45 protein-coding genes, 1 other RNA gene and 1 pseudogene (2 of these 47 running past the window's edge) are annotated in these 57534 nt (G+C 72.0%); 22 read left to right on the top strand and 25 right to left on the bottom strand.

Translation table 11 applies throughout. The annotated features are described in order from the left end of the window. Positions 1–373 carry the 3' portion of a biliverdin-producing heme oxygenase gene (locus tag IG78_RS0116880; RefSeq protein ID WP_030563902.1) on the top strand. 305 nt of this gene lie to the left of the window's left edge, so 373 of the gene's 678 nt are visible here — the last part of the coding sequence; the start codon falls outside the window, past its left edge; the stop codon is at positions 371–373. Positions 374–459: 86 nt separating this feature from the next. Here the strand turns inward: IG78_RS0116880 and IG78_RS0116885 are convergent, their stop codons facing one another. The 3 genes from IG78_RS0116885 to IG78_RS0116895 form a co-directional block, all read right to left on the bottom strand. Continuing rightward, positions 460–1122, bottom strand: a complete 663-nt coding sequence (locus IG78_RS0116885) for a PhzF family phenazine biosynthesis protein (RefSeq protein ID WP_404827700.1) — start codon at positions 1120–1122, stop codon at positions 460–462. A gap of 115 nt (positions 1123–1237) precedes the next feature. Then, the gene (locus IG78_RS0116890) at positions 1238–2839 is read right to left on the bottom strand and encodes an HtaA domain-containing protein (protein ID WP_030563905.1); all 1602 of its coding nucleotides are present in this window, start codon (positions 2837–2839) and stop codon (positions 1238–1240) included. A gap of 63 nt (positions 2840–2902) precedes the next feature. Beyond that, positions 2903–4534, bottom strand: a complete 1632-nt coding sequence (locus IG78_RS0116895; protein WP_051852706.1) for an HtaA domain-containing protein — start codon at positions 4532–4534, stop codon at positions 2903–2905. Between the two features lie 91 nt (positions 4535–4625). Between IG78_RS0116895 and IG78_RS0116900 the strand changes: the two genes are divergently transcribed. From IG78_RS0116900 to IG78_RS0116915, 4 genes are all read left to right on the top strand, one after another. Beyond that, a complete protein-coding gene (locus IG78_RS0116900; RefSeq protein ID WP_030563909.1) occupies positions 4626–5633 on the top strand; it encodes a heme/hemin ABC transporter substrate-binding protein in 1008 nt (335 codons plus the stop codon). Between the two features lie 215 nt (positions 5634–5848). Continuing rightward, positions 5849–6883: a FecCD family ABC transporter permease gene (locus IG78_RS0116905; protein ID WP_051852716.1), complete on the top strand. Its 1035-nt coding sequence runs from the start codon at positions 5849–5851 to the stop codon at positions 6881–6883. Then, positions 6880–7740 (top strand): heme ABC transporter ATP-binding protein, encoded by an 861-nt coding sequence (locus tag IG78_RS0116910; protein WP_037685668.1) that lies wholly within the window; start codon positions 6880–6882, stop codon positions 7738–7740. The genes IG78_RS0116905 and IG78_RS0116910 overlap by 4 nt, the downstream gene beginning before the upstream one ends. A gap of 36 nt (positions 7741–7776) precedes the next feature. After that, positions 7777–8751 carry an SCO2278 family lipoprotein gene (locus tag IG78_RS0116915; protein ID WP_051852707.1) on the top strand — a complete coding sequence of 325 codons (975 nt, stop codon included), beginning with the start codon at positions 7777–7779 and terminating at the stop codon, positions 8749–8751. A gap of 221 nt (positions 8752–8972) precedes the next feature. Here the strand turns inward: IG78_RS0116915 and IG78_RS0116920 are convergent, their stop codons facing one another. Continuing rightward, the gene (locus IG78_RS0116920; protein ID WP_030563917.1) at positions 8973–9728 is read right to left on the bottom strand and encodes a bifunctional DNA primase/polymerase; all 756 of its coding nucleotides are present in this window, start codon (positions 9726–9728) and stop codon (positions 8973–8975) included. 170 nt (positions 9729–9898) lie between these two features. Between IG78_RS0116920 and IG78_RS0116925 the strand changes: the two genes are divergently transcribed. Continuing rightward, a complete protein-coding gene (locus IG78_RS0116925; RefSeq protein ID WP_078965191.1) occupies positions 9899–10729 on the top strand; it encodes a glycerophosphodiester phosphodiesterase in 831 nt (276 codons plus the stop codon). A gap of 9 nt (positions 10730–10738) precedes the next feature. Here the strand turns inward: IG78_RS0116925 and IG78_RS0116930 are convergent, their stop codons facing one another. Next, positions 10739–11371, bottom strand: a complete 633-nt coding sequence (locus IG78_RS0116930; RefSeq protein ID WP_030563921.1) for a TetR/AcrR family transcriptional regulator — start codon at positions 11369–11371, stop codon at positions 10739–10741. A 159-nt stretch (positions 11372–11530) separates the two neighbouring features. Between IG78_RS0116930 and IG78_RS42210 the strand changes: the two genes are divergently transcribed. Together IG78_RS42210 and ddaH are read left to right on the top strand one after the other, a co-directional pair. Further along, positions 11531–11809, top strand: coding sequence for a DUF6243 family protein (locus IG78_RS42210; RefSeq protein ID WP_225882100.1), 279 nt, complete (start codon positions 11531–11533; stop codon positions 11807–11809). A 130-nt stretch (positions 11810–11939) separates the two neighbouring features. Beyond that, positions 11940–12767: a dimethylargininase gene (gene ddaH / locus IG78_RS0116940; protein ID WP_347400153.1), complete on the top strand. Its 828-nt coding sequence runs from the start codon at positions 11940–11942 to the stop codon at positions 12765–12767. Positions 12768–12832: 65 nt separating this feature from the next. Here the strand turns inward: ddaH and IG78_RS0116945 are convergent, their stop codons facing one another. The 5 genes from IG78_RS0116945 to IG78_RS0116965 all read right to left on the bottom strand — a co-directional run bounded on the left by IG78_RS0116945 (position 12833) and on the right by IG78_RS0116965 (position 19862). Further along, positions 12833–14836: a glycoside hydrolase gene (locus IG78_RS0116945; RefSeq protein ID WP_051852708.1), complete on the bottom strand. Its 2004-nt coding sequence runs from the start codon at positions 14834–14836 to the stop codon at positions 12833–12835. A gap of 369 nt (positions 14837–15205) precedes the next feature. After that, positions 15206–15736, bottom strand: coding sequence for a VOC family protein (locus IG78_RS0116950; RefSeq protein ID WP_030563929.1), 531 nt, complete (start codon positions 15734–15736; stop codon positions 15206–15208). A gap of 452 nt (positions 15737–16188) precedes the next feature. After that, on the bottom strand, positions 16189–17193 hold the full coding sequence (locus IG78_RS0116955) for a small ribosomal subunit Rsm22 family protein (protein ID WP_030563932.1): 1005 nt from the start codon (positions 17191–17193) through the stop codon (positions 16189–16191). 9 nt (positions 17194–17202) lie between these two features. Then, positions 17203–18387, bottom strand: coding sequence for a serine hydrolase domain-containing protein (locus IG78_RS0116960; RefSeq protein WP_078965208.1), 1185 nt, complete (start codon positions 18385–18387; stop codon positions 17203–17205). Continuing rightward, positions 18384–19862 carry a multidrug effflux MFS transporter gene (locus IG78_RS0116965; protein ID WP_404827698.1) on the bottom strand — a complete coding sequence of 493 codons (1479 nt, stop codon included), beginning with the start codon at positions 19860–19862 and terminating at the stop codon, positions 18384–18386. The genes IG78_RS0116960 and IG78_RS0116965 overlap by 4 nt, the downstream gene beginning before the upstream one ends. A gap of 218 nt (positions 19863–20080) precedes the next feature. Here IG78_RS0116965 and IG78_RS50135 point away from each other — a divergent pair, with 218 nt between their 5' ends. Next, positions 20081–21424, top strand: a complete 1344-nt coding sequence (locus tag IG78_RS50135) for an RICIN domain-containing protein (RefSeq protein ID WP_030563938.1) — start codon at positions 20081–20083, stop codon at positions 21422–21424. Beyond that, positions 21421–23526 (top strand): glycosyltransferase, encoded by a 2106-nt coding sequence (locus tag IG78_RS0116975; RefSeq protein WP_030563941.1) that lies wholly within the window; start codon positions 21421–21423, stop codon positions 23524–23526. Before IG78_RS50135 ends, IG78_RS0116975 begins: the two co-directional genes overlap by 4 nt. Before the next feature lie 11 nt (positions 23527–23537). Here IG78_RS0116975 and IG78_RS0116980 read toward each other — a convergent pair whose 3' ends face one another. After that, positions 23538–25172, bottom strand: a complete 1635-nt coding sequence (locus IG78_RS0116980; RefSeq protein ID WP_030563943.1) for an alkaline phosphatase D family protein — start codon at positions 25170–25172, stop codon at positions 23538–23540. A 133-nt stretch (positions 25173–25305) separates the two neighbouring features. Here IG78_RS0116980 and IG78_RS0116985 point away from each other — a divergent pair, with 133 nt between their 5' ends. The 3 genes from IG78_RS0116985 to IG78_RS0116995 all read left to right on the top strand — a co-directional run bounded on the left by IG78_RS0116985 (position 25306) and on the right by IG78_RS0116995 (position 27707). Then, entirely contained in the window at positions 25306–26091 is a 786-nt protein-coding gene (locus tag IG78_RS0116985) for an SDR family oxidoreductase (RefSeq protein WP_030563945.1), read from the top strand. Positions 26092–26274: 183 nt separating this feature from the next. Continuing rightward, positions 26275–26739 carry a lamin tail domain-containing protein gene (locus tag IG78_RS0116990; protein WP_030563947.1) on the top strand — a complete coding sequence of 155 codons (465 nt, stop codon included), beginning with the start codon at positions 26275–26277 and terminating at the stop codon, positions 26737–26739. Between the two features lie 68 nt (positions 26740–26807). After that, positions 26808–27707: a PhzF family phenazine biosynthesis isomerase gene (locus IG78_RS0116995; protein ID WP_051852710.1), complete on the top strand. Its 900-nt coding sequence runs from the start codon at positions 26808–26810 to the stop codon at positions 27705–27707. A gap of 15 nt (positions 27708–27722) precedes the next feature. Here IG78_RS0116995 and IG78_RS0117000 read toward each other — a convergent pair whose 3' ends face one another. Further along, complete coding sequence (locus tag IG78_RS0117000) at positions 27723–28046, bottom strand: nuclear transport factor 2 family protein (RefSeq protein ID WP_030563951.1); 324 nt, start codon at positions 28044–28046, stop codon at positions 27723–27725. A gap of 87 nt (positions 28047–28133) precedes the next feature. Between IG78_RS0117000 and IG78_RS0117005 the strand changes: the two genes are divergently transcribed. The 3 genes from IG78_RS0117005 to IG78_RS0117015 all read left to right on the top strand — a co-directional run bounded on the left by IG78_RS0117005 (position 28134) and on the right by IG78_RS0117015 (position 29867). Next, complete coding sequence (locus tag IG78_RS0117005; protein WP_030563953.1) at positions 28134–28565, top strand: MazG-like family protein; 432 nt, start codon at positions 28134–28136, stop codon at positions 28563–28565. A 19-nt stretch (positions 28566–28584) separates the two neighbouring features. Further along, a complete protein-coding gene (locus tag IG78_RS0117010) occupies positions 28585–29409 on the top strand; it encodes an SAM-dependent methyltransferase (RefSeq protein ID WP_030563954.1) in 825 nt (274 codons plus the stop codon). A gap of 83 nt (positions 29410–29492) precedes the next feature. Beyond that, positions 29493–29867, top strand: a complete 375-nt coding sequence (locus IG78_RS0117015; RefSeq protein ID WP_030563956.1) for a DUF4180 domain-containing protein — start codon at positions 29493–29495, stop codon at positions 29865–29867. Between the two features lie 62 nt (positions 29868–29929). Here IG78_RS0117015 and IG78_RS0117020 read toward each other — a convergent pair whose 3' ends face one another. Continuing rightward, on the bottom strand, positions 29930–30853 hold the full coding sequence (locus tag IG78_RS0117020) for a phosphotransferase family protein (RefSeq protein ID WP_030563958.1): 924 nt from the start codon (positions 30851–30853) through the stop codon (positions 29930–29932). Positions 30854–31063: 210 nt separating this feature from the next. Then, positions 31064–31531 (bottom strand): hypothetical protein, encoded by a 468-nt coding sequence (locus IG78_RS0117025; protein WP_030563960.1) that lies wholly within the window; start codon positions 31529–31531, stop codon positions 31064–31066. Positions 31532–31853: 322 nt separating this feature from the next. Between IG78_RS0117025 and IG78_RS0117030 the strand changes: the two genes are divergently transcribed. Beyond that, a complete protein-coding gene (locus IG78_RS0117030) occupies positions 31854–32738 on the top strand; it encodes a glycosyltransferase family 2 protein (RefSeq protein WP_037685638.1) in 885 nt (294 codons plus the stop codon). A 10-nt stretch (positions 32739–32748) separates the two neighbouring features. Here IG78_RS0117030 and IG78_RS0117035 read toward each other — a convergent pair whose 3' ends face one another. From IG78_RS0117035 to IG78_RS52650, 10 genes and pseudogenes are all read right to left on the bottom strand, one after another. Next, positions 32749–33285, bottom strand: coding sequence for a hypothetical protein (locus tag IG78_RS0117035; protein ID WP_030563963.1), 537 nt, complete (start codon positions 33283–33285; stop codon positions 32749–32751). A gap of 80 nt (positions 33286–33365) precedes the next feature. Further along, entirely contained in the window at positions 33366–39617 is a 6252-nt protein-coding gene (locus tag IG78_RS0117040) for a DNRLRE domain-containing protein (protein WP_078965206.1), read from the bottom strand. Between the two features lie 271 nt (positions 39618–39888). Next, complete coding sequence (locus tag IG78_RS0117045; RefSeq protein ID WP_030563965.1) at positions 39889–40542, bottom strand: response regulator transcription factor; 654 nt, start codon at positions 40540–40542, stop codon at positions 39889–39891. After that, positions 40539–41684 (bottom strand): HAMP domain-containing sensor histidine kinase, encoded by a 1146-nt coding sequence (locus IG78_RS0117050; RefSeq protein WP_078965189.1) that lies wholly within the window; start codon positions 41682–41684, stop codon positions 40539–40541. The genes IG78_RS0117045 and IG78_RS0117050 overlap by 4 nt, the downstream gene beginning before the upstream one ends. Before the next feature lie 795 nt (positions 41685–42479). Then, entirely contained in the window at positions 42480–43739 is a 1260-nt protein-coding gene (locus IG78_RS0117055; protein WP_225882099.1) for a TIGR02679 family protein, read from the bottom strand. A gap of 8 nt (positions 43740–43747) precedes the next feature. Continuing rightward, positions 43748–47953: a TIGR02680 family protein gene (locus IG78_RS0117060; RefSeq protein ID WP_030563968.1), complete on the bottom strand. Its 4206-nt coding sequence runs from the start codon at positions 47951–47953 to the stop codon at positions 43748–43750. Then, positions 47950–49332 (bottom strand): TIGR02678 family protein, encoded by a 1383-nt coding sequence (locus IG78_RS0117065; RefSeq protein ID WP_051852712.1) that lies wholly within the window; start codon positions 49330–49332, stop codon positions 47950–47952. Before IG78_RS0117065 ends, IG78_RS0117060 begins: the two co-directional genes overlap by 4 nt. Then, the gene (locus IG78_RS42215; RefSeq protein ID WP_051852713.1) at positions 49332–50951 is read right to left on the bottom strand and encodes a TIGR02677 family protein; all 1620 of its coding nucleotides are present in this window, start codon (positions 50949–50951) and stop codon (positions 49332–49334) included. Before IG78_RS42215 ends, IG78_RS0117065 begins: the two co-directional genes overlap by 1 nt. A 367-nt stretch (positions 50952–51318) precedes the next feature. Beyond that, an RNA gene (gene rnpB / locus IG78_RS44085) (RNase P RNA component class A) lies at positions 51319–51722 on the bottom strand. 133 nt (positions 51723–51855) lie between these two features. Beyond that, positions 51856–52782: pseudogene (locus IG78_RS52650) on the bottom strand (DMT family transporter); the annotation flags it as partial. Positions 52783–53093: 311 nt separating this feature from the next. Between IG78_RS52650 and IG78_RS0117085 the strand changes: the two are divergent. From IG78_RS0117085 to IG78_RS0117100, 4 genes are all read left to right on the top strand, one after another. After that, complete coding sequence (locus tag IG78_RS0117085) at positions 53094–53432, top strand: MerR family transcriptional regulator (protein ID WP_030563972.1); 339 nt, start codon at positions 53094–53096, stop codon at positions 53430–53432. A gap of 308 nt (positions 53433–53740) precedes the next feature. Further along, positions 53741–53944 (top strand): cold-shock protein, encoded by a 204-nt coding sequence (locus IG78_RS0117090; protein ID WP_030563973.1) that lies wholly within the window; start codon positions 53741–53743, stop codon positions 53942–53944. Positions 53945–54285: 341 nt separating this feature from the next. After that, entirely contained in the window at positions 54286–55731 is a 1446-nt protein-coding gene (locus IG78_RS0117095; protein ID WP_030563974.1) for a DEAD/DEAH box helicase, read from the top strand. Between the two features lie 42 nt (positions 55732–55773). Further along, entirely contained in the window at positions 55774–56103 is a 330-nt protein-coding gene (locus tag IG78_RS0117100) for an SCO5918 family protein (RefSeq protein WP_030563975.1), read from the top strand. Positions 56104–56183: 80 nt separating this feature from the next. On the opposite strand, the gene IG78_RS0117105 is transcribed toward IG78_RS0117100, so the two are convergent. Beyond that, the gene (locus tag IG78_RS0117105; RefSeq protein ID WP_078965187.1) at positions 56184–57206 is read right to left on the bottom strand and encodes an AraC family transcriptional regulator; all 1023 of its coding nucleotides are present in this window, start codon (positions 57204–57206) and stop codon (positions 56184–56186) included. A gap of 155 nt (positions 57207–57361) precedes the next feature. On the opposite strand from IG78_RS0117105, the gene IG78_RS0117110 reads away from it, so the two are divergent. After that, a protein-coding gene (locus IG78_RS0117110) for a MerR family transcriptional regulator (protein WP_030563977.1) crosses the window boundary here: on the top strand, positions 57362–57534 show its 5' end (the start). The gene runs 664 nt beyond the window's last position; only the first 173 of its 837 coding nucleotides appear in the window; the start codon lies at positions 57362–57364; its stop codon lies off the right edge, out of view.

Genomic DNA, 57534 nt, shown 5'->3' on the forward strand with positions numbered 1-57534 from the left:
CAGCGCCCTGCCCGCCACCGCGGCGTACGCGGCCCGCGTCGAGGAGTGCGCCCGCACCTGGCCCGGTGGTTATGTCGCCCACCACTACACGCGCTATCTCGGGGACCTGTCCGGCGGACAGATCATCCGCGGCAAGGCGGAGCGGACGTGGGGCTTCGACCGCAAGGGTGACGGAGTGCGGTTCTATGTCTTCGAGGGGATATCCAACCCCGCCGCGTTCAAGCGGGGTTACCGGGAACTGCTCGACGGGCTCGACGTCGTCGTCCCCGACGAGCTCGAGAAGCAGCGCGTCGTGGACGAATGCAAGTCAGCGTTCCTGCTGAACACCGCTGTCTTTCGGGAGCTGGGGTGCGAGTTTCCGCTCTCCGCGTAGGGGTTGCCGCCCTGCCGGGGTGGGCGTCGATCGCGCTGCGCGCTCGTCCTCAATCGCCGGACGGGCTCTCATGATTCCCTCCGGCGTCAGGACAGGGTGGGCGGGAGGGGGAAAGCCACCCTGCCGCCCAGTTCGATGAAGTCGTCGGGGGCCGGTGCCGTGAGGAGCTGGGAGCCGGTGCCCTGGGTGATGTTGAGGGCCCGGCCGAGTTCGCGGGTGAGTTGCAGCGCCGCCGCGCCCGTGGCCTCGTCCTCGACGATGCCGTCCCCGCGGCCGGGGAACCCCCGCGCCCGCACCCGCCCCGCGGCCTCGTCCTCCCACGCCCACGCATAGATCCAGTCGCCGGTGGGCGGCACGGCGAGGGCCTCCACCTCGGCCGCCGTCGCGTACCGGCGGAGCGTCCGCGGCGGCGCCCAGTCGGCGCGCGCCACGATCCAACTGAACTCCCCGTCCTGCCGCGCCTCGACGACCCCTGCCGCCGTCACCAGCTCCGGCACGTCGAGCAGCCAGGCCGCGCCGACGCACGGGTGCCCCGCGAACGGCAGTTGTCCCGTGGGCGTGTAGATGTCGATCGCGCCGCGCTCCGGGTCGTCCACGAACACCGTCTCGCTGAAGCCGAGTTTGGCGGCGAGCGCCTGCCGGTCCGCCCGCGCGGCCACCCGTGAGCCGTTGCGCACGACCCCGAGTTCGTTGCCGTGCCGTCCGTCCGGCGCGCAGAAGACCCGTACGACGTCGATTCCCTGGTGCACGTCCGGGACGTCGCGGGTGCTCTGCGCGCCGGGTTCAGTCTCTCCGTTCACTCCGGCATTGAAGCATCACATGTGACGCTCGCGCCCCCGTGCCGAAAGCCGAGGGCTCCCCGCGCTACGCGTGCCCGCGCGGGCGCAGTGGCTGCCGTCGCGCCGCGTACACCGCCCCCGCCCCGGCCACGACCACGGCGCCCGCGACCCCGAGCAGTGCCCCCGACGGCGTGTCGGACCCCGTCGCGGCGAGCGACCCGGCGCCGCCCACGGAACCGCCGCCCGCACTGCCGCCGCCGACCGAACCGCTGCCCGCGGCCGAGTCGCCACCAGCCTCACCGGAGGTACCGGCTCCGCCCCCGGACGGCGGGACCTGGGCGTCCTCGGACAGGGTGAGCGCCACCGTCAGGGGGTCGAGCTTCTCGCCCTTCTTGTACACCGACCCCCTCTCCTCGCTCTCGAACTGCTCGGCGCCCGCCGCCGTGAGCCGCGCCGGGACCTTGCGGAGCTGGACGACGTCGCCCTTCGCGGCGTACGGGACACCGGACAGGTCGAGGGTCGCGAACCGCACGTCATTGGTGGTGCCCGCCGGGGTCTTCACGTCCACCGACAGCGTGCCCTTCGCGCCGCTCGCGCGGACCTTGAAGTCGCTGAACTTCATGTCGATGCCGTGCCCCTGGTAGCGGAACCGCACGCTGCCCTTGAAGGACGCGTTGATCTTCTTTGCGTCGGCGTCCCAACTCGCCTTCGCGTACGGGAAGTCGTATCCGGCGGAGGTCTTCTTGGCACCCCCGGTCGCCTCGACCCCGCCGCCCGAGGAGATGTAGCGCCGGAAGGACTCCTTCAGGCCCCAGGACAGTTTGCCGCCGACGACCTTGCCGGAGGGTGCCCGATGGCCGGAACCGCCCGTGCCGGACGTCGGCGTCGGCGTCGGCTTTGTGGGCTTTGTGGGCTTTGTGGGCTTTGTGGGCTTCGTGGGCTTCGTGGCGGGCCCGTCCGAGGGCTTCGCCGACGGCTTGCCGGGCTCACTGGGCTTGCCCGGCTTGCTCGGCGTGGGGCTCGGTGACGGGGCGGGTCCTGCGTTGCGCACCGTCAGGGTGGCCGGGTCGAGCGCCTGGCCCTGCTGGTACATGCCGTTGAACGCCTTCGCGCCCTTCGCCGTGAGCGTCGCCGGGATGTCCTTGAACGTCATCGTGCCGCCGGGGCCCTGCCCTGCCGTGACCCCGGAGAGGTCGAGCGCGGCCAGGTCGATGTCGTTCTGCTTGGCGCCGTTGAGCGTGACGTCGGCCTGGATGGCACCCGTCTTGCCCTTGGTGTGCACCCTGACGTCGGCGATCTTGATGTCGAACTTGTGCGGCGCCGACGTGAAGCGGACGTCACCCTTGAAGGCCGCCTTCATGACGTGGCCTGTCATCTCGTACGTGCCCTTGCCGCCGGTGAAGGTGAACACCCCGTTGCCCGGCGCCTGCACGGCGCCGCCACCGGCCTTGATCTTCCCGTGCGCCATGCCCGTGACGTACTTGCGGAAGGACTCCTTGAGCCCCCAGTCCAGGGTGCCGTCCTTGAGCGTGAACGCCTTGGGGGCCCGGGGTGCCCCGGCCGCGCCCTCGGCGGGAGTGTCCACCGGGGTGTCGGCGACGGCGGGCAGGGCGAGTGCGGCGGCACCGAGTACCGCGGCGGTCGCGACGGCCGCTGCGCGGGCTATGGGGCGGCGGGTTGCTGCCATGGTCAGTGTGCTCCTCGAAGGGGGACGGGAGAGGGGGAGGTGGACCCGGGGAGGGTGGTTGGTTCAGGGTCTTTCGGTGGAACCGGTGGAACCGGTGGAACTCGTGGGCCCGGGGGACGGAGTCGACCCGGTGGACGGAGCCGACCCGCTGGACGGAGTCGACCCGGTGGCCGTCCGCCGCCGCCGTGCGAACAGCACCGCCCCCACCGCCGCGACCAGCAGCGCCCCGGCCGCCGCAAGGGTGATGGGAAGGGCCTTCGACGAGCCGGAGTCGGAGGAGGCGGAGGAGGCGGAGGAGGCGGAGGAGGCGGAGGAGGCGGAGGAGGCGGAGTCCTCGGCACCGTCCGACGCCGCCGCCCGCCCGGACTTGGCCCCGGCACGGGACTCCTTCGTGCCGGGCGCGGCGGCGGAGCCCAGGTCGGGCAGCGCGGGCAGTTCGGCGTCACCGTCGACGGCGACGGCCAGGGACACCGGGTCCATCGCGGTGCCCGGTTCGTAGAGCGAGCCGAACGCCTTGGAGCCGTCGGCGGTGAGTTTCGCGGGGGCCTCGGTGACGGCGATCAGGCCATTCCGCGGTGCGAGGCCCGTCAGCTCCTTGGCGGTGAAGGTGACGAGCGGCGCCTTCTTCTTCGTGAAGTCCTCGCTGTGGACGTCGGCGTAGAGCGTGCCCTTGCCGTCCCGTACGCCGACGGCGACCCGGCTCAGTCCGACGTCCAGGCCGTGCTTGCCGGTGAAGCGGACGGCACCTGCGAAGTCGGCGGACAGCGTGCGCTTCTTCTCGTCGTACGCGCCCTCGCCCCGCGGGAAGCGGAACAGCGCGCCGCCGTCCTGGGCGCCCGCCGTGAGCGTCCACTTGCCCTTCGCGATGGACCCGGAGACGTACTCGCGGAACGTACGGCGCACACCCCAGTCGACGGCGGCGTCCTCGATACGCCCCGCGACCTTCTTCTCTCTCTTCTCCGTCCCGCCCTTGCCGCCGCCCTTGCCCTTGTCGCTCTCACCCTTGCCGCTCTTGTCCTTCGTACCGGCGGACGGTGCCGCCAGGTCGGTGGACAGGCTCAGCGGGTCGAGCTGTGTGCCTGCCGTGTAGTACCCGGCGAAGGCCTTGGCGCCCTGGGCGGTGAGCGTCGTGGGGATGGTGGTGAGGGCGATCGGGCCTGTGCCGCCCTTCATGTTGATGCCGGAGACATTCAGCGAGGCGAGCGGGACCTGGGCGGTCGATGTGACCTTTCCGGTGCCCTTGTCCTTGCTGACCATGTCGGCGAAGAGCGTGCCGGAGCCGCCGGTGACCTTGACGGTGGGGCGGCTGATAGCCAGGTCGAGGGCGTACGCGCCACCCTTCTTGTGCCCGGTGAAGTGCACGCCCCCACTGAACGCGGCGGTGAAGGAGCCGGTGCCCGGGTCGTAGGAACCCTTGGCCGAGTGGAAGCGGAACTGGCTGCCGCCGACCGTCGCGGCGCCGCCCCGCAGATTCCAACTGCCCTTGGCGATGGGCCCCGTGACATAGCTCTGGAAGGACGATTTGACGCCCCAGTCGAGCCTGCCGCCGCGCACCGTGCGTTCCTCCGCGTGCGCCGCGGACGCCGGAAGGAGGGCTCCGGCGAGCCCGGCGACGACGACGGCCGCTCCGGCGCGGACGCGGGCACGGCGGCGCGCTGCCGACTGTCTCGACGACGGCTGTCCCGACGACGACATGGAACCCCTCCGGGTCTAGATTCCTAAGGTAAGGCTAACCTAATCTACGATCATTCCTACGGGGAACCCCACGACAGGACGGTGGACTCAGGTGCGCAAGCCGCGCTCACTCCGGACGGTTGGCGCGGCGGCAGCCGTGCTCGTGCTCACCCTCGCCGGATGCGGGACGTCCGACGACGGCGGATCGGCGCGGGGCGGGCCACGGGTCAAGGCCGCCGCCGACCGCGTGGAGCCCCTCGCGGCCGCGCCCGAGCCCGAGTTGCCCGTGACCGTGCGGTCCGCCGACGGCAAGCGGGTCACCGTCGACGACACCAGCAGGATCGTGCCGCTGACCGGCAGCCTGAACGAGATCGTCTTCACTCTCGGGCTCGGCAAGAACGTCGTCGCGCGTGACATCACCGCGACCTTTCAACAGGCCGCGAGGCTCCCGGTGGTGACGCGGGCTCACGACGTCTCCGCGGAGAGCGTGTTGTCCCTGAAGCCGACGGTCGTCCTCGCGGACACCACGACGGGCCCCGCGGAGGCGATCGACCAGATCCGGGCGGCGGGCGTCCCCCTCGTCGTCCTCGAACCGGCCAAGAGCCTCGCCGACGTGAGTCCGCGCATCGGGGCGGTTGCTGCGGCGCTCGGCGTGCCGAAGGCGGGCGCCGAGCTCACCTCCCGTACGCGGCAACGGATTTCGAAGGTACGGGAGTCCGTGCCCGCACGGTCCGGGAAACCGCGCGTCGCGTTCCTCTATCTGCGCGGGTCGGCCTCCGTCTATCTGCTCGGCGGGCGCGAATCGGGCGCGGGTTCTCTGCTCGAGGCGGCGGGCGCGGTCGACGCGGGCAAGGCGTCGGGCCTGAAGAAGGACTTCACGGCCATCACGAGCGAGGCCCTGGCCAAGGCCGCGCCGGACGCGATCCTGGTGATGTCGAAGGGCCTCGACTCCGTGGGCGGCGTCGACGGCCTGGTGAAGATCCCCGGCGTGGCCGAGACCCCGGCGGGCCTCGACCGCCGCGTCGTGTCCATCGAGGACGGCGTCCTGCTCAACTACGGCCCCCGCACCGACCGGGTGCTCAAGTCCCTGGTGGACCAGCTCTACAAGGACGCCGAGTGAGCGTCACCAGCGGGCCGGTGGGGCGGGCGGGCGGCGCCGAGGCGGCGGGCGGGGCCGGGGAAGCGGGCACAGCCCAGAAGACGAGCAGGACCCGGCAGACGGGCGCAGCCCAGGAGCCGCGCGCGCCCGGAGAAGCGGGCGCGGCCGGAGAAGCGGGCGCGGCCGGAGAAGCGGGCGGGGTCGCCCAGGAGCCGCGCGGGGCCGGAGAAGGGGCGGTGGTCCGGTGGGGGGCGCCGTGCTTCCTTACCGTCGTCCTCGCCGGCGCCCTCCTCCTCCTTGCCCTGCTCTCCGCAGGGATCGGCGCGTACGACATCCCCCTCGGGGACGTGCTCGCCTCCGTGCGGCACCGGGTCGGGCTCGGCGGTCACGCGCTCGACCGCGTCGGCGAGAGCGTGCTGTGGAACGTGCGGCTGCCGCGTGTGACGCTCGCGCTGCTCGTGGGCGCGTCGCTCGGCTGTGCGGGTGCGCTGATGCAGGGCGTGTTCGGCAATCCGCTGGCCGAACCCGGCGTCATCGGGATCTCCGCGGGCGCGGCGGTCGGCGCGGTCGCCTCGATCGCCTTCGGCCTCAGCTTCTTCGGCAACTGGACGGTGACCGTCTGCGCGTTCGTCGCCGGGCTCGCGACGGTGCTTCTCGTGTACGTCCTGTCGCGCGAGGGCGGCCGTACGGAGGTGGTGACGCTGATCCTCACGGGCATCGCGGTGAACGCCTTCGCGGGCGCGCTCATCGGCCTGTTCCTGTTCTTCGCGGACAACGCGCAGGTCACCCAGATCACGTTCTGGCAGCTCGGTTCGCTCGCGCAGGCGACCTGGCCCAAGGTGCTCGCGGTCCTGCCGTGCGCGGCCGCGGGCCTGCTCGTCGCGCCGCTGTACGCGCGCAAGCTGGACCTGCTCGCCCTCGGGGAGCGGCCCGCACGCCATCTGGGCGTGGACGTGGAGAAGCTGCGGATGGTGCTCGTCCTCGTGGTGGCGCTGCTCACGGCGGCGGCCGTGGCCGTGGCCGGGATCATCACGTTCGTGGGGCTCCTCGTACCGCATCTGCTGCGGATGGCCGCCGGTCCGGGGCACCGGTTCCTGGTGCCGGGCAGCGCGCTCGCCGGGGCCGTCGTCCTCGTCGGCGCCGACCTGGCCGCGCGTACCGTCGCCGCGCCCGCGGAGCTGCCGCTAGGCGTGCTCACCGCGCTCTTCGGCAGCCCGTTCTTCTTCTGGCTGCTGCGCAGGACCCGCCGCAAGCAAGGGGGTTGGGCATGATCACCGCGTTGGGCCGGCGGATCCTCACGGGCCGCGACCGGGCGCTGCCGGGGCCGGCGGCGCCCGGTGAGGTGCTGGCGGAGACGGCGGACCTGCGGGTGCGGCTCGGCGGCCGCGAGGTGCTCAAGGGGGTGGCCGTGCGGGCCCGCGCGGGCGAGGTCCTCGCCCTGGTCGGACCCAACGGGGCGGGCAAGTCCACCCTGTTGGCCGCCCTGGCCGCCGACCTGCCCGCCGCCTTCGGCACGGTCCGGATCTGCGGCCGTTCCGCCGCCGACTGGCCCGCGCGCGATCTCGCCCTGCGCCGCGCGGTACTGCCGCAGTCGGCCGCGCTGTCGTTCCCGTTCCCGGTCGAGGACGTCGTCAGGATGGGCCGCGCGCCCTGGGCGGGCACCCGCCACGCCGATGACGACGACCGGATCGTGTACGCGGCCATGAGGGCAACCGAGGTCGAGGCGTTCGCTGCGCGGCCGTTCTCGGCGCTCAGCGGCGGCGAGCGGGCCCGCGTCGCACTGGCCCGGGTGCTCGCGCAGTGCGCCACGCTGCTGCTCCTCGACGAGCCGACGGCGGCACTCGACCTGCGCCATCAGGAGCTGGTCCTGCGCGTGTGCAGGGAGCGGGCCGCCGCCGGTGACGCGGTGGTGGTCGTCCTGCACGACCTGGGTCTCGCGGCGGCGTACGCGGACCGTGCCGTGGTCCTGGACGGCGGCACGGTGGCGGCCGACGGCGCCCCCGGCGAGGTGTTCGAGGAGCGGCTCCTGTCGGACGTCTACCGCCAGCCCATCGAGGTCCTTCCGCACCCGCGGACCGGGGCGCTCCTGGTGACGCCCCGGCGTCGGGCCGCCGCCCGGCCCCGGTAGGGTTCGGGCCCGGGAAGGGGTAGGTGAAGGTATCCGATGAGCAGGGTTCGCAGGCCCGGCAGGACGGTCTCGTACGCGGCGGCGGTGGCGGTCCTCTCGCTGACGGCGGGCGGGTGCGTGACGGTGCACGGCGAGCGGGAGGTCGTGCGCACGGCGACCGGGCCGGAGGCCGCCCGTGCGCTGAAGGACTTCCTCACCGCCTACAACAGGGCGGACAAGGCGTACGACCCGGCCCTGGACGCATCCCGCGTCACCGGTCCGCTCGGCGCCATCAACCAGGCGGGCCTCAAGGCGCGGCACGCGCAGAACCCGGACGGCAACTCCCGGCACGTACCGCTGAAGCTGACGGACGTGTCGTACGCCATCCCGAAGAAGGCGGGCTGGCCGCGCTGGTTCGTCGTCGACGCGCTCGCCAACCGCAAGCCGGACGACTACCGCTGGCTGATCGTCTTCACCCGCGCCGACGCCGACGCGGGGTGGGAGGCGACCTATCTGAACCTGGTGCACCCCGACCGGCTGCCGGAGCTGAAGAGGGACGCGGACGGCCATGTGGAGCCCGTCGCGGTGGACCGTGGCGGCTTCGCGGTGGCGCCGCGGCGGCTCAGCGGCGCGTACGCGGACTATCTGAAGTCCGGCGGCGACACCTTCGCGCCGGGGCCGCACACCTCGCAGTGGAAGGCGGCCCGCGACCGCAACAAGAAACGGCTCGGCCTCGCCGTGCAGTACCTCGACCAGCCCCGCAACGAGGGCTCGTTCGCCCCCCTGGGCCTGCGCACGAAGGACGGCGACGCGCTGGTGTTCTTCACCACGCACCACTACGAGAAGCAGACCGCGTCCAAGGGCCTGAACGTCACCGTGCAACCGGACGTGAAGCCACTCATACGCGGCGAGGCCAAGCAGTCCATCACCCTGGAACGCATCTCGAACCAGGTCGCCCTCACCCCCAAGGGCTCCGGCAAGGCATCCGTCCTGAGCCGCATGCAGGGCCTGGTGGGAGCGAAGGGCGAGTAGCCGCAGGGGCTGGCCATTCCAGCCCGCCCGACGGCTGACGACGAGGCGCGGGATTTCAGCCCGCCCGACGGCTGACGACGAGGCGCGGGATTTCAGCCCGTCCGGCGTTTGAGGACGAGGCGCGGAGCGCCGATGAGGGGGCAAGGGGCGAAGCCCCAGAAGAGAAGGCCCGGTGAAGCCGACCACCCGGCCCGGTGGAATCCGACCCCCCGGCGGGGGGTTCAGCCCCGCTGGGGCCAAGCCGTGGTGGCCGCAGCGTCATCGCGGGGCTCCCCCGCATACCGCGCGCACTCGTCGGTGAGGATCTCCAGAAGGGTGAGCGGGTCGGGCAGCGGGAACTCAGGCCCGCGGACCCAGTGGACGCCGAGCTCACCGGGCAACTGGGCGGGCGGCACGAGGACGTACGACCCACGGCAGTGCCACCGCAGACCGGGGTGCTCGTCCATCGTCTCGGGATGGCAGTCGAGCTCGCACGGCCACCACTCGTCCTCGTCCTCGGGCGTGCCACGCGTAGCCGTGAAGAACAGCATCCGGCCCTGGTCGTGCGCACCCTCGGACTCCGCGACGGGCCCCACGTCCACGCCGGCGTCGAGCAGCCGCCGCAGCGCGGCGCGCCCGGCGTCCAGGGGCACGTCGAGGACGTCGTGCACCATGCCGGTCGCGGTGATGAAGTTGGCCTGCGGCTGATGGCGGGCCCAGCGCTCGATCTGCCCGCGGTCGGTGGTGGACTGCGTCTGCCAGGCGAAGGACACGGGGTGCCGGGCGGGCGTGGGACAGCCGATGCGGTCGCACGAACACCGGTAACCGGCCGGATGTGCGGCAGGGGCGATCGGCAGCCCCGCGGCGGCGACGGCGAGCAGCAGACCCTCGCGGCCCTCGGCAACCGCGCTGCCGCTCTCCGCGGTGCGCCCGCGGCGACGAAGCCACTGGGAGATCCTGCTCTGCGCGCCGGAAGACCGGCCGAACTCCGCGCCCATCTATCCCCTCACCTCGCCATTGTGCGGAACAGCATGACCTATGGTCCCACCATCCTGCTCCCCGGGTGGTCGTAGTCCACATCCGGGGCAGCCGGGGCGATGCAAGGCGGTGGGTGACATAGCGCGTCATTTCACACTCCGCGATGAATCACCCACCTACGGTGTTGGCCATGGTGACTAGGACTGTGCTGACCGGCCTCACCGCCCTGGCGCTCACCGGCCCCGCGGACTTCACGGCTCCGCTGGAGTGGGGCGGCGGCCCGCTCACCGTCGACGCGCTGCCCCCGATCGTCTACACCGCGCACCGCGGCGGCGCCCTCGAAGTGCCGGAGAACAGCATGTCCGGCCTGATGGCCGCGTACGAGAGGGGCACCGCGCAGGTCATCGACGCCGACACCCGGATGCTGCGCGACGGCACGCTCGTGGTGATGCACGACAAGACCCTGGACCGCACCACCTACACGACGGGCCCGGTGCGCGGCCTGACCCGCAAGGAGTGGCAGCGGGTACGCCTTCGCCCGCCCGCGGGGGTGCCGGGCCGCTGGCGCGTGGAGCGGCCGCCGACGGTCGATGAGGTGCTCGACCGCTTCGGCGGCCGGGTCGTGCTGATGCTGGAGGCCAAGGACGCGGAGAGTCTGACCCGGCTCTCCGCGATGATCCACGGCCGCGGCCTCGCCCGCTCGGTGTTCGTGAACACGAACAAGCCCTGGGTCGCCCGCAGGGCCCACGACCTTGGCCTCCTCGCCCAGCTCTGGCGCTCACGGAGCCAGTTGCGCACCGACCGCCCGGAGCGGTGGGCGTCCTTCCTCGATGTCCTCGACGTGGACTACAAGGCACGTGACGCGGATCTCCTGCGCGCGGTCAACTCCGGCGTCCCGCGGGTGTGGGCGCACACCGTGACCACGCCGCGCCAGCGGGACCGGGTGCTGCGGCTCGGCTGCAACGGCGTGATCACGGACGCGCCGGGACTGCTGTCACGGACCCCGGTGCAGCGCCGGTGAGCAGGCCCGTCAGCGGGGCGTGATGCCGTACAGGGCGTACTCGACGAGGGTGTCGGCGTACGCGTGGCTGAGCGGGCCCGTGCGCTGCATCCAGCGCTGGGCGAGCGGCCCCGTCCACAGTTCGAGGGCGATGCGCGGGTCGATGTGGGCGGCCACCTCGCCGCGCTCCTGGCTCGCGCGCAGCCGCTGCACATAGAGCTGGAGCTGCGGTTCGAGCAGCTTCTCGAGGAATTCGGCGCCGAGCTCGGCGTTGACGACGCCCTCGGCGGCGAGGGCGCGGGCCGGGGCGTCGAACTTGGGGTCGGTCATCTCGTCGACGGTGGCGCGCAGCACGTACTTGAGGTCGGCTTCGAGGTCGCCGGTGTCCGGGATGTCGGTGGCGGGCTCGTCGAGTCCCGCCTGCTCGCTGAGCTGGGCGTTGGCCTGGACGGCGAGGTCGAGGAAGGCGTCGAGCAGGACGGCGCTCTTGGACGGCCACCAGCGGTAGATGGTCTGCTTGCCGACACCGGCGCGGGCGGCGATGGCCTCGATGGTCATCTTGCCGTAGCCGACCTCACCGACCAGGGTGAGTGCGGCGTCGTAGATCGCGCGGCGCGAACGCTCGCTGCGGCGCGTGGAGTCAGGGGCGGTTTTCTGAGCCATGCGGTCGAATGTAGCAGCGAAACGAGACGCAGCGTCTCACCACTCGCCCGCCCGCGGCCGTAGCGCCGTAAACCGCTGGACAAGACGCACCGTCTCGCTTAAAGTCGACGACGAAGCGAGACGAGACGTCTCGCCTACAGATTCTCGCGGAGGTACGACATGTCACGAGGCGGATCCGGAATGCTCGGCGTCGGCGGTACGCGCAGCAACCTCTCCCGCAAGACGCTGCGCGGAGGGCGTGGCTCAGGCCGCGTCGGCGGCGGCCTGAGCCCGCAGGAACAGAAGCGGGAGCTGCTGCGAAAACTCCAGGAAAGCCGGGAAGGCCAGGAAGCCCGGGAAGGCCAGGAAAGCCGGGAAGGCCAGGAGAGCCGGGAGGGCGAAGAGGGCCGGGAAGACCGGAAAGGCGGGGCGGACCAGGCACCCGACAGCGACTCATGACGCCGGAACGTCCGGTTCATGGGTAAATATTGCCCCACGGCTCAGCGGAGACGGCTCAGATCACTGCGCGAAGGCTCCTCAGACCGCACCATGGGCAGCAACAGCCCCTGCGGTCCGTGAGGAGCCTTCGTTGCAGCGAGTCGCCCGGCGCGCCACACCCCGGCGCTACCTGATGTGCCCACCGGCACACTTCAAGGTCACGTACTCCATCAATCCGTGGATGGACCCCGCCAAACCCGTCGACGTCCCGCTCGCCGTCGCCCAGTGGGAAGAACTGCGCGACCGGTACCGCTCGCTCGGCCACACCGTCGAGGAGCTCCAGCCGCACCCGGACCTGCCGGACATGGTCTTCGCGGCCAACGGCGCCACCGTCGTCGACGGCCGGGTCCTCGGCGCGAGCTTCGTCCATCCCGAGCGCAGGCCGGAAGCGGCGGCGCACCTGGAGTGGTTCCGCGCCAACGGTTTCACCGAGGTCCACGAGCCCACCCACATCAACGAGGGCGAGGGCGACTTCGCCGTCACCTCCGGCTATGTCCTCGCCGGCCGCGGCTTTCGCGCGAGCCCGCTCTCGCACGGCGAGGCCCAGGAGGTCTTCGGCCGCCCGGTGATCGGTCTCGATCTCGTCGACCCCCGCTACTACCACCTGGACACGGCGCTCGCGGTCCTCGACGACACGACCGACGACGTCATGTACTACCCGGCCGCGTTCTCGCCGGGCAGCCAGGCGGTGCTGCGCCGCCTGTTCCCCGACGCGCTGATCGCCGAGGAGCCGGACGCCGTCGCCCTCGGTCTGAACGCGGTCTCCGACGGGCTGCACGTACTGCTGCCGCAGGCCGCCATCGGCCTCTTCACACCGCTGCGCGAGCGGGGCTACGAACCGATCGGCATGGACCTGGGCGAACTGCTCAAGGGCGGCGGCAGCGTGAAGTGCTGCACGCAGGAGCTGCGCCCCGCGTAGCGCGGCGGCCCCGCCGGTGCGGGTGGCCGACGACCACCCGCACCCCTGACGTACCCGCGCACGCGTCAGTCCAGGCCCGCCAGGTCCGCCAGGTCCGCCAGGTCCGCCAGGTCCGCCAGGTCCCCCGGGCAGAGGCGGCGCGGCTCGGCGTCACCGCGCAGTCGGGCGTCCACGCAGCCGCCGGGCAGCCCGTCGTGGGCCTTGGTACCGAAGTTGGCCGTGACGGTCAGGGTGCGGTCGCCGAAGACCGTGCGCTGCACCTGCCGGTCGGCGGTGAGATACCGGAAGGACGTGAGCCGCTCGGTGCCCGCGGCCCGGTGCTGTGGCGCGAAGTACCGCTGCAGCGCGGCGATCTCCTTGCCGTTCCCGCGCAGCGCCGGGCCGTCGAGGACGTGGTTGAGGGGCCGGTTGTAGAGCATGGCGAGCAGTGCGCGGCGGGTCTTCTCGGCGGGCAGCTTCTCGTACGAGAGCTCCCAGCGTTCGGCGCTCACCGTGGAGCCGTGCAGAGCTGTCCCGTACAACGGGACGCGGTAGCGCGGGTCGTACATCGCCTTCGAGAGCGAGGCCGGGAGCCGCACCGGCTTGAAGAAGACACCGGGCGCCTTCTCGGGGAACCAGCCGCCCCACTTCTCCCGGTCCTTCTGCAGCGCCCACAGGCCGTCGGCGACGGGTGTCGCGCTGCCGTGGTCGAAGGCGACGGCCCGGTTGGCCCAGGCCTGGGCGGTCTCGGAACCGAGCACGAGGCCCGACTCCGCGATGCGGCGCATCCGGGCGAGGCGGTGGCGGCGGTCGTCGGCCTTGGTCATGGGGTGGTCGGCGGAGTGGTCGCGGAACAGCTCGCCGGTGGCGTCGACGTCCAGGAAGTAGCTGTCGGCGCCGTTGCCGACCATGGCGCGGGTGCGGTCCGCGAGGAAGTGCCGGGCGGGCTCGGCCTGTTCGAAGGCCGCTGAGCTCAAGTAGCAGCCGCGGCCCCCGAATCCGGTGTGCGGGCTTCCGTCGGCGTCGCGGACGCAGAAGTCGGGGTGGATCGTGCCCGGCCACACCGAGGTGGGGCTGTCGGCGGACTTCGGGTCCTGCCCGTTGGCGAAGGTGTCGTAGGGCCCGACGAGGTATCCCGCCTTCTTCGCCGCGGCGACGGCCTTCGCACTCATCGGGTCGGGCCCGGCGTCGTACCCGAGCCACATCCGCTCCACACCGAGGGCGCGCAGCCGCCGTATCCCGGCCGGGGTGCGGGCCTCGCCCCACACATAGGCGTGGGAGGCGCCGAGCAGCCGTTCCGTCGCCGGATTGCGGCGGATCTTCTCCTTCAGGCTGCCGAGGAGGCCGCGTTGGGCGAGGTACGCGCGGTAGTCAGCGGCGGGTGCGACGGGGCTGCCGTCGGTGAGGGTGAAGGCGACGGTGTACGTACGGGTGCCGTCGCCGCCGTCGAAGGAGTGGACGGCCGTGGTGCGCAGCCGCCCGCCGCGGCCGGTGCCGAACGTCAGGGACGTCCCGATGTCCGTCGGTACGAGGTAGCTGACGCCGTGCCGCCCCGACGAGTACCCCCACAGGGGCAGGGTCAGATCGGCCCCGACATCGACCGTGGCGCCCGTGAGCTTCTCCTTCCCCGAGGTCCAGAAGGGGTCGCCCGCCGGGATGTCGAGGCCATCGCCGCGCGGCAGTTGCAGGCTCGTGCCCGGCCCCGCGGTGGTCCCGGTGACCGGCCAGCTCAGCTCGGTGTCGCGGCGGGCCGTGAGGGTGAGGGCGAGACGGCCGTGCTCGGTACGCGCTCTGGCCTCCAGGCCCCGGGCGGGGTACGTCCAGCGTGCGCCTTCCGCGGTGCGGCGTACCGGGCCCGGACGGCCCAGGTCCGTCGCCGCGGGCGCGGACAGCACGCGGGTGCGGCCGTCGTTCGTACGGGCGTTCACCGCGAGGGTCTCCGTGTCCACGACCGCCGTGCCACCGTCGACGGGGAGGGCTGCGCGGTGGTGGCCATGGTGATCATGGGGGTTCGGGTGGGCGGTTGGTGTGGCCGGGGTGGCACCTGCGGTGAGGGCCAGGATCAGGGCGAGGGTGCTGTTCGCGGGCATGGGGATGTTGATAGGGGGTGGGGTTAAGAGGGTTCTAAGAGGTGTGCGTCCGGTCTTTGAGCCACTGCGTCAGACGGGTGAGGTAATGGGGTGCCGGACGTGTCCCACCGTCCGTCCGGACGCGGTGGTCGGCACCCGGGAACACCTCTACGGTCAGCGTCGCCCGGTGGCGGCGGTCGGGAGAGTCACCCCTGGGCAACTATTGGTGACCACCCAAGGCAGACCGTCACGGGCGGCGGCAGCGCGCAGGACCACCCAGCCGCCCTCGCTGTGACCGAACAGGCCCACCTCCTCCGTTCGCACCCGCGCCGCCGCCGAGCCGAAGCCGGCCCGCCGTGGGGGCAGTTCGGTCGGCGTCCGGTGTCGCGGTCAGCGCCAGCGGTTGTTGCTGGTGTGGTCCCCGGCGAGCCAGCGGGCGAGGTCGGCGTGTGCTGTGGCGCGCCGCTCGGCGTCGACCTTGTCCGCGTCGGGGTGGTCGACGGCGAACTCCAATATCAGCCCGTTGGGGTCCGTGATGTACAGCGAGACGCAGAAGCCGTGGTCGATCACGTGGGCGTTCGCCTCCGCGTGCTCGGCCGCGTTGCTGCGCTTGAGTATGGCCTCCTGCGCCTCGGCGTCGACCTTGAAGGCGATGTGGCGCAGGGGAGTTGCATTGATGCTGGTCCTGAACTCCTCCTGGTCCTTGGCGTCGGCGAACTGGAAGAAGGCGAGGGCGCTGCCGTCGGCCAGGCCGTAGAGGGTGTGACTGTAGGCGCGCTCGGCCCCGGACATCACCTCGCGCTCGGTCCATGTGGCCACCAGGGGCAGGCCGATCACCTCCTCGTAGAAGCGCCGGTTGGCTTCCTGGTCGTCGGTGGTCCAGGCGTGGTGGTGGAGGCGGAGGGGCAGGGTGTGGGTCATGTCGGGCCATCTCCTTCGCGCAGATACGCGGATGGGGTGTTGGGCCGGGCGCCTTGGTCGGTCGCCGAGGGCCTTGACCAGCATGCCGCCGAAGTATGTTGAATGCTAAATCACTTTGGGCCATGTTCGCGGGCCGAAGGCACCGACCACTCCGCCCCTGGTCGGCACGGGGGACAGCGGGTGGCGGGCGCCGGGCGGGGCGGTCCCGGGGGGCGCGCGTGCGCCCTGGCCGTCCGACCGTCATGTGCGGGTGGAGTCTCGGCGCGCGGGGCTCCGGCCTGGCTCGACGCGGCGCTCGCAGCACCCTGTTCACCCGGTTCGGGTGCGAGGTGGCCGATGTCGGCTCGGGGTACCGAGGATGGCGAAAAAAGGTTGAACGATGAACCTGTACGGGGTGCATCGTCCTGCCCGGTGGCCTCTGAGGCGGTCGATCCCGCACTCGACCGCAGTCCCTAGCTCTCCGGCGGCGGCCACGCGTCGCCCCACGCGGTGTCCCGCGCCGCCCGGTACACCGCCCCGTGCCGCTTGGTCACCGTCTCCCGGTGCAGCGCGCCGTCGACGTCGCACAGGTCGAGAAGGACCTGCCCCTTGCGGATCTGCGGCCTGCGGACGACGCGCCTGGTGGCGGGGGCGGCCGGGACGGCGGTGTCGCGGACGGCGGCGACGTAGGAGAACTTCTCGTCCTCGTAGGCGAGGGAGCCGCCCTTGACCTGCCGGTGCAGGGAGGAACGGGCGACGCGGACGGAGAAGTGGCACCAGTCGTCGCCGGGGACGATCGGGCAGGCGGAGCTGTGGGGGCAGGGCGCGGCGACGCGGTACCCGGCGTCGACGAGGCGGTCGCGCGCGGCGATGACCCGGGCGTACCCGTCGGGCGTGCCGGGCTCGATGACGACGACGGCGTCGGTGGCGGCGCGGGCGGCGGCGTCGACGACCGCGGCCCGGTCGTCGGCGGTGAGCTCGCCGAGTACGTACGACACGGTGACGAGGGCGGTGGCGGGCACGTCGAGGGCGGCGCTGATGCGGGCGCGCTGCCACTGGGCGCCGGCTAGGTCGGGGTGGGCGGCGGCGATCTCGCGGCCGAGGGCGAGGGCGGGTTCGGCCCAGTCGAGGACGGTGACGGGCCGCTCGCCGGGCCAGGTCGCGTCGACGGCCCAGGTGGCGGCGCCGGTACCGCCGCCGATGTCGGTGTGTCCTGCCGGGCTCCAGTCGGCGGGCGCCGCGGCGGCCAGGGCGTCCAGGGCGGAGCGGGCGGCCTCGAAGGTGGCGGGCATGCGGTACGCGGCGTACGCGGTGACGTCCGCGCGGTCCCGCAGGACGGGGGCGCCGGTGGGGGTGGTGCCCCGGTAGTTCGCGATCAGCCGGTCCACGGCCTGGGCCGCCGCCTTGGGCGGCAGGTCCTCCAGGAGGCCCGCGAGGGCGGTACGGAGGGTCTCTGCGGGGGAAGCCAGTGCGTGCACCCCGTGAGTTTAGTGGCCCGTTCCGGGTCCCGTCGGCCGTGGGGCGGCCGCGCGGGCCAGAGCCGTGGCGGCGCGGACGCGGGGGCCGCTGTCCGGGGGCCTGCGACGGGGGTGGACGGTGTTGGCGAGGAGCACCAGGAAGGTGTCCGTGGCCGGGTCGAGGACCAGGGAGGTGCCGGTGAAGCCGGTGTGGCCTGCCGCGCCGCGCCCCGCGAGCTCCCCCATGAACCACGGCTCGTCCACGGCGAAGCCGAGGCCGGGTGCGGTCAGCATCAGCGCCACGTGGTCGGGGCCGAGGATCCGGGCCGTGCCGTAGGAGCCGCCGGACAGCAGGGTCCTGCACAGGACGGCCAGGTCGTGGGCGGTGGAGAACAGCCCGGCGTGCCCGGCGACGCCCCCGAGCGCCCACGCGTTCTCGTCGTGCACCTCACCGCGCAGCATCCCGCGGTCCGCCTTCGCCCAGGGCCCGCGCTGGTCCTCCGTGGCGGCGGCACCCGCCCGCGGGCCGAAGCCGGTGGCGGACATGCCCAGGGGTCGGGTGATGCCCTCCCTGATCAGCCGGTCCAGGCCGCGCCGGGTGACGCGTTCCAGGACCTGCTGGAGGAGAAGCATGTTGAGGTCCGAGTACAGACGCGTGCCGATCTCGGCGGACGGCTCCTCGGTGCGCAGGGCTCGCCACCGCGATGCCCGGTCCGGGAGCTCGTACAGCGGCAGCTCGGGCCGCAGCCCCGAGGTGTGCGTGAGCAGGTCGCGCACGGTGATGCCGTGCGCGGCGACGCCCGTGCACTCGGGGACGTACCGGTCCACCGGCGCGTCAAGGGCGAGCGTGCCCCGCTCCAGTTGCTGCACGACGGCGACGGTCGTGCACAGCTTGGTGAGGGAGGCCAGGTCGAAGGGGGTGTCGACGGTCATGGGGACGCGGCGCGCGGGGGCAGGCTCGACGCCCGCGTCGGCCTCCTCGTCGTACCCGGAGTACCGCACGGCCCACCCCACCGCCTCCGCCACGGCGATCACGGGGCCACGCCCCGCGAGGACGACGGCACCGGCGCACCAGGGGCGGGGGCCGTCGGGCAACGCCCGTACGTCGCGCACGAGACGGCCGAGTTCACCGGGGTCGAGCCCCGCCTCGGCCGGGGATCCGGGGCGCAGGGTCGGGGCGCCCGGGACGCCCGGGACGCCCGGTGCGGGGCTCAGCGGTCCGACTTCCGCGGCTCGGGATCGCGCTGCACACCCTCGCGCTGCACGCCCTCGCGCTGCGCACCCTCGCCCCGCCCCGGCTCCCGCTGCTCCGGCAGCACCGCCGCCCCGGTCTCCCCCAGGGTCCCGGTCTCGGCCTCGGCCAAGGGCGGCACCGTCCCGGCGGCCGGAGTCCCGGCGGCCGAAGTCCCGGCGGACTGGCTGTGCTGCCACGGGCGGCACAGTCCCACGAAGCAGACCACGGCCGCCAGCGCGCACGTCAGTTGGACGACGGCCATCGGGACGGCCGTGTGCTCGCCCGCGATGCCGACGAGCGGCGAGGCGAGGGCGCCGATGAGGAAGGAGGACGTACCGAGCAGCGCGGAGGCGGATCCCGCGGCGTGCCGGGTGCGCATCAGGGCGAGGGCGTTGGTGTTGGGCATGGCGAGACCCATCGCCGACATCAGCACGAACAGGCCGACGGCGATCGGCGCGAGCCCGATGTCGTCGCCGAAGACCCCGCTGGTCATCAGGAGCAGCGCGGTCGCGGCGAGCGTGATGACGGCGAGCCCGAAGCCGAGCGCCTTGTCGAGGCTGACGCGGCCCACGAGGAGCTTGCCGTTGATCTGGCCGACGATGATCAGGCCGACCGAGTTCACGCCGAAGAGCAGGCTGAACGTCTGCGGCGACGCGCCGTAGATCTCCTGGATCACGAACGGGGACGCCGAGATGTACGCGAACAGCGCGGCGAAGGCGAAGCCGCCCGCCACCATGTAGCCCGTGAACACCCGGTCCGCGAGGAGGCCGCGCATGGTGCGCAGGGCCTGCGCTGTGCCGCCGTCGTGCCGGTCGGCCGGCGCCAGGGTCTCCGGCAGGCGGCGCCACACAAGAACGGTCAGCGCGATGCCGACGACCGTCAGGACGACGAAGATGCCGCGCCAGTCGGTCAGACGCAGGACCTGGCCGCCGATCAGCGGCGCGACGACCGGGGCGACGCCGGAGATCAGCATCAGCGTGGAGAAGAAGCGGGCCATCTCCACACCGTCGTACAGGTCACGGACGACCGCCCGGGCGATGACGATGGCGGCGGCGCCCGCGAGGCCCTGGAGCAGACGGAAGGCGATGAGCAGCTCGGCGGTGGGGGCGAGGGCGCAGATCGCGGTCGCGAGGATGTAGACGAGCAGTCCGGCGAGGAGGGGGCGGCGGCGGCCCCACTTGTCGCTCATGGGGCCGACGACGAGCTGGCCGAGGGCCATGCCCATGAGGCAGGCGGTGAGGGTGAGCTGGATGGTGGCGGCCGGGGCGTGCAGGGCGTCGGTGACCTCCGGCAGGGCCGGTAGGTACATGTCCATGGAGAGCGGGGGCATGGCGGTGAGGCCGCCGAGTATGAGGGTGACGAGGGTTCCGGTCGCCACGGTGAGGGCGGCGGAGCGCTCGGGCCCCGCCGCCTTCGGTATCTGGTGCTCTGCCGTTGACTGCCCTCGCTCAGGCATCGCGCCCCTCCCGGTCGATCGGATCCGCCGCCCATGATCTCAGCTCCGGGTCGGTGGTAGATACCGGTTTCCGCTCCGGCGCCGGCTCCGGGGCTCCGCAGGGCGGGTGGTGTGACGCCCTGGAGTCTCACTCGTTCAGCCTCATAGCCGGGCACGCGCTCACTGGGCCCGGCTTCGCGCGAGAAGCGGAGTGACGCACCATTCGCACGCACAAGCTAGTGCCGATCCTGATCATCGGCCTTGCCACGCTGGCGTTCACCGTGCCCGCGCCGGCCCCGTCGCAAGGTGGCACGAAGTGCCGTGACACGACGCTGGTCGGGGTGGCGCACCAGGACGACGACCTTCTGTTCATCAATCCGGCGATCGCCGACGACTTCGACGGCGGGAGTTGTCTCCGTGTCGTGTACGTGTCCGCGGGCGATGCCCATCTGAAGTGGTCGGGAGGGTATGTGACCCGCCGCGAGATGGGCGTGCAGCAGGCGTACAGCGCTCTCGCGGGGCGGCCGATGCGACCCGGCCGGCCGAGCCCCTGGAGGGCGGCACCCGTGACCGTGGGCGGGCGGACGCTGCACGGTGTCCGCCTGGACGGCGGTCCGCTGCGGCCGGACATCCGACTGGTGTTCCTGCGGCTGCCCGACGGTGGCTGGAGCAGGCAGGCGCCGCGGCGTCCGAGTCTGCTGGCCCTCTTCCGGTCGAGGGTCCGCTCGCTCGACGCCGTGGACGGCTCCGCCCGCTACACGGAACCGGCTCTGATCAACACCTTGGCCGCCCTCATCGAGCGCTTCCGGCCCGGCACCGTACGCACACTGGACTTCGCCAACACCGCCCTGAAGTCGTCCGGCAGGGAGTGGGCCGACCACAGCGATCACGCGGTCACCGCACGGTACTTCCGCCTGGCGACCCTGCGAGCGCGCCCGCAAGGGAGGCCTTTGCGTCTGACGGGATACGAGGGGTACGGAAGCGCGGTGCGCCCGCCCAACCTCGGTGCCGCCCGGACCGCCAGGAAGACCGCCGTCTTCGAGCACTACTACGTTCATGACGAGAGGCGAACGCGCGCCTGCCCGGGGCACTACTGCGCACCCACCAGAAAAGTGGCGCCGCACTACGCGCGATGGCTTCAGCGGCACTACGCGCGCCGGGCGCCCGTCCCCCGGCCCGGCACCGTCGTCTCCTGGATCGGCTCCACCGCTTCCGGTTTCACCACCTCCGATCTCTGTCTGACCGAGGACCGCGGCGAGGTCCGCACCGCCGCGTGCGACGGCACGGCCCGCCGACGCTGGCAACTAGCGGACGGCGTCCTGCGGACCGGGAGCGGGGACGCCCCGCGCTGCGCCGGTGTCCGGGGCGGGGCGATCGTGCTCGCCCCCTGCACCGGCGCGTCGGCCCGGTGGGCGATGACGGGGCAGGGGCGGTTGCGCACCGGCGGGGGCTGTCTGACCCAGGACGACCTGCTGCGGCCCTCCCCCGGACTGCGCCTTGCCGCCTGCACCGCGAAAGACCCGGGGCAACGCTGGTTCACCCACCGTCCTCGACCGACCGCCGATCCGGACAGGGCTCGATGAAGATCTCCTTTCTGCTACAGAACGCGTACAACATCGGTGGCACCATCCGCGCCACTTCCCATGCCGCGGGCGCCCTCGCCGAGCGCCATGACGTCGAGATCGTCAGCGTCTGGCGCACGCGCGCCAGGCCCAGCCTGCCCATCAGCGGAAAGATCCGGCTGCGGTCCCTGATCGACGCTCGTCCGCACGCGCCGCGCAACGACCTCGGCAACCGGCTGCTTGGTGAACCCACACCGCTGATTCCCCCCGTCGAGGCGCGGGGCGCGGGCTTCGACAGGCTCACCGACCGGCGGGTGGCCCGCTTCCTGCGCCGTACCGACGCCGACGTGGTGGTGGCGACCAGGCCGGGCCTTGTCGTCTACCTGGCGGAGTTCGGCCGCGGCCACTATCTGAGGATCGGCCAGGAGCACCGGGTGTACGGCACGCACGAGCCCGGCATCCGCGCCGCCCAGGACGCCGCCATCGCCTCGCTGGACGCGCACACCACCGTCACGGAGGCGGACGCGGACACGCACCGCAGGCACCTCGCGGCCACGGGCACCCCGTTCGTGGCCGTCCCCAACGGCTCGCCCCCGCCGCCCCTCACCACGGCGTCCGACGGCGAGATCCCGCTCGTCATCGCCGGTGGGCGCCTCATCCCGGTGAAGCGGTACGACCTCCTGGTGGACGCCTTCGCCACCGTGGCCGCCGCGCACCCGCAGTGGCGGCTACGGATCTACGGACGCGGCCCGGAGCGCGCGGCACTGCGCGCCCGCGTCGACGAACTCGGCCTGAGTCACCACGTCTTCCTGATGGGTGCCAGCCGGTCCCTGCCCACCGACTGGTCCAAGGGGGCGATCGCCGCCGTCACCTCGGCGGAGGAGTCGTTCGGCATGACCATCGTGGAAGCCATGCAGTGCGGCACCCCCGTGGTCGCCACCGACTGCCCCCACGGGCCCGCCGAGATCATCCGGGACGGCGAGGACGGTCTGCTCGTCCCCACGGGGGACAGCGAGGCCATCGCCCGTGGCCTCATCAGGCTCATCGAGGACGCCGGTCTGCGTCGCGCCATGGGCGGGGCCGCCCGGCGCAACGTCGAACGGTACGCGCCGGAGAACATCGCCCGGCGCTACGAGGAACTCTTCGCCGAACTGCACGCCGCCTCCCCGCCCGCCCCCATCCCCCTCGACCGCCGGGTGGCGGCCGGTGCCGGGCGGGTCCGGGTGGCTGCCCGGCAGGCCCTGCGCCGCACCGTGCGCGGGGCCGGGTGGGCGCGTCCGGCGGGCTCGGGCCCGCTGAGCCCGCGGTCGACCTGCTCCGTGAACGCGGCGGGCGACCTCGTCGTACGCCTCGACCGGGACGGCATGCCCGGCAGCGCGTTCACACTGACGGCGACGCTCCGGGGTTCCCGAAGCGGGGGTGACCGCCGGTTCGAGGTTCCGTTGCGGCGGCCCGACAGCGCCGGCGCCCCGTGGACGGCCGTCCTTGACCGCCGCGTCCACCTGCTCGTCGAGGGCCGCTGGGACTTCCACGTCGTCCGCTCGGACGACGGGGCACGGCGCCGTGTCGCCTGCACGGCGGTCGAACAGCGCAACCTGCTGCGCCTGAAGGCCTCGCCGGAAGCACCGTTCGTCTGGTGGATCCCCTACACGACCAACAAGAACAACCTCTCCGTACGGACATGGCGCCGCTCCCCGCACGCGGAAGCGCACACCATGACCACCGACTCCACGTCGTGCACGGTCGAAGGCACGCTGTACGGCGCGGAGTTCGCCCAGGGGCAGTGCCCGCGCCTCCTCGCCGTACCGCGCCGCGACCCCTCCGCCGCCTTCGAAACCGACGTGACGACGTCAGGGACCGACCGCTTCCGCTTCTGCCTGCCGTACTCCCGGGCGCTGGACGCCGGTGAGGGAGTGAAAGAGACCTGGAACCTGGCACTGCGCCTTGCTCCCGGGACCGAGCCGATCCGCTTGGCGCGCCTCGTCGGCGACGTCGTCGAGCGCAAGCGGACCGACGCCCACCCGGCCCGGCGGATCGGCACCCGGGCCGGTACCGCCGCCTCCGTGCGCCCCTACTTCACCGTGAACAACAACCTGTCCCTGGCGCTCAAGGCGGCACCCTGAGGCGCGGTCCCCTACGCGGGCCGCAGCCCCGGGTCGCCCGCCTCCGTCACGAACGACGCCGCCGTCCTGATGGGGGCGCCCGGCGTCGTGACCGCCGAGACCGTCTTGAAGTCCGCTCGCGCCGAGTCACCGCCGAGGGCGACCGTCACATAGCCGCGGCGGCCGTTGTAGAACTTGAGATGCGGGTTGGCCTTGGTGTACGTGTCCCAGTTGGCGGGCTTGTCCGCGCCGTCCTTGCCGCTGGCGATGGACGTGGCGACGATCTCCGTACCGACGGTCCTCGACGACGGGTCGTCGAAGTCGGCCTTGATGTCGAAGGCGTAGCCGACGTGCACGTCACCGGTGAGGACCATGAGGTTGTCGATGTCCGCGGACCGCGCGCCGGCCAGGACCCGCTTGCGGGAGGCGCGGTAGCCGTCCCAAGCGTCCATGGAGAGTTTCGCCTGCGCGTTGAGGTCGAGCTTGCGCTGGGAGAAGGTGACCTGCTGCGGCACGACGTTCCACAGGGCGCGCGAGCGCCGCCAGCCGTCGATGAGCCAGCGCTCCTGCGTGGCGCCGGTGATGGTGCGCCGCGGGTCGTCCGTCTCGGGGCCCGGGGCGTGCGCCTTGTCGCCGTACGCCTGGTCGGAGCGGTACTGCCGGGTGTCGAGGATGTCGAACTGGGCGAGGCGGCCCCACTTCAGGCGGCGGTAGAGCCGCGCGTCGGGGCCGTCCGGCAACTGCGGGCGGCGCAGCGGCTGGTTCTCCCAGTACGCGCGGTAGGCGGCGGCGCGGCGGAGCAGGAACTCGGCGGGTGGGTTGCCGTTCTCGTCGATGTCGTCGGCGTAGTTGTTCTCGGCCTCGTGGTCGTCCCAGGTGACGACGAAGGGGTGCGCGGCGTGGGCGGCGCGCAGGTCGGGGTCGGACTTGTAGAGGGCGTACCGCAGGCGGTAGTCCCCCAGGGTCTGCGTCTCCTTGTTGTAGTGGGCGGGCAGCGTGCGGTCCGTGTAGTTGCGGGCGCCGCCGACCGCGTTCACGGCGTACTCGTACAGGTAGTCGCCGAGGTGGAAGACCACATCGACGTCGTCCTGTGCCAGGTGCTTGTACGCGGTGAAGTAGCCGTCGTGGTACGCCTGGCAGGAGACGGCCGCGAGGGTGAGGGCGCTGGTGCGGCTGCCCGTGGGAGGCGCGGTGCGGGTGCGGCCCGTCTCGCTGATCCACTTGCCCGTCCGGAAACGGAAGTAGTAGGTGCGGCCCGCTTCGAGGTGGTCGACCTCCACGTGCACGGTGTGGTTGAACTCGGGGTGCGCGGTGGCCGTGCCCCGTCGGGCGACGCGCCGGAAGCGGGCGTCCCTGGCGAGTTCCCAGTGGACGGTGACGCGCTCCTGGGGGAGGCCGCCGCCCGGCTCGTAGGGGGCGGGGGCGAGCCGGGTCCAGAGCAGGACCGAGGAGGGCAGCGGGTCGCCCGAGGCGACGCCGAGCGTGAAGGGGTCGTCCGGTATGCGGCGGGCGTCCAATTCGGCGGCGCCCGCGACGCCCGCGGTGGGCAGGTTGGTGGCGAAGGCGAGCGAGGCGGCGGCGCCAGTGACGGTGAGGAATCGACGGCGCCCCAAGTGACGGGCGACGGCCCGGAGTTCGGGTGCGTGCTGCTGACCTTCGGATGCCATGAGGCCCTCCCCTGACGATTGCTGTCAGGGGCATGTAAGTGGCCGAGGACGACGCCCTCCTGTCACGTACACAACAGCCGTATGGCGGGTGGATGATGTCCGCGTGGACACCCCTCCCGTACGCTGCGGGGCCATGAACGCTGAGCGAACCACCCCCTCGAAGACCGCCGTGGTGACCGGGGCCGGTTCCGGCATCGGCCGCTCCGTCGCGGTCGAGCTGCTCGCCGCGGGCTGGTCGGTGGCCCTCGCGGGCCGCCGCACGGAGACGCTGGAGGAGACGGCCGCCCTCGCGACCGCCGCGTCCTCGGTGCGGGAGGACGCCGTCATGTGCGTACGTACAGACGTGTCACAGCCCGACGACGTCACCGCCCTCTTCGCCGCCGTACGCGACCGGTTCGGCCGTCTCGACCTGCTCTTCAACAACGCCGGTACGTTCGGGCCCGGCGGCGTCCCCTTCGAGGAGCTGCCCTACGACGCCTGGCGGCACGTCGTCGACACCAACCTGCACGGCGCCTTCCTGTGCGCCCAGGAGGCCTACCGGCAGATGAAGGAGCAGGAGCCGCGGGGCGGCCGCATCATCAACAACGGCTCCATCTCCGCGCACGTCCCGCGCCCGCACTCCGCCGCGTACACGGCCACGAAGCACGCGCTGACGGGCCTGACCAAGTCCCTGTCCCTGGACGGACGGCCGCACCGCATCGCCGTGGGGCAGATCGACATCGGCAACGCCGCCACCGACATGACCGAGCGGATGCGCTCGGGGACCCTTCAGGCCAACGGGGAACTCGCGGTCGAGCCGGTCATGGACGTGGCCGACGTGGCCCGCACCGTGCGGCACATGGCGGAGCTGCCGCTTGAGGCGAACGTGCAGTTCGCGACGGTCCTCGCGACGGCCATGCCGTACGTCGGACGGGGCTGAGCGGCCGCGGGCCGCCCGGGGGGGGACCTTGGCCGTGCGTAGACCGGGTGCGGCCGATGCAGTACGGCGGGAGGGATGAGTTCCCGTCATATGCGCGGTCATATCCGGGAGGGGTCCCCGTGACCGTACAAGGCCGGACTATGCTCGCTGCTCTCCACGGAAACTTCACACACGGAGCACACGTTGCGCATACGTTCGACTGCCACGGCCATCCTCGCCGCCACCGCTGTCGCGGTCCCGCTGCTCGTCGCCACCCCGGCGGCCGCGGCACGGCACCAGGGCGGTCTGCACCTCGGCTACATCCAGTACGACAGCCCGGGCCGGGACTCCAGCTCGCGCACCTCGGTGAACGGCGAGTGGGTGAACATCCACAACAACAGCCGGAGCGCCATCCAGCTCAAGGGCTACAAGCTCAAGGACAACACCGGTTACACGTACACCTTCGGCAGCTACAAGATCGGCGCCGGCAAGACGGTGAAGGTCCGCACCGGCAAGGGCACCAACGCCTCCGGCGTGCGGTACTGGGGCCGCGGCTGGCACGTCTGGAACAACACCAGCGACAAGGCCCGGCTGATCAGGCCGAGCGGCTCGCAGCTCGACTCGTGCTCGTGGACGACCCGGGACAACGGGTACAAGAACTGCCACTGAGGCACCAGGGAGTGAGCGCCGCCGCGGCACCGGGAATGCCTCCGGTACCGCGGCGGTTGTCGTGCGACATGAGCAACAGCGACCGCCCCGCGAACCGTCCCGCGCACCACCCGGACGTGTTGCGCTACACCGCCTTCGCCACCGACCCCGCGGGCGGCAACCCCGCAGGGATCGTCCTGGACGCCAGCGGCCTCGGCGGCGCGGACATGCTCGCCGTCGCGGCCGACGTCGGCTACAGCGAGTCGGCGTTCCTGACCCCGGGCCCCGCCGCCCTCGGCCAGGTCGGACGCGCCTTCACCGTGCGGTACTTCAGCCCGCGGGCCGAGGTCCCCTTCTGCGGGCACGCCACCGTCGCCGCGGCCGTCGCCCTCGCGGAACGCGCGGGACCCGGCGACTTCGTGTTCGACACGCCCGCCGGGACCGTGCCGGTGAGCGTCGTGGAGGCCGGGGACGGCGTCCTGCGGGCGACCCTGACCAGCGTGGAGCCCCGGGTGGAGGACGCCGCGCCCGCCGACGTCGAGGAGGCGCTCGGCGCGCTCGGCTGGCGCGCGGACGAACTCGACCCGGGGCTGCCGCCCCGGATCTCCTTCGCGGGCGCCCGGCACCTGATCCTCGCGGCGGCGACCCGCGCCCGCCTCGCCGACCTCGCGTACGACTTCGACCGACTGCGGACGCTGATGCTGCGGCTCGACCTGACGACCGTCCAGTTGGTCTGGCGCGAGAGCGGCACGGTGTTCCACGCCCGCGACCCGTTCCCCGTCGGCGGTGTCGTCGAGGACCCGGCGACGGGCGCGGCCGCGGCCGCCTTCGGCGCGTACGCCCGCGAGCTCGGCCTGGTCCCGGCCGCCGCCGAGCTGACCATGCACCAGGGCGTGGACATGGGGCGCCCCGGAGTGCTCACGGTGACGCTGCGGGAGGGTGACGCGCGGGTGCGGGTGGCGGGGGCCGCCGTACGCATCCCCGGGTAGCCGGGGCCGGGCCGGTCAGGCCTGCCCCGTCTCGAAGCGTGAGATCTTCCCGCCGTCCACGGTGAACTGCCACTTCGTGCGCATCTCGCCCCAGGTGTCGTTGCGGTAGCTCACCACGAGCGTCCGGCCGCCGTCGGCCTCCGACTCGACGTCCATATGGCCGTTGGAGGAGAAGATCTCGCGCTCGGTCCAGTCCTCGACGTCGCGGTCGGAGCCCTCGTCGGACATGGTCACGTCCGGCGTGAGCAGGGCCTGGAAGGCGTCCCTGTCGTGGGAGTTCACCGCACTGACGAAGGCCCGGACCGCGGGGTCACCGAGCCGGTTTGTCTGAATGCTCATGGGCTCACGCTCGCACCGGGCCCACTCCCACGCCACCCAGGAGGCCTGGCCCCTGCCCCGGCCGCCGGACATGGCAGGCTGCGCCCCATGGCCGACCCGACCCCCGCCCCCGCTCCTGCCGTCCCCGCTCAAGCCCCCGCCGTGCCCGCTCCCGCCGCCCCCATGGATCTCTGGGACTCCGTCACCCGTCTGCACGGCTGGCTCACGGCCCACGACCGGCATCCCCCCGAGGAGACCCTGCTGCTGCGGATGCTGAAGTTGTCGGAGGAGGTCGGCGAGGTGGCCCAGGCAGTCATCGGCGCGACCGGCCAGAACCCCCGCAAGGGCACCACGCACAGTTGGGAGGACGTCCAGTCGGAACTCTGCGACGTCGTGATCACGGCGCTGGTGGCCCTGCGGACCCTCACCCCGGAGCCGGAGCGGGCCCTCGACGCCCGGCTGCGTACCGTCGTCGCACGCTCGGCGGCGGGCCCCCGCGGTCGCGGTGCGGCGGAAATCCAGGAGCCCCCGGGCACCTGACCGGCTAGCGTCACCCGCCATGACGTCATCACCGCCCACACCCACCATCGCGCCGTCCGGTTCCGCCGGCGGCCCGCCCCGCCTCACCCGGCTCACCTTCCACGGCCCGCTGTCCGAGGCCCGTGCCGCCCGCGTCGTCGAGCGGGTCGCCGAGCCGCTGCGCCGCGTCCCGGGCGGAGGCACCGTGCTCGATCTCGGGTGCGGGTGGGGGGAGTTGCTCCTGCGGGTCCTGGAGGCGGCGCCGGAGGCCACCGGCGTGGGCGTCGACCTCAACTCCGACGACCTGGAGCGGGGGCGCGCGTCCGCGCGGGCGCGGGGGCTCGACGGCCGGGTCGCGTTCGCCGCGGAGTCGGCCACGGACACGGCCCGCGGACCCGCCGACGTCGTCCTGTGTCTCGGTTCCTCCCAGGCCCTGCTTCCTGACGGCACCCCGGCCCCGCACTCCGCCGACGCGCTGCGCGCCCTGCGCGGCCTCGTCGCCCCCGGCGGGCGTGTCGTCCTGGGCGAGGGCTTCTGGCAGCGCACACCCACCCAGGCCGAGCTGTCCGCGATGTGGCCGGACGCCGGTGTCCACGAGCACCTGTATCTGGCCGACCTGGCGGACGCGGCGGTCGCCGCCGGGTTCCGCCCGCTGTGGGTGGAGACGGCGAGCGCGGAGGAGTGGGAGGAGTTCGAGTCCGCCTACCTGGCGGACACCGAGGAGTGGCTCACCGCGCACCCGGAACACCCGGAGGCGGCGGAGCGGCGCGAGCGGGCCGACCGCCACCGCGCGGCATGGCTGCGCGGCTACCGGCAGCCCCTCGGCCACGCGTACCTCACGCTGATCCCGGCGACGGCCGCCTGAGGGCCGCCGGGGCGCGGGGCAGGCCACCCGTCGCCGCGCCCCGCTCCCCCGCCCCGCTCGTCCTCGGCTTATCCTCGACGCCCATGACCACCTTGCGAGAGATCCACGGCACACCCGTCTTCATGTGCGCGGCCGACGGCGAGCCGATCGCCGGGGAACAGGACGCGCTGGATCTCATCGGCGACGCCGGGTACCAGGGTGCCCGGTGGGTCGCGGTCCCCGCGGAGCGGTTCGACGACGCGTTCTTCGAGTTGCGTACGCGCGTCGCCGGGGACATCGTCCAGAAGTTCGTGAACTACCGCATGGGGCTCGTCGTCCTCGGTGACATCTCCCGGCACACGGCGGAGAGCCCCGCGCTGCGGGACTTCGTCCGTGAGTGCAACCGCGGCGGCCAGACCTGGTTCCTCGCCGACGAGACGGAGTTCGCCGCGCGACTGCGTGAGCGCCCCCAGCGCTGAACCGGGCGCCGCCTCCCCGGGTTCGGCGCCCGAACTACCCGCTCGGTGCCCGAACTACCCGCTCAGTGCCCGAACCACGCCTCGGCGAGCGCGTCGAGGCGTGGTTCGCGGGGCGCGGGCAGTTCGCGCAGGTACCACGGCAGGTTGCTGTACACGTGCAGCAGCGTGTACGCGAGCAGCAGGCGCGGCTCGAAGGTGCGGCCGTACGCCGCCGTGAACCCGGTCAGGAGTCCCGGCTCCCCGCGCGTGACGAACAGGCCGACGCCCACGAAGTCGTAGGCCGGGTCACCGATCATGGCGGGCTCGAAGTCGAAGACCCCGGTGATCCGGTGGCCGTCGGCGGGGTCGACGAGCAGGTGCTGGCGCATGAACTCCGTGTGCAGGAGCGCGGGGCGGTGCGCCTGGGGCGGCGGGGCCGCGGCCAGGAAGTCCGGGATCTGCTCCAGCCAGCCCTCGGGGAGCCCGTGCCTACGCTGCCGGTCGACGGCGCTCGCGCGCTGCCGCGCGGTGAACTCCCGCCAGTCCCCCGGCCCGAGGGCGTCGGCGAGCGGCTCGTGGTCGAGGGCGTGCAGGGCGGCGAGCGCCTCGCCCGCCTGTGCGACGACCCGCTCCCGGTCGGCCGCCGCGATGCCGGGCCAGGCGAGGTGCAGGCCCCGGCCGGGCAGTTGCGACATCAGGACGTAGCGCCAGCCGTTCACGTACGCGCCGCTGTCGTGCAACTGCGGCGTGGGGACGGGCAGTCGGCCGTGTACGTGGTCCAGTACGCGCGCCTCGGCCACGGCGTCGTCCGCCGCCGCGCCGGGGAAGAGCTTGAGCACATGCCGCTCACCGACCGCGTACACGGGCTGGGAGCCCTCGCCGTACCGGGTGAGCGGGGACCCCGCGAGGCCGAGCCTGGCGCACAGGTCCTCGGCGGCGGGCCGTACGACGGCTTCGTCGGGGACGACGGCGTCCCATTCCTCATCGGTGTCCACGGGGGGCAGCATGATCGGCACGGTAGGGGGCGGGGGTCGGTGCGGCAACGCGTTTTCGGGCGAGGGCGCCGCGGCCCACCGTCCGGACCGCGGCGCCCACTGTGCCGTACACGTAGAACCGCCGTACGCGAAGAACCGTCGTACGCGAAGAACCGTCGTACGCGAAAAGCCTCCGTACGCGACGACCCGCGTACCCGACGACCCTCCGTACCTGACCACCCGTCAGAACACGAACGGTCCCGGCGTCTGCGCCGACGTCGCGGTGCAGGTCACCGTGATGCCGAAGACCACTATCTTCAGGGAGCTCGCCGCCAGGCTGTCGCCTGCGGCGACGGTGCCGTTCAGCGGTCCTGTGGAGACGGGGCTGCCCGCGGGTATCGCGGGGTTGGAGTTGCCGGTGAACGTCGTGGTGCCGGAGCCGTTCTTGGTGAGCGTGAGGGTGGAGTTGACCGCGCCGGCGCCGACGTCGAGCGGCGCGGTGATCGCCGATGTCGACACCTCGATGGTGGCCGCGGTGCCGTTCTGTGTGGCCTTGAGCGCCGCGGCGCCCGAGCCGAACGAGCCGCAGTCGAACCCGATGGACGCCTCCTGCGGTTCCACCGCGCCCGCGGCCGGGGCCAGAACCAGGGCGCTCAGGGCGAGCGTGCCGGTGCCGACGGCCGCGGCGAGGGCGAATCTGCCATGCCTCATGGGGGTCCTGCCTTCGATGGGGGGAGTGTGGGGTGCCCACCTTGACTGACGGTCAGTCAGCAGAGCGGGTTGGCGTCATTGAGGCACAGGCCCCTTGAGACAACAAGGCACACCCTCATGATTTTTGACATGCCACGGCCAAAATAAGCCATGGCCGAGGGCCCTGGCCGACGCGCCAGTGGAGTGAACCCCGCCCCCGCCCCCGACGTGAACGACCCACGACCCGAATGGATCGCACCGGTGAACGGCTACCATCTCGATGTCGGACGATATGACCGCTCGGCGGCGCAGGGCTGCCCCGACCTGACCTGGAGGGCTCCGCGTGCCCCAACCGCGCCTGGGTGTGGCCATCGTGACCATGGGCAACCGTCCGAAGGACGTCGACGCCCTGCTCGAAGCCGTGGCCAAGCAGGACGTCGTACCGACGCGCCTGGTCGTCGTCGGCAACGGCACCCAGTTGCCGGACTTCCCCGCCTACCCCGGCGAGGTCACCGCGATCGAGCTCGACGAGAACCTGGGCTGCCCCGGCGGGCGCAACGTGGCCCTGCGCCGCCTGCGCGAGTTCGGCGACGTGGACGTGGCCATCGAGCTGGACGACGACGGCCTGCTCGTCGACCCCGACGTCTTCCGCACGGTCCAGCGCCTGTTCTCCGAGGACCCGCAGCTCGGCATCGTCGGCTTCCGCATCGCGGACGAACACGGTGAGACGCAGCGCCGCCACGTGCCGCGGCTGCGCGCGAAGGACCCCATGCGCGGCGGCCTCGTCACGTCCTTCCTCGGGGGCGCGCACGCCTTCTCGATGGAGATGCTCGCGGAGACCGGTGACTGGCCCGCGGACTTCTTCTTCACGCACGAGGAGACGGACCTGGCCTGGCGGGCGCTCGACGCGGGCTGGAAGGTCCTGTACGAGCCCTCGCTCCTGCTCCAGCACCCGAAGACGTCCCCCGCCCGGCACGCCGTCTACCACCGCATGACGGCCCGCAACCGCGTCTGGCTCGCCCGCCGCCGCCTGCCCCTGCCCCTGATCCCCCTCTACCTCACGGTCTGGACCCTCCTCACGCTTGCCCGCACCCGGTCGGCCGGCGGCCTGCGCGCCTGGGCGGGCGGCTTCGTCGAGGGCATCCGCACCTCGGGCGGCGAGCGGCGGCCGATGCGGTGGGCGACCGTGTGGCGGATGACGAAGCTGGGGCGGCCGCCGCTCATCTGACGCGGCTGTCTCAGGGCAGGAACGCCCACACGAACGCGCCGAGCATCGGAAGCACCAGGAGGTCCGTCCACTCGACCCGGAAGCGGCGCCGCACCGGAGTCACCGCCGTGCCGGGCACGGCCCGCCGCACCGCGTGCCGCAGCTCCCGCCGCGCCTGACCCGCCCTGCGCCCGTCGAACACCGACCGCGTCATCGCCCACGGCAGCACCGTGCCGACGCCCTCCACGCCGAGGGCGCCGCCCCGCCCGGCGCGGCCGAGCAGCCGGACGTCGGCGAGGTCCGCCTCGTACACGAAGAACGGGTTGCGGACGGTGAGCCGCTTCTCGTCCCACTCCACGTACGGGGTGAGACCGGTGCGGACCAGGACCCACGTCACCCCGGCGGGCAGGGCGAGGGCGAGGACGGCGTCCCAGACGTCGCGCGGCCCGTCGCCGCCGTCGTGGAGGAACTGGACGGCGACCACGGCCATGATCGCCACGATCGCCCACGAGGCCCGCCGGACGGGCTTGTTGGAGTAGTGCGTGTGGTCTCGCGTGGGGTGGTGCATGTGCTGGTGTGCCTCATTCCCGACTGCCCGGCGGGGGCGCCGCGCACGGCGCGGCGCCCCCTGAACGGGCGGACCGCTCTCTAGCAGTACCGCATCTTCCAGCTCATCCCGCAGGTGAGCGTGCCGGTCCACGCGTTGCCCGCGTAGTTCCACGCCGTCCTGCGGTACGAGAACCGCTTGGCGTGCCGGCCCCGGCCCGCCGCGCGCTTGCCGCCCCGGGCGAAGCCCTTGCTGGACTTCCACCAGGAGCCCGCGGCGAAGCGGCCCGCGCCGACGCCGACCGCGGTCCAGGCCGCGGACTTCGCCGTCGACCGCCAGTACTTCTTCGTCCGCCACTTGCCGCGGCGGCCGTCCGCGGCCGACGTCACGGCGAACACCGCGACACTGGCGACCGCGCAGGTACCGGCGGAGGCGACGATGCACGCCGCCGTCGCGCCGTAACCGGCGTACGTGCGCCAGTTCTTGCGGACGTGGCGGCCCGCCCGCTTCAGACCGCGCTTGATCTTCTTCCACCACTTGCCGTCGAGGTCGAAGCGGTTGACGGGGTCGCCGCCCACGTACTCGTAGGCGTTGTTGCCGCCGCCGTACACGGGGTCGACGGACAGGAAACGGCCCGTCGCCGGGTTGTACAGGCGCACGCCCATCAGCGTCAGACCGGTGAGGGTCTCCGCGGAGCGCTGCTTGCCGCCCAGCCAGTTGTAGCGGGTGGCCGCCTGCCCGGCGCGCGGGTTGCCGTACTCGTCGGAGTCGAGGGCGACCGGAGCCTTGCCCTTGTCCAGGGGCAGTTGCAGGGCCACGTCGCCGTGCACGGTGGTGAGCTGCAGGACCGTGTTGCCGCTCTTGTCCGTGGTGGCGGCCAGGTCGCCGGAGGCGGAGTCCACCATTCGGGTCAGGGCGCCGGAGGCGGTGTCCTCCACGATCCAGCGGGGGTTGTCGCCGTCGCTGTCGTAGTGGTTGACCTTGGACTGCTCCTTGGTCCAGGTGCTGCCGGAGCCCGACTCGACCGTCCATGAGCGGAACCGCAGGGCGGCGTCCAGGTTCCAGGTCTGCCGCTTGCCGTCGGCGCTCTGGCGGTGCACCAGGTCGTTGGCGTAGTAGCCGAGGGTGCCGTTGCCGGGGGCCGCGGTGGTGCGGCCGAAGGCGTCGTAGGCGTAACCGGTGTCGGTGACGCGGTCGGCGCTGTCGTAGGTGTGCTTGGCGGTGGAGCCTCCCGAGGTGGGGCAGTCGGCACCGGGGGTGCCGGCGGCGGTGGTCAGCGAGGTGCGGTTGGCACGCTTGTCGAAGGCGTAGGTGCGCCGGGTGCACACCGTCTCGGCGGTGTCCTCCACGGTCGTCAGACGCCCGGTGGCGTCGTAGCGGTAGCGCTGGTCGGACCAGCCCGCGTGCCCGGTGACCTGGCCGTGGACCGACTCGGTCACGCTGTCGGAGTGGACGGTGGTGCCGTCGCTGTCCCGCGTGTACGTACGGTCCGTCGTCGCGCCGGTGGTGTCCTCGGTCTGGGTGAGGGTGTAGCCGCCCGGCAGCTTCTCACTCGCCACCGAGCCGTCGGCGTCGTACGTGGCCTGGAACGTGCCCGCGACGGAGTCGGTGGTCTTCGTGGCCAGGCCCCGGGGTTCGGCCGCGGTGTCGTAGGTGTAGGTGACCGTGGAGGGGACCGTGTCGGACACCTTCACCGGGCGGTTCAGGAGGTCGTACTCGGTGGTGGTGGTTCCTCCGTCGGCGTCGGTGTAGGCGATCTGGCGGCCCAGCTTGTCGTACGTCTTGGTGATGCTGCCGCCGGTGGGCGACGTCGTCCGCACCGCCTGGCCGGTGGCCGGGTCGTACTCGGTGGTGGACTCCGGGACCTTCTCGCCGGTGCCGCCGGTCACGGCTACCTTGGTCTGGCGGCCCGCGTCGTCGTAGGACGTGGTGGTGGTGCGGGTCACGCCGTTCGCGGTCTCGGTGACCTTCGCGGGGCTGCCCCACCAGTCGTACTCGGTGGTGGTCGTCGGCAGTTCCTTCGGCTGGGTGCCGCCACCGGTGATGTCGCCGCCGGGCGAGACGGAGCAGACCAGGTCGGCCCACTCCGGGCGGCCCGCGCAGCGCCCGCTGCCGGTCGCCGACCAGTACGTGGTCACGCGGGTACCCGCGTCCGTGCCGTTCGCGTCGGGGAGGAGCTGCCTGACCACGCGGCCCTGGGCGTCGTACTCGGTGCTCGTGGTGAGCGCGAGACCGCCCGGGTCCTGGATGGTCTTGGCGGGCTGTCCCTTGGCCCAGTCGTACACCGTCTGCGTCACCCGGCTCTCGGCGAGCACACCCGGGTGCTCACGCGCCTCCGCGCCCGTCGTGACCTTGGTGACCTGGTCCTTGACCTTCGCGGTGCCGTCCGATGGCCGCCCCGCGTCGTACTCGTTGACCGTCCTGGCGCGCGCGGCCACCGACGTGCCCGCCGGGACCAGGGTGGCGCCGCCCGACTTGAGGTCAGCCGTCAGCTCGACGCGCCGCAGCGGGCCGAGCTCCTCCAGTTTGCGGGTGCCGTCGTCGTTGTACAGCGAGCGGGTGGCGAGCAGGTCGGCGCGCTCCGCCGACGTCAGTCCGGCGAGGCCCAGGTCAGCCTGCGTCGCCCGGCCCCCGGCGGTCAGGCCGAGGGCCACCGCGCGGTTGGCGGCGCTCAGTTCGCGCACCGTGTTGCCGAACCGGTCGGACTCGGTGGTGGCCAGGTGCCCGCCGGGCGTCGCCGTGTTGACCTCGCGTCCGGATACGCCCAGGTAGTGGACGTCCGCCCGCCGGTAGTCGGCGGCGGCGAGCTGGTCGCCGGAGTGCGAGGACGGCACGGCGTCCGCGGGCAGGACCGCCGTCGCGTCCGTCGGGGCGTCGAGCTGTCCCCACGCCTTCACGTCGGCGGCGCCCGCCTTGTACGGGGCCTTGGCGCCGGTCAGCGGCACGTCGTAGACGACGCTGGTGCCCGCGGTGCCCTCCTGCGTGCCGGTGGTGCCCGGCTTCAGACCGGGGCGGGACGTCTTCAGGAGCATCCCGGCACCGGCGGTGGCGGCGCTGCCCGCCTTGCCGTACGTGAATGTCCAGGGCAGTTCACCGGGCGGGGTGTACTTGGTGACGCGGCCCGCGCCGTCGTAGTCGTACGCGGACTTCAGGGCGGGGGTGATCGCCGGGTTCCACGCCTCGCGCAGGCGTCCTTCGGTGTCGTACGCGTAGCGCTGCACGGTCTTGGCGGTCGCCGCGTCGGCGCCCGGGGCGGTGGCCCACAGGCGCAGCTCCTTCACCTGGTGGGTGAAGTCGCCGAGGGCGTCGCCGGTGGCCGTGGTGCGGTCCGCGTACACGAACTCCAGGACGCGGCAGCCCTTGGTGGCGGGTGTCGCGGTGCAGGCGGCGGCGGACGCGGCCGACGTCGGCGCGACCACGCGCCTCGGCCGGGCCAGCTTCGTGCCGTCGACGGTCACCGACTCGGACACGACGGTCGTCGTCGAGTTGCCGAGCCCGTCCAGGAGCGTGCTGGAGACCTGCCAGGTGGTGGCGGCGGAGTCGGTGCGCGTGAACTCGGTGACGGTGCCCTCGGTGTCGGTGAGGGTGAACGAGCCGGTGACGGAGCCCTTGAGGGTCAGGTCCTCGGAACCGGTCTCCGGTATCCAGGCGTTCTTCGCCGCGTTGGCGGTGAAGTGGGTCTCCTCGCCCTCCGCGTCGACGACGGCCACGGCCGTCGCGGAGATCTTCCGCAGGTGCGAGAAGTCGGAGTCGGTCAGCTCGGCGGCGGTGCCCGCCACCCACTGCTTGCCGAAGATGGGCGCCTGGCCTTCTTGTCTCGCGCCCTTGTCGGGGGTGCGGGAGGAGGCCGTGCGCGTCACGGACAGGTCGAACGCTGAGGCGTCCGTCGCGGACAGCGTGTGATCACCGGTGAGGAGGTTCACCGAACCGGGACCCGTCTCGGCGCTCGCGGCGTCGGCGGCGTTGCGGTCCACGACGACGGCGAGCGGCGCGCTGCTGCCCCTGGCGTCCTTCGGGCCGGTGAAGTCGGCCTTGATCTGGATGCTGCCGTCGGGGTCGACGGTGTCGGTGGCGTTCCACACCAGCTTGTCGCTGCGGCCCTCGGTGAGGGCGACGGGCCAGCCGCTGACGGCGCTGCCGCCCGCCCGGACGTCCTTGGCGGGGATTCGCTCCCAGTCGTCGGCCTCGGCGCGGCGCCACGAGAACACCACCTTGTCGAACTTCTCCCCGTCGGCCTCGGCGAGCAGCGGCAGTCGGCGCGCGGTGCGCTCACCGTCGGACGGCTGCACGAAACCGCCGGGACCGGCGTGGAAGGTGTACTCGACGGCCTCGGACTTGTTGTCGGCCTTGTCGACGGCACGGACCTGAAGGGTGTGCGTGCCGTCCTTGGGCGGCGTCACTGAGATGTTCCTCGCCGCACCCGAACCGCCCGTGGGCTCCTTCGTCCACGTCACCCCGTCCAGGGACCACTCCAGCCAGTTGTGGTCGGCGCCGGGAGGTGTGACGGTGAACGTGCCGGGCTTGCCCGCGCCCTTCACCCAGGCGTCCTTCGGATAGTCCGTGGACGTGACCTTCGTGGGCGCGGACGGCGCGGAGGTGTCGACCGTGAAGGTCTTCCACGCCGACCAGCCGTTGTTGTAGTGCGTGTTGTCGTACGGAGACGTACGGAACTTGTACGTCTTCCCGTGCGCGAGCACACCCGACGGCACGGTCACCGACGCGACCTGCCCGGACGGCACGTACTTCGACACCAGCACGTTGCCGACCTGCTTGTCGGTGGCGGAGTCGAAGATCTGGAAGGTGCCGTTGACCTTGTCGCCGTCGGCGTCCACGAAGGTGTCGCGCAGCGTCGGCGTCAGGGTGTTGACCATGTACGCGCTGCCGTAGGAGAAGTACGGCGGGCCCGCCTCCTGCTTGGTGCCGGTGCGCGGCCGGTAGTTGTAGGTGACGCTCAGCTTGGGCGGCCGGGACGCGGCGTTCGCGGAGTTGACCCGCTTCCACTGCGCGACCGTGCCCTCGTTGGCGGCCCGCAGCCCCATGTGCCCGCGGGCGGCCTTCGCCGAGGCCCACTCCTGGACGAGGGTCGTCACGTCGGCGTTGATCCAGCCGTCGGGGGCGCCGGTGCACGCGGTGTTGCCGCGCGTCTCGGTCGACGTGGCCTTCTTCGCCGTCATGGCGGGTTGCGCGGTCCAGCGCGACGACGTGGACGCGGCCCCGGCGGACCACACCTCCCACGGTTGCGCCTTGCAGTCCTTCTCGTTGGCGGAGTGGAAGTTCCACAGCGACAGCTTGGCGTCCAGGACGAGCGCGTCCTGCACGGGCCGGGTGTCCCAGGAGATGAACGAACGGGCCGTGCGCGGGGTGCCATTGGCGTTCTTCGTGCCCGGGTTGCCGAAGTCCAGCTCGGTGTCGGTGGACCAGTCCCTGGTCTCGCCCTGCTGGACGTAGGTGTCGAAGACGTTACCGAGGGCCGAGGTGGACGGGTCGACGGTGACCGGGTACTGCGTCTCCGGGTCGGCGAGGAACTCCGCGTCCGGCGTGACGACGAGATCGACGCCGCCCTCGGCCTCGACGGCCTTCATCGTCACCGGGGCGCGGCGGGTGTGCTCGCCGGAGACCGGGTCGACGGTCGCGTCCCACATCACGGGCGCGGGCATGACGGCGGTCTTCTTGTTCTTGCGGTCGGTGAAGGACAGGCTGCCGTCCTTGTGCTCCTCGACCTCCAGGCCCTTGGCGCGCAGCGGCAGCGTGTAGCTGTAGTCCTTCCCCTCCTCCGCCACGGGTTTCCGCTTCAGGTGCACGAACTGCTCGAAGCCGGTACGGGTCGCCTCGACGACCACGTCACCGCCGGACACCGCGTTCTCGTACGTGGCCCGGGTGCCGTCCAGCTTCGGCGCGGGCAGGGAGCCCTGCCACTGGAGGGTGATGCGCTGGTCGCCCTCGCCGAGGGTGACCAGGTCGCGGGCCGCGCCGTCCGCGCGGGCGGCCCGGTTTCCGCCCTGTTTGCCGAGTTCCAGGCCGTGCGGGTGGGCCTTGGGCGCCACCGAGCCGTCATCTTCCTTGACGAGGTCGAGGTCGACGTCACGCCACTGCCCGGTGTCCTCGTCCTCGAAACGGGTAGGTCCCGCGGTGAGTTCGGTGGTGAGGCTGCCGTTGGGGTTGGCCCAGGTCGTCGACGTCTGCGTACGTTCGGAGAGGGCTTCGACGCGCTTGCCGCCGAGCCGCGCGGCGACGCGTGCGGAGGGGATGTCGGCGGCGGCGGTCACGGGTCCGGGCTCGGCCTTGTCGGTGGCGGCCGGCGCGGACGGTGCCGCGGTGGCCTCCTCGGCGCCGTACAGACACGAGACGGCCATGAGGAGCGCGAGGCCGGTGGCGAGTGCCCTGGGGGCCGGGCCTTCGCCGAGTCGGCTGAGCCCGCCGACGCGTGGTGGTCTTCGGTACCCGGTGCCCTCGGGTATCGGCACGTGTCCGTTGTGATGCACGGTGGTTCCCTTGCTGTGTACGGGTGTTGTTGTGGCTGTGGGGGGGGTGTGGGGTCGGTGGCCGTGTGCGGGGTTCGCGGGCAGCACGGCATGGCCGGACGGCGGTGGTGCGTGCGTGCCGTCGGCGGTGGTCCCTCGGGCCCTAGGGCTCGATCAGGCCCGCCCTGATGGCGTACCGGGTCAGGGCGAGCCGGTCGCGCAGGCCCAGTTTGTGGAGCAGGTTCGCGCGGTGGCGCTCCACGGTCTTGGCGCTGATGGTGAGCAGGTCACCGATCTCCTTGGAGGTGTGGCCCTCGGCGACGAGCTTGAGCACCTGCTCCTCGCGGTCGGTGATCGCCTTGCGGGGCAGCGCCCTGCCCTGCCGCGCGAGGTCCAGGTACCTGCGGATCAGCGTGCTCTCCGCGCCCGGGTAGAGGAACGGCTCGTTGCGCATCGCGGCCCTGCACGCGGCGACGAGGTCGCGGTCGGCGACGGACTTGAGCACGTACCCGCACGCCCCGGCCCTGAGGGCCTCGAAGAAGTACTGCTCGTTGTCGTACATCGTCAGGATCAGGATGCGCGGCGGATCCGGAAGGCGGGACAGCTCGCGGGCCGCCTGGATCCCGGTGAGCCGCGGCATAGCGACGTCCAGGACGGCCAGGTCCACGCCCTCGCTCCGGGCCAGGTCCACGGCCTGCGCGCCGTCACCCGCCTCCGCGACGACGGTGAGATGGGGTTCGCTGTCGAGGATGAGGCGGACCCCTCGGCGTACGAGGGCGTGGTCGTCGGCGAGGAGGATCCTCACGGGGGCGGTCACGCGGGGGCTCCTTGGGGGGTGGGGGTGCCGTTGTGAACGGTGTCTGCGGTGCCTGCGGTGCCTGCGGTGCCTGCGATGTCCGCAATGCCTGAGGTTTCTGAGGTTTCTGCGGTGCCTACGGCTTCTGAGGCGTCTGCGGTGCCTGGAACGTATGCGGCGCCCGAGGTGTACGCGGTCTCCGTGGTGCGGTCGGCCGGGGGTGCCTGCACGGGCACGCGCAGGCGTACTTCCGTGCCGCTGCCCGCCGGGCCCGCCGCCACCGTGAGGTGGGCGCCCGCCAGCAGGGCGCGCTCGCGCATGCCGCGCACCCCGGCACCCTCGGTGGCGCCCCGCATGCCGCGGCCCGCGTCGCGGACGACGAGTTCCACCGCGTCCCGCGCACACCGCAGTGTCAGCTCCGCGCGGCTGACGCCCGCGTGCCTGGCGGCGTTGGTGAGCGCTTCCTGCGCCACCCGGTAGACGACGAGTTCGGCGTCCTGCCCGAGCCGCGGCGGGTCCCCGTCGAACCGGTGCCGGACGGTGAGCCCCGACTCGCTGAACTCCCCGGCGAGCGCCCGGAGGCCGCTCACCAGGCCCAGGTCCTCCAGGACGCCGGGGCGCAGGCGCCGGGCGATGCGGCGGATCTCGTCCAGGCTGGCCCGGGTGGTCTCCTGCGCGGCGCTCAGTTCCTCGCGCAGTGGCTCGGGCGCCCGGTCGGCGGCGCGCTTCACCTGGAGGAGCACGGCGGTCAGGGTCTGCCCCACCTCGTCGTGCAGCTCGCGGGCCACCCGGCGACGCTCGGCCTCCTGGGCGGACAGGGCGCGGGCGCTGCTGGTGGCGCGCTCGCTCTCCAGGCGGTCCAGCATGGTGTTGAAGGTGCCGATGAGCGCGGCCACCTCGCCGTGCCCGGTGACGGCGGGCCGCTTGCCGGGACGCAGCAGATCGGCGGCGGTCATGGCCCGGCTCAGCCGCTGCAAGGGAGCGAGCCCGACGCGCAGGAGCACGGCGTTGGCGACGAGCATGGCGGCCACCCCGCCGAGCACGACGAGTGCCTCACCGAAGTGGACGGGGCTCGAGACAGTCACCATGGGGCTGAGGAGCAACAGCGCGGCAACCACGAGCACGGCGGCGTTCATCAGGAAGATCCGCCAGAACAGCGACACCGACCTCGAACCCGAATCCAACCCCGACACCGCTTCCTCGCCCGCTTCCGTTTCTCGCCACAACCACACCCCATCCTCCCGGACCGGACGCAAGCTGACGTACCCCGTCGAACCGGTCCAGCTTGGACGAGGGGTCGGCCCGGATCCATCCGTGACGACACCCATTCCGGGACCGGTGTGGGCGCGGGGGCGATCGGGGCGGCCGGGATGGTCGGGACGGTCGGGACGGGCCTGGAAACGGTGTACGATCTTCACGTAACTCCGGTGCACGGCACGGGAGTCACGCGTCTGTGGTCCAAGGAAAGACGTCCATCATCCGATGGGAAATGCAGGTGCGAGGCCTGCCGGGCGCTCAATGACACGAGGGGCCCTCACCGATACGGTGAGGGCCCCTCGGTCTGTGCCGGGGTTCACACGCCTTCGCTCAGAAGGAGATCCGTCTCACCGGGCCCGGGCTCGGGGCGTCCCCCGATGAAGAGACCGGGGAAGTTCTCGACCGCCGACGGCGCCCGCGGCAGGCACCGCGTCGCCCGGTGCGAACAAGTGGACGCAGGAGCCGGTATCGGAGGTGCCGGTCCTGGAGTCGTTCCTGTCGGTGGCGGCGACCGTCCACCTGGGCTTCCCCGGGCCGCCCACCACGTTCCTGGACACAAGGACTCCGGCGGTCGGGTCGCCGATGCGATCCTCTACCGGCGACGGAAGCGGGTCGGCGGATTCGGGGACTTCAGGCGTAGGGCGGTGTCGACGGCCGGTGCCCCCCGTCGTGAACGTGCTCGTGCCCCACAGCCATTTCCCTCACCCGAGGTCCTCCAGAAGCAGATCGACGGCGGATTCCTCATGGAGGGCGACCCCGAGCGCCTCCATGGCTGGGGCGAGTCCGGGATCCCAGTCAGCCTCGACCCGGGGGCCCGCGAGGGCCAGTTGCGGCATGCCCAACAACTGTGTGTGCGCCGCTAGGCGATCGTAATCGTCCGCGCACATGCGCCAGGGGTGTGCGTCGTAGCGGGCCATGATGCGGTTGGCCAGTGTGATGCCTGGCCAGTCGAAGTCTCCGTGGTAGGTGAGAGTGCAGCGACTCCCGCTCCTCATCAGCATGTCCAGGAGTGTGACGACGACAGTGGCCGCGCTTCCGGACGTGCAGACCAGAGGACGGGTGCACCTGGCGTCGGCCGCTGCCTCTACGATGCGCGGGTTCTCGCAGACGTGGATACGAGTGCGCGGTGGCAGGTCGAGGCCCAGGGCCCGCAGTTCGCGCAGCGTGAGGTGTGTCTCCGTGAAGTGGTCGGCCCGTTCCCGGAGAGCAGCTTCGCGCCAGGAGGTGCCGGTCGGGCGCAGGCCGTAGGTGAGGACGGTGCTCGAAACCTCGTCGGGCGTGACTGAGGCAGCACGCCAAAGGGCTCGTCGGCCCGCCGCGTCGCCAGGGAATGCGATGCCGTGCGCCCTGGCGATACCACGCAGGACGAGACGGGACAGCAGCGTGTCGTCGTCCAGGCCGTGGGCGGAGCCGGTGAACCGGATGGCCAGTTCGCCGCGCCCCCAGGTGAACGCAGCGCCGTGCGCGAAGAGCAGGGACAGGATCTGGATGGCCTGGTGGAGCGTTGCCGCCGCGGCGTCGGAGGGCTGGCGGGCGACGGCGCCGCCTCGTCGGGCCTCGTCGAGCCACTGCTCGGCCCAGGCCTCGTCCGCCAGGCACGTGGCGGACAAGGCGGCTTCCGCGGCGGACCACAGCTCGTTGCGCTGCGTCCGCACCGCGGTACGGGCAGCGCGGCGGTCCGTCAAGGGTGGGCCCAGCTCGCCCAGAACGCCGACAAGGCCTCGGCCCGCGGCCGTTGCTCGGAGCCGCTGGTCCAGTTCTGACAGGCGGATTGTCGCCCCAGGCCGGGTGACGGGTCTGGCCAGGAGGAGGGACAAGGCCTGGCGTTCCTCGGGGGTGAGGTCGCGCAGTCCGAGCGTGCCGGTGGCCTCCAAACCGTTGCCCTCGAGGCGCCTGCGTACCGCCGTCCAGAGACGGGTCAGGGCCGGCTGCGAGAGGAAGGCGAGAGCGGCGTCAGGCACCGGACCGGTCATACGGACATCAGTCGTCGTTGCCGGCCGTTCCATCGGTAGTGAAGGGTCGCCACCCCCCGGGTGTGCGGGTCGCGCAGACACTCGTAGATGTGGAGAGAGGGCACGTCGGGCCAATTGCCGATCAGGCGCTCGCTGGTGAGGACGAAGTCCAGGTCGAGGTCGACGAGGATGCGGCCGAGCCTGCCGTGAGTGGGTTCGTCCACCTTGGCGAACGCGTCGTCGAGCAGGATAAGGCGTGGGGCGTGCGGCGCGGTCTCGGCGAGGGTCGTGAAGTGCGCTGCCGCGGCGGCGAAGAGGACCAGGTAGGACAGGACGCGCTGTTCGCCCTGGCTGAGCCCGGTGCGACCGGAGAGTTTGCGTCTGCGGCCCGGCGCGGTGTCGTCCACGACCCATGGGGTGAAGGTGAACCAGGCCCGGTAGTCGAGGGCGGTGCGCAGATGCGCCGCGTAGCCCGCCGCGGGGTCGGCGCGGCGGGCGTCCTCGATGCGCCGTTGCAGGACGTCACGGAGTTGTTCGGACTGCTCACGGGTGCGCAGTCCGGAAGGGCTGCGCAGGAGGTCAACGGCCGCCCGCACGTCCGCCTCGACGCTGTCGACGAGCTTCCAGTCGAGTTCCACTCCGAGGCCGTGCGACGTACGGACCGTGCGCAGGGTGGCGTTGAGAGCCGCCACCAGGGCTCCTGCGGCGATCACTTGAGAGGAGAGGTTGTCCCCGAGCTCGCCGGTGAGGAAGCGCTGGAAGACTTCGCGCTCGCGCTCGGTCAGACGCTGGCGGGCGTCGGCGGCCTGAGCCGCGATGCGCTCGCCGACCACGGCGATGTCGTGCGGACCGTGGTCGTCGACGAGACGGCAGATCTTGGTGCCGTCGTGCTCCTCAAGGAGGGCGTCATAGCCGCCGGAAAGCTGGTCGCGCAGTTCGTTGTGCCGGTTCAGGAGTGCGGTGTCGGAGGTGTCGTGGCGCTCGGGGTCGAGGGCGTCGCGGACGGTCGCGGTCAGGCCGCGCAGGGCCTTGATCCTGCCTTGTACGTCGGCGGATGCTGGATCCTCGGGCGTTTGCCGACCGTCAAGACCGGCTCCGCGGGTTACCTCGGGCATGGTGAGCGCCTTCCGCAGTGCGGTACCGGCAGCGATCACCTCGGTCTCCTGCGCCGCGAGACGGTCACGGTGGGTCTGCTCGTCCCGGTCTGCGCGGACCAGGGCATCATGGGTGCGGGAGAAGTCCCTTTGCACGCCAGGTAGTTGACGGGCCACTGCTCCCAGGCGGCGGTTCGCCTCGTCCTCGCTCGCCAGGATGTCCTGCTCGGACGCGCCGATGGATTCCTCAAGCGTACGGATCGTGCGGCGGGCGGCTTGCAGCGCGGCGGCGCACTCGGTGTAGTCGCTCTGCGCACCGGTCCGCATGTCACAGGCCCGGCCGTATCCGTCCCTGTCCTGGCGGTGGCTTTCCGCGCCCGACGCGACTGTCCGGATACTCCGGCGCAGTTGTTCCGCCCCGACGCGCACCCGGTCGAGCGCGATACGGACGGCGTCGAGCGCGGTCTCGTCGGCGGGCAGGTCGTGGGCCGTGGCGGTCGCCTCGGCCTTGCGGCGTTCGCCGACGGCACGCGCCCTCGCCTCCTCCGCCGCTCGTGCCGCTTTGGCCACCTTCCCGGTCAGGGCCTGGGCAGTGCGTTCCGCCTCACGGGTGCGGGCCCAGGCGTCGGTCAGCTCACGGGCCCTTGGCGGGCGGCGCAGGGTGCCGGTGAGGAAGTCGCGGCACTCGGTCAGCTCCGTCAAGCGCCGTTCCACCGACTGTGACTCGACAGTCAACTGATCTATCTGTGCGCCGAGTTCGGCCAGCTTTCGGCGGCGGGTCGCGGCACGTGTCTCCGCGCCTACGTACTCAGCGGCCGTCTTGGCGTGCCTGCCTCCGGCCACGCCCAGCTTCCAGGAGCCGTCCACACCGATCGCACTGTGCTCCGCCACCTCCGCTGCGCCGGTGCGGAGCGCCACCGCCGACAGCACACGGGCCACCTGTGCGGTGCTCACCCCGCAGCCCAGCGCGTCGACCGGTCGCAGAACGTGGGCGAGTGTCGGCCCTTGGGCCGGAGCGTCAGGCTTGAGCAAGGTGTCCCGGCAGTCCGGGTCCAGGACAGTACCGTCGGCACGGATCCAGGCGTCGAGGAGCCCCGCGGCTTCCAGCGCGGCCTCCAGACCTCGCTGTGCTTCGGGATCCACTCCTGCCGCGAAGTCCACGACCCGGTACAGCGGGGCACCGGTGCCGGGCGTACGCGGTGCGGACCGGTGCGGCGGGCAGGGCGGCTCGGGGTCCTGGCGCCGCTCCCAGGCGGTCCGCTCCCGTTCGAGGCGGTCGGCCTCCGCGGTGAGCTGACGCAGATTCAGCCCCAGGGCGTCGCGCTCATCGGACAAGGCGGTCAGGTGCGGGTCGAGCGCCGACTGGGCGGCCTCGGTCACCGCTTCGGGCACGTGCGCGGGCAGCATCCGGTCGGCGAGTGGCGCGCTGTGGGACTCCTCCCTGCCGATCAGGCCATATACCGCGTCGAGGGGGACCTTCGCCAGGTCCGCCAGGCGATCGGCCCAGTCCCGCACCGCGCTCGCGTAGTCGCTGCTGGCGCCCGCCGTCTCCTCCTTGCGGCCCTGAACCTGCTGCGCGGCTTCCTCGGCCTGTTCCTCGAGCCGTTCGCGAGCGGCGTCGGCCTCGGCCGCCTCCTGCTCCGATCGGTGGGACTGCTTGATCAGACCCGCCAGTTCACTCACCGTCCGGCCCCGTGCCCTGATCACTGGACCAGCGGATTCCAGTTGCGTGTCCCACTCACCGAGGGCCGCAGGACAGCCATCGGTGTTTATGGCAAGCACCTCGTCATGGCGTACGACGTGAAGCGCGCCGCCGGGGTCGCTGAGCTCGCTGCTCACGGGTGCCGCGATCCGGGAGAGTGCGGGCGCGACCGGTGTGCCGAGATGCGCCGGTTCGAGGCCGGACCGCTCACCCTGCCGGCACAGCTCACGGTGGACAGAGCCCAGATCACGCAGCTCCGCGCCGAGTCGCTGAGCTCCGTCGGACAAGCGCCCGGCCGCTTCCTGCTGCGTGGCATGGGCCTGGCGCAGCGCCTTGAACGCGGTGGCCGCCGCGCCGTGGAGGGCGGCGGCTGTGCCGCGCTTGTCCGCGAGCTCCTGCAGGCTGCGGTAGCCGACGCTGGCGTGCAGGGCGTCGAGGTCGGTCCTGGCCGCGTCGCGCTCTGTCTCCAGAACCTCGATAAGGGACCTGAGCTCCTGCTCCTCGCCGCGCAGATCGGAGGCGCTCTTCGCTGCTTCACCTGCGACTTTGCGGTATTCGGTGAGGGTGTCCAGTTCTGCGCCGACGCGGGCCGCACGGCGGCGCAGGACTCCGTGGAGGTAGCCGCGGTAGCCGCCGAGGAAGTGGCGCAGTGCGGCGTCGGTCTTCTCCAGACGGCCCAGGTCGTCCCGTACGGCATCCAAGTCGTCGAGGTTGCGGGCGACCTTGTCGACGATCTCCTCGTCCAGGCCGGGGAGAGTTTCGCTCAGCACGGAGACAAGACCACCGGTCTCGATGCGGTCCCCGATGGTGGGACGGCGCAGCCGGTGCAGGAGGTGGGTGAGGTTGCGGTACCGGGCGGGATCGGTGATGCCGAACAGTTCGCGGGCCACTCTGGCCCGGTGGTCCACCGCACGCTCCAGGACATGAGCCGCGCCCACCTGTTCACGGAGCCGGTCGACCGGAAGCGGGTGCCCCGCGTGGGCCAAGTGCAGGTCGATGCCGACCCGCAGGGGCGTCGTGAAGAAGAACGGGGTGGCCCTCCCGGTGGATTTCGACGCACGGATCGCGGCTCCGACGGTCAGACAGCGGTCCGTGGCAGCGCCGTCGCTGTCCCCATCGCCTTCGTCCTCCCGTTGGAACTCCACCCAGAGGTAGCCGAGCCGGTTGGTCTGGTCGAAGCCGTCGAGCATCAGCCAAGTGAGGGTGGTGCGGCCGGTTCCGGTGGCGTCGAGGGCGCGGGCGTCGCCGTCGAGCAGATACGGCAGCAGCATCTCCAGCGCCTTGGACTTGCCCGCGCCGTTCTTGCCGCGGAGCAGCAGCCGCCCGCCGCCGAACGCGAACTCCTGCTCGTCGTACTGCCAGACGTTGCTGATGCCGGCGCGATGGAGGCGGTAGCGGCGTGTGGGCGGCGCCGGGTCGTGCTTCATAGCGGCAGCTCCTCCTGTACGGAAAGCTGCTCCTCCGGTAGAGGCAGCCGCTCCTCCTCACCTTGCCGGCCTTGCCGTAGGGGTGGCTGTGCCCCACTCTTCATCGCGACCGTCGTGGCGTAGCGGGCCGCCGCCGCGAGCAGCACCCAGCCGTTGTGTCCGGTGTCACCCCGGGCTCCGGAGACATCCGTGACGGGCCGGCCGTCCTCCGGGGACGGTTCGTAGTCCTGCGGCAGGCCGTGCCCGTCCGCGCGGACAGGTCCGGACGAGGCCACCAGGCGCATCCGGGCCAGCAGGCCGAGGGCATCGGCGCACAGCGCACCCTGGTCCTCCACATAGCGCCGCTGCCAGTTGCTGCGCCGACCGTACTCCTCCACGAGGTCGGCGACGATCTCGACGGGCAGCGCGGACGGGATCGGCACGCCGATCACCAGTTGCCCGCCGGTCGCCGGGTGCCCGGGGGCTTCGGGGCGCAGCCGGTCCACGAGCCGTTCGACGAGGAGCAGCGCGGCCTGGGCGACGGTGCCCGTGCCGGGCAGGTGCAGATCGGTGAGCTCGTCGTCGGGGTCGGTCATGGCGATGCCCTCGGCTCTGATCTCGGCTTCCAGGCCGAGCAGTTCGGAGAAGGCCTGCGACTCACGCCGCTGGCGGGTGCGCAGCCACTCGCGTTCGGCGGCGGTGAGGTCGTCGAGGTGGACCACCGGGGTCTCCACGAGCCGTCTGCGCACATAGGTACGCGGGCCTCCGAAGCCGGGGTCCGCGGCCCGGCGTACGAGGTCGTCGCCGTCCCTGCTCTGCGTGAGCGGTCCCGCGACGACCGCTCGGGCGATCTCGCGGTCCACGGTGAGCAGGGCCTCACCTCCGTGTTCTTCGGCGATGGAGGCGACCTGGCCCTCGGTCTCCACCAGTACGCCCCAGTCGACGAGCTGGCGCAGGGCGGCCGCGAGGGTGCGGCGCTCGGCCTGGCGTCCGGTGTTCTCCCCGGCGTCGAGCCCCGCGTCCACGGCCGCGGCCCGCAGATCGGCGACGAGCTGGGAGAGCAGGATCTGCTCAGGTGCGGTGACCAGGACCGACAGGGCCAGTGCGAGGCAGGCGTACGTCCGTGGTGTGAAGGGTGTACCCGTCGTGCGCTCGAGACGGTGTCCCGAAACGGGCCCGAGGCCCGCCTTGAACAGCCGGGCGTACGAGGCTTCGACGAGCAGCCGGTAGCCGAGGACCTGCTGGAACCGCCCGGCGAGCCAGTCGGCGTGCCGTCGGATCAGCGGGAAGGTGTCGCTGTGCGGGCCCTGCGACGTCACCAGCGGGTGGGTGAGGAGCAGCCGGGCCGCGCTGCGGCGCTCGGCTGCGAGGGCGACGTCATGGGCGGAGGGCAGGGCCATCAGGCGATCTCCCCTGTCATCGGTTCCGGTCGCTCCGCATGGGCGGTCCGGCCGTCGGATCCAGCCTCGCCCAGGGCCTCGACGGCCAGCCTCAGATCGTCGACGACCAGGTCACCGTCGATCGACCGCAGGACGGTCCCCGTGCCCGGAGTGCGCCGCGCGGTGAGCCGGATGCCGAGATCGGCGTCCTCGGCCTGCGCGTCGTGCAGCGTGAAGCCTGTCTGCGGGGAGCCGTGGTGGAGCTGAGCGTTACCGAGCGCGGCAGTCAGCAGTTCGAGGAGCAGGCTCATCGCCGCGGATGTCAGCCGAACCTGCTCGAATCTGCCGGAGGCGCTGCGCAGTTCATCGGCGGCTGCCCGCCGTGCGGCGGCCTTCGCACGCGCCTCCTCGACCAGGCGGCGTTTCTGCTCCGAGTGATCCTCGACAGTGGCGCTCCGGCCGCGCTGTGCCCTGCTGCCGCGCTCGCGCAGTGCCACCGGGACATCGACGACGGGCCCGGACCACCAACTGACATACGCCGGTACGACCTGGTCGGGCTCGGGGGCCACGCCCAGGTGCCGTGCCCCGTAGAGCCCGAAGGCGGCGACCGCGATGTCGTGGGCGTCTTGCGGGTCCGCGACGTCGAACCACCCGGCAAGGCGCAGCAGGTCCTTGCGGCGGGATATCTCGCCGGACGCGGAGCGCAGCATCCGCTTGGCATTGGCGAGCAGCGACTGGAGCGCTCGCAGGGTCGCGTCACGCAGTTGGTCCACCTGGCTGCCCTGTCCGTCCACGTCGGCGAACCAACCTCGCAGCCCCTCCCAGTCGGACAGCTCCCGGCCGCGACTGCGCTGCACCCGGGTCTCGGGCAGGGCATCGGAGAGGGCCCCGAGACCGGCGGCGTGGGTGTCGATGTGGGCAAGCAGTCCCGGCAGATCCGGCCACAGCCCGTCCAGGGTCGCGGCGATACGCGGCGCCCGGAAAGACACCTCTTCAGTGATGGCTTCGACATAGTCGAGGAGCAGTTCTTTGAAGCCCTGGTACTCTCCGCTGTCCAGGTCGTAGCGGGCGAGTACCTGCCCGAGGTAGGCGTAGAAGTCGCGTACGGACTCGGCGAATTCCGCGAACTGGACGAACAGCGTACTGATCTTCTCCAGCAGATCCTGCGGGTCCGCGCCGCCGGTCTCCCCGACCCTCGCGGCGATCTCGCCAAGGCCGCGGTCGACAAGGGCGAGCAGCTCGCTGCTGACTTCACGCGCGGCATCGGCTTCCGCGAGGACCTCGTCCGCGTCCCGCTGCACCCGCTCCCCCACCTTCGAGAGCTGGTATCGCGAGCGGGAGCGCTGGTACTCGGCGATGCTGGTCGCCTTCACCGTGTTCGTACTGCGCAGCAGATTGCCCCAGCGCACTAGCTGTTCCAGTCGCGCGGTGAGCGTCTCCGCCTCCCCTACGGGGCCGGGGTCGCCGGACTGTGCCAGTTTGGCGAGGATGTCGGGGACGGACAGGTCGGCGAGCAGCGTGGAGCAGAAGAGCCGCATCACGGCGACGTATTCCCTGCGCTCCGGCACGCTCAGATACGTGTAGGCGCTGAGCCGCTCCCACCGCTCTCCACCGCCGCCGGCACTGTCCGTATGGTTCATGCCCCCTCCACATTGCCGAGAGTACGGCCCGCCTCTGACACTCCGGGGCCGATCGCGGAACACCGCGCTCTCATGCCGCGCGGGACATCCCACCGCCCATCGCCCCACCGTCCGGCGTCAACGAGCCGGGCCCGTCCGCCATCTGCTGGAACGCCACCTCCACCGAGTCCAGGGCCGAGTGACCCGAAACAGATCATCACGCACCATCTCTTCCCTCGGGCTTCCCCATCGTGCTCACGGAAAGAGACGCTCAGAGGCTCGGCCAGGGGACAGCTCCGCTTCCGCAGCCCGCAGCGACGCTGTAGGCCCGTCCACAACGCATTACGGCCCTGCCCCAGGGAAATGTCCTGGGGCAGGGCCACAAAGGCAGACGAGCCTGGCTGTACGCCGGGTTCTGTTCCGAGGGGGCCTCGCGGACCCCTCGGCGACGGCCATCCATCTAGGGCCGGCATTGCTGCCGGCCTCGTGCGGTCCACCCGCGGACTCGGGCGGGCAGCCCTCGAACGTCCGCGCAGAGTGCCTTTTACGGCGCTCCTTTTGACCTTGCTCCAGGTGGGGTTTACCTAGCCGCCTGAGTCACCTCAGGCGCTGGTGGTCTCTTACACCACCGTTTCACCCTTACCAGGGGCCGAAGCCCCCGGCGGTCTGTTTTCTGTGGCACTGTCCCGCGGGTCACCCCGGGTGGCCGTTAGCCACCACCTTGCCCTGTGGAGCCCGGACGTTCCTCGGGGAGGTCCACAAGAACCTCCACGCGGCCGTCCGCCCGGCTCGTCTGCCGTGCCGACCATGGTACCCGCAGGGGCGCGGGCCGGGTGCCGGTGGCGGGTGGTCCTGAGGCCGCCGTGGCCAGGAAGGACCCGGCGAGGATCAGGGCGAGGGCGGCGGCGAAGGACGCGGTGAGGGTTTCGGAGAGGAAGGCGAAGCCCGCCGCCCCGGCCACCACCGGGTTGATGTACGTGAAGACCATCGCGCGGGTCGGCCCTGCCTCGCGGATCAGCTCCAGGAAGACGATGAACGCGAGCGCCGTGCAGATGACCCCGAGAGCCGCGAGCGCCGCCAGGGTCCGGGCGTCCGGGACCTCCTGCGGCCGGCTCGCCGCCGCCGCGGGGGCGTAGACCAGCGCCGCCAGGGTCAGGCAGGGCGCGATCAACTGGAGCGTGGGTACGTCCTTGAGGTGGCGGGCCGCGATCAGCGGGGCGATCGCGTAACCGAGCGCCGTGATCATGACCTCCGTCAGGGACCAGGCGTCGCCGCCCGTCAGATGCGGGACGGTGAGCACCGCCACACCCGAGAAGCCGAGCGCCAGGCCCGTCACCCGCCTGCGGCCGAGGCGTTCCGTGTCGCCGAAGAAGCGGGCGAGCAGCGCGCCGATGATGGGGACCGCGGCGATCAGCAGGCCCGCGGTGGAGCTCGACAGATGGCGTTCCGCGTCCGTCAGGGTCCACCACGGGCCCAGGATCTCCACACAGGCGAAGGCGAGCATCGGCCGCCAGTGCGTACGCAGGACGCCGGGCAGTCCGCCTTGGCGTATCGCGAAGGGGAGCAGCAGCGCGGCGCCGAGGGCGCAGCGCGTGAACACCACCATCGACGGTGTCAGATCGCTGTCCACCGCCACTTTGATCAAGAGGTACGGGATGCCCCACAGGACGCCCATGAGCGAGAAGAGAAGCCAGCCACGTGCAGTCATGAGGGGGAGTTTCGGACAGGGCGGGGTGTTGCGTCTTGAACGTCGTTGCGGGTGGGGCGTCACTCCCGAGGTTTCCGGGGGCCGGAGCGGGCAGGACTCCGGCCCCTCGCGGCGGAGAAAATCTGTCTTGGCCGTCGTAGACATGAAAGTGCGTCGGAGTTAGGCTTGTCCTCGTAGCCAAGTGAGCGAGTACGAAGAAGGAGGCAGACGCCATCAGGATCGCCCGGGCGGGAATCTCGTCGGCCCGGGTACCGCAGACCCCCGGAACGGAAGGTGGTCCCACGGTCACGCATCCGCGATCCCCGCGCATATCCCCACCTACCTCGGGGCGGCGCGGACAGAGAAGTCCGGCACAGCAGTAGGCCGGAAGATGGTGTTCAATCCCTCGGGGCCCTGGTGCCGTTCGGCATCAGGGCCCCTCGACGCGTTCCCCGACCAATCCGGCAGAGGTGCCAATGACCGTAGAGAACTCCCTGGATCGTCTCGATGACGACGACTTTCCGGCCTACACGATGGGCCGTGCCGCCGAGATGCTCGGCACCACCCCCGGCTTCCTGCGCGCCATCGGCGAAGCCCGCCTCATCACCCCCTTGCGCTCACAGGGCGGGCACCGCCGGTACTCCCGCTACCAGCTCAAGATCGCCGCTCGCGCCCGGGAACTCGTCGACCAGGGCACTCCCGTCGAAGCGGCCTGCCGCATCGTCATCCTTGAGGACCAGCTCGAAGAGGCCCAGCGCATCAACGAGGAGCTGCGGCGGTCCACCGCCGAGCCGCACCCTTCGGCCGACGCCTGATCCCTCCTGACACAGCAGCCGGTCCCGCACCATAGCTGTCGCCGCGAAATGAGAAATAAGGACAGGGCGCGATGAAAACATCTCGCACGGCGCGCCGAGTGGAATTGCCTCCGCTGCCTCCCCGGCTTCGGCGTGCTACTGTCGATCTCAGTTGCAGTTGTGGTTCCCAAAACTCCAAGTGCCTCCGACGGCCGTTCGGCCGCTGGGAGCACTTTTGTATTTTCGGTCATTGTCCGGATGGGTGAATCATCGCAGCGACGCCGGGTCCGCGCAGTGCGGATTCCGACACTGCCCAAAGGAGAATTGACATGGCATCTGGCACCGTGAAGTGGTTCAACGCGGAAAAGGGCTTCGGCTTCATCGAGCAGGACGGTGGCGGCGCTGACGTGTTCGCCCACTACTCGAACATCGCCACCCAGGGCTTCCGCGAGCTGCTCGAGGGCCAGAAGGTGACCTTCGACATCGCGCAGGGCCAGAAGGGTCCGACGGCCGAGAACATCGTTCCCGCCTGACACCCGGCACACCGCATGAGCAGGGCCCGCGCCTCGGGGCGCGGGCCCTCGCTCGTACCCGGGGGCCCGCACCCTCATCCGCTGTACCCGAGTACCCCTCCCACCATTGAGTGGGATATTTCCACGCCGGGCCCCAACGCCGTACAGGCTTGCCCATCGGGCCTGTTTTCTGGCACCCGGCCAATCATGCGCATTTCAGCGGACGGCTTGCCTTCTTTTTTTATGCCTTGCCGCCCGCATGCCGCACCGCTTTAATCCCGGCTCGTTCTCGCGGTTCCCCGTACAGCTCCTCATCTGCTCCGGGAATTCCTTGATACGTGCCGCATCAAGGAAGGTTCCTCATGAACCGCACACACACGAACCGCACACACACGAACAACAACCGGTCCCGCCGCAGCGGCTCGCGCCCGGCAGGCCCCGGCCGCCGGCCCGCCCCCGTACAGGGCGAGTTCGCTCCCCCGAAGACGATCACCCCGGCGCTGCCCGCGGTCGAGGCGTTCGCCGATCTCGACATGCACCGGCACCTGCTCGCCGAGCTGACCGCACAGGGCATGCGCGTGCCGACCCCGATCCAGGGCGCGACCCTGCCGAACACCCTCGCGGGTCGTGACGTGCTCGGCCGCGGGCGGACCGGTTCCGGCAAGACGCTGGCCTTCGGCCTCGCGCTGCTCGCCCGTACCGCGGGACAGCGCGCCGAGCCCCGGCAGCCCCTCGGGCTCGTCCTCGTCCCCACACGGGAACTCGCGCAGCAGGTCACCGACGCGCTCACCCCCTACGCCCGGTCCGTCAAGCTGCGTGTGACCACCGTCGTCGGCGGCATGTCGATCGGCCGCCAGGCGAGCGCGCTGCGCGGCGGCGCCGAAGTCGTCATCGCCACGCCCGGGCGGCTCAAGGACCTCATCGAGCGCGGGGACTGCAGGTTGGACCGGGTCGCCATCACCGTCCTCGACGAGGCCGACCAGATGGCCGACATGGGCTTCATGCCCCAGGTCACCGCCCTGCTCGACCAGGTCAGGACCGAAGGTCAGCGGATGCTGTTCTCCGCGACGCTCGACCGCAACGTCGACCTCCTGGTCCGGCGCTACCTGCACGACCCGGTGGTCCACTCCGTCGACCCCACGGCGGGCGCGGTCACCACGATGGAACACCACCTGCTGCACGTCCACGGCGCCGACAAGCACGCGACCACGACCGAGATCGCCGCCCGCACCGGCCGCTCGATCATGTTCCTCGACACCAAGCACGCCGTCGACCAGCTCACCAAGCACCTGCTCAGCAGTGGTGTCCGTGCCGCCGCCCTGCACGGCGGCAAGTCCCAGCCGCAGCGCACCCGCACCCTGGCCCAGTTCAAGAGCGGGCACGTCACGGTGCTCGTGGCCACCAACGTCGCCGCCCGCGGCATCCACGTCGACAACCTCGACCTCGTCGTCAACGTCGATCCGCCCAGCGACCACAAGGACTACCTGCACCGCGGCGGACGCACCGCCCGGGCCGGTGAGTCCGGCAGCGTCGTCACCCTCGTGCTGCCCAACCAGCGCCGGGTGATGGACCGCATGATGGCCGACGCGGGCATCTCCCCGCAGTCGACCCGGGTCCGCTCGGGCGAGGCCGAACTCCACCGCATCACCGGCGCCCAGGCCCCCTCCGGCATTCCGGTCACCATCACCGCGCCGCCCGTAGAACGCCCCCAGCGCAGCAGTTCCACCAAGCGCGGCCGCCGCAGCCGCACCGCGCAGGGAAAGCGTCAGACCGCTCAGCGGCAACCGCTCCTCAACACCGCGGCCTGACAGTACTGTTTCCCCTAGAATCCCTTCTCCCTGCGAGGTCCCATGCGCTGTGTCATCGCTCGCTTCCCCTTCGACCTGACCAAGCCGGGAGTGCTCGAATCCATGCAGGGCGTCAAGCCCGAGCCCGTCACCGGCGAGTACGTGACCATCGGCCGACGCCACTTCCCGCTGAAGCAGGTGGGCCAGGTCATCACCGGCCAGGACCGCCGCGACTTCAGCGCCGGAGAGGTCCAGCGGGCGATGGCCCGCCTCGGCTTCACCTGCCACGCCGCGCCCGAGCCCTCCCCCGCCGTACCCGCGCCCGGCCCGACCCCGAGCCTCAGCCCCCTCCAGCGGGCGTCCGCGATGCTCGGCACCCCCGACCAGGCCTGACCCGACCAGGCCAGACCTGACCTGACCCGACCAGGCCTGACCCGTTCAGGTCCCACCCGTTTAGGTCTGATCAAGTCAGGTCAGGTCCGGTCAGACCGGTCAGACCTGTCGGACCGGGCGGCACCGGCTCGCACGCTGCTGCGGTACGCCGCCGGTGTCACCCCCGTCACCCGGCGGAACCAACGCGTCAGATGCGCCTGGTCGGCGAAGCCCACCAGGCCCGCGACCGCTGCCGGGCGCAGTCCGCTCTCCAGGAGCCCTCGGGCCCGCGTGACGCGGTACTGCGCCAGCCAGGCGTACGGCGGCATCCCCATCGTCGTACGGAAGGCGCGCAGGAGCTGGTAGCGGGACAGGCCCAGGTCGGTGGCCAGTTCAGTGAGCGTGGGGGGTGCGAGGACGTCGTCGGCGAGGCGGTCGCGGACGGCGAGGGCCACGGCGGCGCCTGCCGTGGCCGGCTCCCGCGTCCCCGCGCCCGCGGTGGCATGGCGCCGGGCCAGGGCGGTGAACAGTTCGGTGAGACGGGACTCGGCGGCCAACGTCGCCGACGGGCCCACGGGCCGCCCGGCTCCCCACTGCGACGGGTCCGCAGCCGCGCTCAAGCGCGTGTGCGCCGCCCGCAGTGCCGCCGAGAGCTGCGGGTCGTCCACGACCGCGTCGCGGAAGTGCGGCACCGTGCGGGCGCCGTCGGCGAACAGGTGCGGGGAGGGGTACATCGCCCGGTACGCGTAACCGTCGCCTGAGGAGCCGGGACGGCCGGTGTGCGGCTCGCCGGGGGCGAGGACGACGACGGCGCCGGGACCGAGTTCGAGGCGGCCGCCCCGGTAGTCGATGATCTCGGTGCCGGTGACGCAGACGCCGACGCTGAACTCCTCGTGGGAGTGCGGGGCGTAGCGGTGGCGGTCGAAGCGGGCCGTCAGGAGGTCCAGGGCGCTGCCCTCCCCCAGAGCGGCGCGGGTCCAGGTGGCGCGTTCCGTCGTGCTTTCCGTCGTGCTTTCCGTCGCGCTTTCCGTGGCGCTTTCCGTGGCGCTTTCCGTGGCGCTTTCCGTCGTGCGCCCGTGGGGGTCGCGTGCGCGGTCTTCCCGCGCGCCCTCGGTTCCGCTCATGGTTCCGTCGTCCCCCGTCTCGCTCCGGCCCGCTTGCTCACGTGTCCTTGCGCGTGCTCAGTTCGGGAACGTCCCCGCACTCCTTTTCCATGCCGCCGACATGGGCCGCTCGTGGGCTTGACCTTGCCGTAGCGTCAACGTTTCTACTTGAGGGCATGCGCATCGGAGAGATCGCGGCTGCCGTCGGCCTGACGACGCGGGCCATCAGGCACTATCACCACCTCGGGCTGCTGCCGGAGCCCGCGCGGCGGCCCAACGGGTACCGCCAGTACGGGCTGCGCGAGGCCATCGTGCTGGCCCGCGTCAAGAGGCTCACCGAGCTGGGGCT

It is taken from the genome of Streptomyces aureocirculatus (genome assembly GCF_000720475.1).
GTDB classification, from domain to species: Bacteria; Actinomycetota; Actinomycetes; order Streptomycetales; family Streptomycetaceae; genus Streptomyces; species Streptomyces aureocirculatus.

What these genes read in the sequence shown, in the direction of transcription:
- IG78_RS0116895 (WP_051852706.1), bottom strand. Translation starts at nt 4,534, where the DNA reads ATGTCGTCGTCGGGACAGCCGTCGTCGAGACAGTCGGCAGCGCGCCGC.
- IG78_RS0116925 (WP_078965191.1), top strand. Translation starts at nt 9,899, where the DNA reads ATGGTGACTAGGACTGTGCTGACCGGCCTCACCGCCCTGGCGCTCACC.
- IG78_RS0117010 (WP_030563954.1), top strand. Translation starts at nt 28,585, where the DNA reads ATGACGTCATCACCGCCCACACCCACCATCGCGCCGTCCGGTTCCGCC.
- IG78_RS0117020 (WP_030563958.1), bottom strand. Translation starts at nt 30,853, where the DNA reads ATGCTGCCCCCCGTGGACACCGATGAGGAATGGGACGCCGTCGTCCCC.
- IG78_RS42210 (WP_225882100.1), top strand. Translation starts at nt 11,531, where the DNA reads ATGTCACGAGGCGGATCCGGAATGCTCGGCGTCGGCGGTACGCGCAGC.
- IG78_RS0117085 (WP_030563972.1), top strand. Translation starts at nt 53,094, where the DNA reads ATGACCGTAGAGAACTCCCTGGATCGTCTCGATGACGACGACTTTCCG.
- IG78_RS0116945 (WP_051852708.1), bottom strand. Translation starts at nt 14,836, where the DNA reads ATGCCCGCGAACAGCACCCTCGCCCTGATCCTGGCCCTCACCGCAGGT.
- IG78_RS0116975 (WP_030563941.1), top strand. Translation starts at nt 21,421, where the DNA reads ATGAAGATCTCCTTTCTGCTACAGAACGCGTACAACATCGGTGGCACC.
- IG78_RS0117105 (WP_078965187.1), bottom strand. Translation starts at nt 57,206, where the DNA reads ATGAGCGGAACCGAGGGCGCGCGGGAAGACCGCGCACGCGACCCCCAC.
- IG78_RS0116920 (WP_030563917.1), bottom strand. Translation starts at nt 9,728, where the DNA reads ATGGGCGCGGAGTTCGGCCGGTCTTCCGGCGCGCAGAGCAGGATCTCC.
- IG78_RS0117040 (WP_078965206.1), bottom strand. Translation starts at nt 39,617, where the DNA reads ATGGCCGTCTCGTGTCTGTACGGCGCCGAGGAGGCCACCGCGGCACCG.
- IG78_RS0117025 (WP_030563960.1), bottom strand. Translation starts at nt 31,531, where the DNA reads ATGAGGCATGGCAGATTCGCCCTCGCCGCGGCCGTCGGCACCGGCACG.
- IG78_RS0117035 (WP_030563963.1), bottom strand. Translation starts at nt 33,285, where the DNA reads ATGCACCACCCCACGCGAGACCACACGCACTACTCCAACAAGCCCGTC.
- IG78_RS0116995 (WP_051852710.1), top strand. Translation starts at nt 26,808, where the DNA reads ATGAGCAACAGCGACCGCCCCGCGAACCGTCCCGCGCACCACCCGGAC.
- IG78_RS0117065 (WP_051852712.1), bottom strand. Translation starts at nt 49,332, where the DNA reads ATGGCCCTGCCCTCCGCCCATGACGTCGCCCTCGCAGCCGAGCGCCGC.
- IG78_RS0116930 (WP_030563921.1), bottom strand. Translation starts at nt 11,371, where the DNA reads ATGGCTCAGAAAACCGCCCCTGACTCCACGCGCCGCAGCGAGCGTTCG.
- IG78_RS0117060 (WP_030563968.1), bottom strand. Translation starts at nt 47,953, where the DNA reads ATGAAGCACGACCCGGCGCCGCCCACACGCCGCTACCGCCTCCATCGC.
- IG78_RS0117100 (WP_030563975.1), top strand. Translation starts at nt 55,774, where the DNA reads ATGCGCTGTGTCATCGCTCGCTTCCCCTTCGACCTGACCAAGCCGGGA.
- IG78_RS0117015 (WP_030563956.1), top strand. Translation starts at nt 29,493, where the DNA reads ATGACCACCTTGCGAGAGATCCACGGCACACCCGTCTTCATGTGCGCG.
- IG78_RS0116965 (WP_404827698.1), bottom strand. Translation starts at nt 19,862, where the DNA reads ATGCCTGAGCGAGGGCAGTCAACGGCAGAGCACCAGATACCGAAGGCG.
- IG78_RS0117005 (WP_030563953.1), top strand. Translation starts at nt 28,134, where the DNA reads ATGGCCGACCCGACCCCCGCCCCCGCTCCTGCCGTCCCCGCTCAAGCC.
- IG78_RS0117090 (WP_030563973.1), top strand. Translation starts at nt 53,741, where the DNA reads ATGGCATCTGGCACCGTGAAGTGGTTCAACGCGGAAAAGGGCTTCGGC.
- IG78_RS0117000 (WP_030563951.1), bottom strand. Translation starts at nt 28,046, where the DNA reads ATGAGCATTCAGACAAACCGGCTCGGTGACCCCGCGGTCCGGGCCTTC.
- IG78_RS0116910 (WP_037685668.1), top strand. Translation starts at nt 6,880, where the DNA reads ATGATCACCGCGTTGGGCCGGCGGATCCTCACGGGCCGCGACCGGGCG.
- IG78_RS42215 (WP_051852713.1), bottom strand. Translation starts at nt 50,951, where the DNA reads ATGAACCATACGGACAGTGCCGGCGGCGGTGGAGAGCGGTGGGAGCGG.
- IG78_RS0117095 (WP_030563974.1), top strand. Translation starts at nt 54,286, where the DNA reads ATGAACCGCACACACACGAACCGCACACACACGAACAACAACCGGTCC.
- IG78_RS0116890 (WP_030563905.1), bottom strand. Translation starts at nt 2,839, where the DNA reads ATGGCAGCAACCCGCCGCCCCATAGCCCGCGCAGCGGCCGTCGCGACC.
- IG78_RS0116950 (WP_030563929.1), bottom strand. Translation starts at nt 15,736, where the DNA reads ATGACCCACACCCTGCCCCTCCGCCTCCACCACCACGCCTGGACCACC.
- IG78_RS0116980 (WP_030563943.1), bottom strand. Translation starts at nt 25,172, where the DNA reads ATGGCATCCGAAGGTCAGCAGCACGCACCCGAACTCCGGGCCGTCGCC.
- IG78_RS0116985 (WP_030563945.1), top strand. Translation starts at nt 25,306, where the DNA reads ATGAACGCTGAGCGAACCACCCCCTCGAAGACCGCCGTGGTGACCGGG.
- IG78_RS0116915 (WP_051852707.1), top strand. Translation starts at nt 7,777, where the DNA reads ATGAGCAGGGTTCGCAGGCCCGGCAGGACGGTCTCGTACGCGGCGGCG.